Source organism: Aminobacter sp. DSM 101952 (assembly GCF_001424795.1).
Classification (GTDB): Bacteria; Pseudomonadota; Alphaproteobacteria; order Rhizobiales; family Rhizobiaceae; genus Aminobacter; species Aminobacter aganoensis.
Genome location: NZ_LMCL01000032.1, coordinates 292,492 through 348,725, shown reverse-complemented (window position 1 = coordinate 348,725; position 56,234 = coordinate 292,492). Strand labels below are relative to the sequence as shown.

The following is a 56,234-nucleotide window of genomic DNA, read 5'->3' as shown; positions in this document are numbered from 1 at the left end:
CGACCGCGACGTCGCTGGAAAGCTGGAATTGCGAGCGCGTTGCGTGCCCGTGTCTGGAACACGAAAACTCTCCAAGCAAGACATGCTTTGGAACGACAAGGTTCCCAAAGTAACGGTGGATCCGGAAACATACAGAGTGGAAGTCGACGGGGAGCATTGCACGTCGCTTCCGTCCAGCAAGGTGCCGCTGGGCGCCCTTTATACGTTGAAATAGGAGAATTTCATGTCCGCTAAGGCCATTCGTATCGGCATCGGTGGTCCGGTGGGCTCCGGTAAGACGAGATTAATTGAGCGCCTCCTGCCTCTTATCCATGAGGCGGGATTGAAACCCGCGGTTATCACCAATGATCTCGTGACTCTGGAGGACGCCATCCGGCTCAAGGCGAGCGGCCTCATAGAAGAGACTCTGGTCATCGGCGTAGAAACCGGAGCGTGCCCTCATACCGCGATCCGCGAGGATCCTTCGGTGAACATACAGGCTGCTGACGCGCTGGAGCGCGACAATCCGCTCGATCTCATCCTGATTGAGAGCGGTGGAGATAATTTGGCGGCGACATTCTCCTCGGAACTCGTTGACTATTGGATCTTCGTGATTGACTGCGCCGCCGGTGATGACATCCCGCGCAAACGGGGACTTGGAATGCTTCAAGCTGATCTTCTCGTTGTCAACAAGATTGACCTCGCTCCGCATGTGGGCGCTGACCTGGACCGTATCCGTCACGACGTTCTGGTCAACCGCCCTCAAAAGGCTACCATTTACACGAATTTGCGTTCGCCGGAGGGTGCAGCAGAGGTCTTTGCGACCATAAAAAGGGATGCCTTGTTCAGCTGTGCGGAAAAGTGACCAAGTATGACGCACGCGTCTGGCCTTCTCAACCTGGAGTTTGCGGCTGACTGCCTGGGGAAAACACACCTCATGCAGCGGGTTCAAAGGTTTCCCTTGCATTTCACCACACCCCTTTTTCTGGACGAAAGTCAGCCTGGCATGGCTTTCGTCTATGTACTGAATCCCTCGGGTGCAGTGTTTAGCGGTGACAAGCTGGAACTGCGGATTGTTGCGCGGAACGGCGGAAAACTTCATGTCACGAGCACATCTGCGACAAAGCTCCACCGGATGCTCGACGGATCAGCGTATCAAAAGGTGCATTTGGAGGCAAAGCAGGGGTCGTACATTGAATACCTGCCGGACCAGATCATACCGCAGGCGCAATCCTCCTACGACCAAGAGACGACGATAGATATCGATCGGGGGTCCATGCTCATTGCGAGCGAAATCATCGCGCCGGGCCGGTTGGCCCGCGGCGAGATTTTCGCTTTCACCCGCCTCAAACTTGCAACTCGGATTAGCGTCGACGGAAGCACGCTCTTCACAGAGCGCATGCTCATGGAGCCGACGACGATTCCGATCAATATGAGAGGCGCTCTCGGCACTTTTCTCTATTCGGGAACGCTGCTGGCACTCGTTCCAGGCGGCAACGCAAAGGGCGTTTACGATGCTGCTTCGTCCCTCGACATGACGGGCGAAGATTTTCGATTGGGTGTAGGGGCCCTGCCCGGGGCTGTCGGCATCATCGTGCGCGTGCTCGCCCTGTCGTCATCAACAATGACGCGGCTCATCGACGACGCGTGGTCACGGATTCGAATGCAGATGATTGGGGCGCCAGCGCCGTCTAGGAGGAAATAGGTCCCATGCTTGTCTCGAATGGAATAGTTGGCGCCTTGGACGACGTGGTTCACAGCGCCGCCACATTGGATTTTATCGACATTTCTTGGACTGAGGCCGGCAAGCGGCGGCTTCGGCAGCGCACAAAGCGCGGTCTCGATTTTGCGGTATCGATGCAGCATAGCCAGTACCTTTTTCACGGCGCGGTTCTATTTAACAACGAAGAACACACGGTGGTCGTGTGCAGGCCGGAGGAACTCGCCCTCGTTGTCGACCTCAGCCAAACCAACTCGGTTCCGGATATTATTCGGCAGGCTGCGCTCATCGGCCACGCATTCGGCAACCAGCATGTACCGGTCGAGGTGAACGCCTGCTCCATCCACGTGCCGATGCTGTCGAGTGAGGACCTCATGACGAAGACGGTTCGAGATCTCAAACTTGGCGAACTGTCGCTGCGTTTCGACTACGTCCGGCTGGGCGCCTCCCGTCCCCTTTTTAAAACAGAGCACGCTCATGAATGAAACGTTGGCGGGAAGGGCGATAGACGCGAGTTTTCTAATGGCCCTTCAGTTGGCTGACAGTTCGCTGCCGATCGGGCGTTATGTTCACTCCAGCGGATTGGAAGGCATTCTAGAGGAGCTTCCTAAGAATTCAGCTCAAATCGCGGAAGTCGTGAAAGCGGTCCTGCTCCACGGCGCGGGCCGCTGCGACGCCGTTGCTGCCGCTCACGCACATCGGATGTTTTCGGTCGGCGATCTCGACCAATTGCATTATGTAGATGAGCGTCTTCTCGCCACAAAGTTGTCGGTTCCGGCCCGGAACGCATCGACCTCGTGTGGTCGCCAGCTGGCGAAACTTGCCCTTCAGGTCTGGCCGCACCAAGTGCTGGGTTCATTCTGCCATGAAGTGCAACTGCGCGAGGCCGGAAATCTCGCCGTCGTGGCAGCAGCGGTGTCGGCCTCCCGGGGAATGGGCATTGAGAACACGCTCCTGGCGGAGTTGCGCGGCACGGCAAGCAGTCTCTTTTCGGCAGCCGTACGGCTCGGCCGGATGGGATCGGCCGAAGCGCAGGTTCATCTCTGCCAATGTGTCCCGATCATTGTTCAGGCTGCAGAAAAGGCCCTGGCCTTGGATCTGGACGACATGAGTTCGACCACGCTCGAATTGGAAATTGCGATGCTGCAGCTTCAACGTAATCCACTGCGTCTGTTTGCAACATAGCAGGAAGGCACGAGGATGTCCGGCATTGGCGCACTGCATGAGTCCTATCGTTCGGAGGGTACATGGCCGGTGGGTGTGCTATACTCGAGAAGCGGAATCACGGCGATTGCAGAGATTTCCCAGCTGCAAGGGACCTTGCTCGCAATTTCGGAGATAAATGACGCAGGCGGCGTGCTGGGTAAGCCGATTTCTCCCTTGATCCTTGATCCGGCGTCCGATCCGCAGCGCTACACCCAGCTCGCCAGTTCGCTTTTAATGGACCGCGGCGTGACTAACATATTCGGCTGTTCGGCGTCCTACAGCCGAAAGGCGGTGGTTCCGGTCGTCGAGCATCGCGGAGGCTTGCTATGGTACTCGATCGGCTACGAGGGGTTCGAATATTCCTCGAACGTCATCTACACCGGCCCCGCTCCGAACCAGCTGCACCTTCCGCTCGCTGAATATCTATTCCCACGCTACGGACGAAAGCTGATGTGCGTCGGCACGGACTATCTCTTCCCGCGCGAATCCAACAGGATCATGCGCGATCTTCTTTCTGAAATCGGCGGCAGCATCGTCGGCGAATATTATCTGCCGTTCGGCGCTCAAAGGGATGCCTTTCTGGATGCGATCAAGGAAGCGCGATTGCTCGGTGCCGATGTAATCTTCTCGACGGTGGTGGGGCCGGGAATAGCAGCACTTTACGATGCCTACGCGGTCGAGAAACTCGATCCAGCCGTTATGCCGATCGCCTCTCTTACGACTAACGAGGCGCACCTTCAGGAAATGTGGTTCGAGCCCCGGCCGGGCCATATCGTCTCCGCGCCTTACTTTGAAACGGTCCAATCGCCGCGAAATAACAGTTTTGTCGCCAATTATCACCAACGTTTTGGTGCCAAGCGCCCGGCCGATGCATGTGCGGAGGCTGCATATTTTACCGTGCTACTCTTTGCTCGGGCGCTGGAACGAGCTGGGACGCTAGACCCGGAATGGCTTCGCGCACAGGTACTGGGTCTCGAGGTCTCCGCTCCCCAAGGCGTTGTCATGGTGGATCCGGACAATAGCCATACTTATCTCTGGCCGAGAATTGGCAAGACGGTAGCTGGGCGGAAATTTGAGGTCGTAGCCGAATTCAAGAAATCGATGAAACCGGACCCTTACCTTGTGAACTATGTGGGCCTCGGCCGCATCGACCGGGATCACGGACAGGAGGAAATGGACAATGTCCGGTGAGGCGTTGATCCGGGAATTGCGGAAACTTCGGGCGTGTGTGATCCATCCGCCGGATTCGGCCTGTGATGAACTTGTCCGACATTTGAAACGGATCGGATGCCAAGTCGACACTTTGTGGCCAGCTCCTGATCGTTGGCCGGCTCATGCCGATGTCGTCTTCTGCATCTTCGGCGGCCACCCATCGCTCGATATGAGCGCGCTGACGGGAGGTCGCGATGGGACCCTCATTGGCATCGTCGAATATGAGAGCCCCACGATCGTCCGCGAACTTCTTGAAGCGGACGTGCAGGCCATCATCGGCAAACCCATCCGCGCTTTCGGTATATTGTCAACGTTGGCGGTTGCTAGTTCCCGTTCCCGGTTCGAACAGCGGCAGAACAGTAAGATCGCGAAGCTGGAAGAGACCTTGCGGTCGCGTCGGGTCGTGAACAACGCGGTCCGGCATCTCGCCGCGGAGCGATCGATCAGCGAGGAAAATGCGTATCAATGCATCCGGCGCTGGTCTCTTGAAGGCCGCGCATCGATGACCAAAATCGCCGACCAGGTTTTGGCCTGCGGGTCCGAGTTGAGCGATCCAAATTTTCAAATTAACCCGAAGGAAGCATTATGATTACATCTCAACGCGCCAACGACTCTGTACTTCGTGTCGCCCTTGACTGGGAGGTAGATGCGATCGATCCGCCGGCCTCGTTTGGAGGTTGGAATACAGGTAGAGTTGTCCAGCAGATATTCGAGAGCCTATATGAGGACGATCTGGAGGATGAAGTAGCCAGTCCGACGCGGCTTGTACCCGCGCTTGCCACTTCGGTCGATATCTCCGACGACGGACTTCAGTATCTGTTTCGATTGCGAGAGGATGTGAGGTTTCATGATGGAACTCGGTTCGATGCGGAGGCCGTGCGGTTTAATATAGAGCGAATGTGGAAACCTGATGCGCCGCAATATTCGCCTTTAGCAGCGGATTACAACCGGATCGGTCTCGAAACGCTCAAGTCTGTGGAGGTGGTAGGGCCGCTGGCGATCCTGCTCACCCTGAAGGAGCCCTTTCCCGAGTTCCTCCGCTACATGACGCAGGAGGATGCACCGGGCGCTCATGTCTTCATCAGCCCAGAGGCCCTGACAAAGCTTGGTAGTTCAGGCATCGCGGACCACGCACCGGGCACAGGTCCATTTCGTTTCGACAGTCGCTTTTCGACGCCATTTGGCAGTGGCGTTCGGCTACGTCGGAACGAGGATTACTGGGGTGGGCGCGCCAAACTCAAGGCCATTGAGTTCAAGCCGTATCCAAACCTTGAAGATCGCTATCGGGCGTTGGTAGATGGTGAAGCGGATCTCGCCTATGGCCTTGAGGGGAGCGATCTCGACGAATTGGTGCGGCGCGGCTTCGTCGTCCTCGAAGGCCAGGCGCCTTATGTCTGGTATTTCATTTTCAACATGCGGGATCCGGTCCTGAGCGACATCCGAGTGCGTCACGCGATCGCGCATGCGGTTGACCGCGACAGGCTAAGCCACGACATTTTCCGCGGACACACAGCTGTCGCGTCTGGAATGCTGCCGCCAGCTTCACCAGCCTTCGACGAGGAGTACAGTTTCCCCTACCAATACGATCCCAATCGTGCTCGGCAGCTGTTGACGGAAGCCGGCGTCCCTACGGAGTGGCGATTGCGCATTGTGACGGCCAACGCCGGATCCGGTCAGCTCGTGCCCGTCCGGATCTGCGAGCATCTGGCGGAAAATCTCGAGGCGGTCGGGCTGCGAGCCGAGATCGTCCGGACAGAAGACTGGGTTTCCTACTGCAACGAGTGGCGATCTGGTTTGCCGGAGGGCGCAGGTATGTCACAGATGAGCTGGGGAATGTCATGTGATATGTGGTTACAGCAGGTGTTGCATTCTATGAACAGCTCGCCCCGGGGCTTTAATGCGGGATATTACTCCAATCCAGATGTAGATCGGCTGCTGGACGAAGCACGACAAACCACAAACGACAAGCAACGTTGCCGACTGTATCGGGATGCGCATTCATTGATCATGAATGAACTGCCAGTCCTCCCGATGCTGACTTTGCGGCGCGGTTCAGTCTGCTATCATCCGCGGGTCAAGGGCTTCCGGAACCCACGGCAGAATTGGCATTCGTTCAAGAACGTATGGACGGATTCAGACATTTAATCGAACCAGTTAATCCCTCAACGGCGCGAGCCCTTGTCGAACGCCTGTTTGCGCTCTCCGGCCGCCGACACCACGCCGAAAGAAGAGGCGACGGTCATGATCAAAGACGACAACGCGAATGCAAGGAGAATAAAGATGAAAAGAACTCCGATTACCGCATTGACCGATATGGCCATGCTCGCGGCGGGGTCGACCATATGCTCGCCAGGGTCATGGTCGGTCTGTTCGCCGCCCAGTTGGACGGGCGGGCACTGGTGCCGGCTACCTCGTTTCGGTATGACCTTTGGCGGCGCCGTCGGTTTCGCGGGCACCCCGGTAACTTAGCATCGGCCTGTCGATCTATACGCGGAACCGCAGTCGCGCTTGGCTTTAGGGCCATGGTTGCCGCAGCATGGCGCTGGTTGGCTTCTTCGCCCCGCTCCGCGTGGCGAAACCCTGGTGCAGGGCCCTTGTTGCTGTTGCATGCGTCGCCATGGTCACCGGCGTTATCTAGATCGTCGAATCTGACTGAATCGAAGGATTGCCGTCGTGTAGCGACGACGTGCTGTCAGAAAATCTGGATTTGAATGTCATGTTGATTGCTGAAACGGATGACGGAGATGGTTGCCGGAGAACCGAATGACGTGCGACTGAAAACTGTCGACAGCCAATGGATTGTCCAGGTCGTCGAAAATGGCAAAGTAACTCGGCATTTATTCGACACTCAAGCCGTTGCAGAGAGTTACGCCGAATTCCAGCGTGTTCGGCTCGGCATGCCTGGAAAGCCACCAATTTGGGAGGAGAACCCGGTGCGCCCAAAGAGCCTTCGCGAAAGACCAGACTTTATCATCAACGATGTTCTCGACCTCGCCGAGTACTCTGACCGCGGTATTGTCACTACCCTAGTTGATACACACGGAGTTCGTCTTCGTCTCCACCTCACGGTCGTGACCTCAGAATTGCTTTGCGAGCGAATTGCCGACGCGCTGGAGCGCCGGTACGGCGAATAGCGACCTGAGCCAAACTGCTGGCGTGGACGGCAATATCGGTGATCGCGCTATGTTCGATTCCTCGCTCTTCGTGGCCTACGGGGACCCTGATCGCGTGACCGGCACGACCTCAACCTCCCAAGCAACGCCGCCGCCTTCCTGCGATGTTGATTCGCGCGCGCCGCCGTTTACGATCGCGTGTTCGTTGAATGGCGGCCGCTGGCTCCCCTTGCTACGGCCATCCCGTAGCTTAGAAGCTGTTTGGATAATCGGATTTTAGGGATTCCGTTTGCGCATGTGGCCTATCACGGGCTCAAGCATATAGATGAGACCTGCGATCTCGACTTCATCGTTGTGATCGTCCCGCACCAAGGGCCTGAAAGGCTTTAGGGTTCTGCCGCGTCGCTGGGCCGTCGAACGGACGTTCGGATGGATGATCCGGGAGCGACGCCTGGTGGCGGTACGAACAGCGCATCGATATCTCACAGGCCATGATCCTCGTCTCCATGGGGCATCATGCTACGCAACGCCCATCCGTGATCGAGCGAACTCTGCGGGATTCAGCTGATGCCTGGGACGGCAAGTCGCACATCTTCGACCTGTGTCCGCGTGGGGTATCAAGAGCCAACTTTCTTGAATTTATCGTCGTGCCTCCATTAGAGGTCATTGGTACCGTAAGGATTCCAGTCTTTCGGTCTCGTACTTTCAGAGGAAAACAGGCCCTGTGCATTATTGCGACACAGATTCACGGTAGGCGTTTCGCTGCTGCCTGATCGGCCCCGTTGCTATCATTGGCGTCCGCAGGGTCGATGGTCGGGTGATCGGCTCCACTGACCCCTTGCTGACCTGCATCGTGTCCGGGCGCTACGAAGGTGACGATTTAGAAGAGCTGGCCGCTGCGATGTACGAAAAGCGGCAAGCGCAGGCGCCGCTTGTCTTTGGCGGCGACATAGAATCCTCGGTCGGCCGTTCGAAGGCCTTCCCTTTGCTGGCAATTTCTTCGCAGAGACGACTGACAGCCAGACAAAGTGGCTCATTGTTGCGACAGTCCCTGGCTTTGAACGTAACCCTATCAAGAAGCTCGATGCCACAGTCGCCGCTTGCGACGCGCGTGCGCACCCACGACATCGCCAAGATGCGGGGACTTGCCCGCGCGCTGCCACAGCTCTTGTCGCTCGGATGCTGGGGGGCAACTTCGACGTTGCGATGCGCTTCCTGACCGAAGACCCTTGGGAACGGCTCGACAAGGTGCGTCAGCCAGCACCCAACTTGCTGCAGATGCTTCTCCGCAGCGCCAACCGCGTTGGCTATACCACTCGACGCTCCTTTCTGGCGCCCCGTAGGTTTTATACTTGGTCTTGTGGGGGTGGTGGGAATCGATCCTTCGACTTCGCTTCACCAATCGACCTATCAATCGGAGAAGCCGAATGGGGCTTCAGTGCGCCTGTAGTCATCAGCCAATATGCTGCGGCTAATCGGTGGTGCTGATCGGGACGTGCAGGTGGATCTGTGGCAGAGTCGACAGGAGATGCCTATCGGGGTGAAGTGGGGGGGACTATTTCGATCATTGTAAATCATCCGCTCGGCGTGGTGCGCCTCGCAGACCAATGCAACGGCACGAGTTACGCGTGCTGTCGGATATGCCCCTCTTCCCGAACTAACGGTACGAGCAATCGAGAAGAATCTTTGACCATCTGGCAATTCCAGCCACTGCGTGACTACGACCCTCGGCGAAGTGAATACCTGATGTAAACTCCACAACGGGCATCCCCCCCCATGCCGCGCAAAGGGGAAGTTAGCGCTGTCCAGTCTCTTAGAAACATTGCCCGCGCCGTCCACACGGATGAAGAAGAAGGGAACACACTCCTGGCCCGGCCTTTGCAGCGTGGTAAGGCGATGCGAAGTTTGCTCGAAGCTTGTGTTAAACTGACGCGCAATTGCCTCGACATCATATCGCTTGCCTTCGGCAGAATTTGCGAACTGTGCATAGGGCATAAGCACTGCAGCTGCAAAATACCCAGCCAAAGCCCGATGGGCCAAGTGGCGGGCGTTCTCAGAGGACAGATTACCCGCTTCGACAGTTTTCCGAATTTCGCCGTCGACTTCCAGATAGGCAAGCTGCTGGGCCAATTGGAAATTCTGACTTGCGAGGTCAAGACAATCATCCAGCAGGATCTCTCTCCGATGACGGTCAAGCCTTCTAACCGAGCCCATCATTACGTCCTGGGGCAACCGTCTGACGTTGAGCCCGTGACGCTGTTTGAGAAAAGCTATCAGTCCGCCCGCATTGTTGATGTGCGATGCCGTGGTTTCTGCAGCCGCATCCAGTTCAGGGAAGCAGTTCCGCCGCGCAGCCAGAAATGCTCGAACAGAGGCGACCGGATCGAGGGCAACGTCTGCCATTGCAGGACTGACGGCGAGCTGTTGCTGGTCAGCCAAGGCAAACTGATCGCTCTTGTAGGCAGTATACAGACGAAGCATCGCCTCGGTGAAACCTGGAAAGTTGCTGAGAACATCCCCCAGTTCAATCGGTGAAACCTCGATATCGGCGAATATCGGATCCCTCATTGCGGCTTGTAGCCGACTTATCAGACCTGCCCCGTTGTCTTCCGTCAAACTCGACACATCGATCGAGTAGGCCCTTGCCAAACGGATCAGCACCTCGGCTGTCACCGGGCGCTGATTTCTCTCCATCAACGCAATGTAAGAGGGAGAAATGCCGATGTCGGCGGCCATGGTCGCCTGTGTCAGGCCGAGGTCCTTGCGAAGGCGCCGCAGCCGCGGACCAAGGTAAACACCATTTCTCTCCATGACATCATTACAGCATTACACCAATGGCTTGTAAAGTTTTACAACGTGACACTGCGGGGTCTGGCCATGCTCGGCTCGTGAGGCTAGCTGGGCGATGAAATCCGCTTTCGGACCTGGAGAGACAATGTCATACCGCGCTATCACTGACGAAGCGAGCAATACAATTAACGCCAACAAAAACTGGACGGGCATATCCGCCGAGGCGGTTGCTCGGATGCGACTGCAGAATAGATTTCGCACCGGCGTCGACATCGCCAAGTACACAGCAAAAATCATACGTAATGACATGGCTGCCTACGATCAGGACGCTAGCAAGTATACTCAATCTCTCGGTTGCTGGCACGGCTTCATCGGTCAGCAAAAGGTCATCTCTATCAAGAAGCATTTTGGAACAACCGAGCGTCGCTATATATATTTGTCTGGCTGGATGGTTGCAGCGCTCCGCTCGGAGTTTGGGCCACTGCCGGATCAGTCCATGCACGAAAAAACCAGCGTTCCCTCACTAATCGCTGAGCTTTACACTTTTCTGCGCCAAGCTGATGCTCGTGAACTTGGCATGATGTTCCGCGAAGCGGACCGGGCCAGAGAGAGCGGAGACGTCTCCCTCGAGCAGCAATCGCTTAATGCGATAGACAACTATCAAACCCATGTCGTTCCCATAATCGCCGACATCGATGCCGGTTTCGGTAACGCTGAAGCCACGTACCTTCTGGCCAAGAAGATGATTGAGGCCGGTGCGTGCGCCCTTCAGATCGAAAACCAGGTATCAGATGAAAAGCAATGCGGGCATCAGGACGGCAAGGTCACAGTTCCGCACGAGGATTTCGTTGCCAAGATCCGCGCTTGTCGCTACGCATTTCTTGAGCTTGGGGTCAATGACGGGATCATTGTTGCGCGCACTGACTCGCTCGGTGCAGGCCTGACCAAGCAGATCGCATTCAGCGCCGCTGAAGGCGACGACGGTGACGTCTACAATTCCTTCCTCGATTGCGAAGAGGTTGCGGAAGGCGATTTCGCAAACGGGGATGTCCTCATCAAGCGGGGCTCGAAGGTCCTCCGGCCAAAACGGCTGCGGTCGAACCTCTTCCAGTTCCGTGAAGGCACTGGCGAGGACAGGTGCGTTCTGGACTGCGTCAACGCGCTGCAAAACGGTGCAGATCTGCTTTGGATCGAGACCGAGAAGCCACATATCGATCAGATCGCCGGCATGGTCGACCGCATCCGCCAAGTCATCCCCAATGCGAAATTGGTCTATAACAACTCGCCGTCTTTCAACTGGACGCTTAATTTCAGACAGCAGGTCTTTGATGCATGGCTTTCCTCCGGCAAAGACCTGACCGGCTATGACCGCGCGATGTTGATGAGCGCGGAATATGACAGTTCGGAACTTGGTCAAGAAGCAGATGAGAAAATCCGAACCTTCCAGCGCGATTCAGCAGCGCGCGCGGGCATCTTCCATCATCTCATCACCTTGCCAACTTATCACACTGCGGCATTGTCGACTGACAATCTCGCCAAAGAATACTTCGGCGAGCAGGCAATGTTAGGATACGTAGCCAACGTCCAGCGTCAGGAAATTCGGCAAGCCATTGCCTGCGTCAGGCACCAGAATATGGCCGGCTCCGACCTTGGCGATGACCATAAGGAATATTTCGCTGGTGACACAGCGGTCAAGGCAGGCGGCATCCACAACACAATGAATCAATTCGCCTCATAACATCTTGGAGCTACAACTACCAAAACCTGATAATTTTACCACAATAATCGGAGTATATCCATGAAAACCCGCGCCGCCGTTGCCGTAGGAGCTGGAAAGCCGCTCGAGATCATGGAGGTCGACCTCGAGGGTCCGCGCGAGGGCGAGGTGCTTGTCGAGATCAAGGCGACAGGCATCTGCCACACCGACGAGTTCACTCTGTCGGGTGCCGATCCCGAAGGCATCTTTCCGGCCATCCTTGGCCATGAGGGCGCCGGTGTCGTCGTCGATGTCGGCAAGGGTGTGACCTCGCTCAAGAAGGGCGACCACGTCATTCCGCTCTACACACCGGAATGCCGTTCGTGCCCGTCCTGTTTGTCGCGGAAAACCAACCTCTGCACCGCGATCCGCTCGACGCAAGGGCAGGGCGTGATGCCCGATGGCTCGTCGCGCTTCTCGATCGGCAAGGACAAGATCTTCCACTACATGGGCTGCTCGACCTTCTCGAACTTCACCGTGCTGCCCGAGATCGCACTGGCCAAGGTCAACCCCGACGCTCCGTTCGACAAGATCTGCTACATCGGCTGCGGCGTGACGACAGGCATTGGTGCGGTGATCAACACCGCCAAGGTCGAGATCGGTTCGACGGCGATCGTCTTCGGGCTCGGCGGCATCGGCCTCAACGTGCTGCAGGGCCTGCGCCTGGCCGGTGCCGACATGATCATCGGCGTCGACATCAACAATGAGCGCAAGGCCTGGGGCGAAAAGTTCGGCATGACGCATTTCGTCAACCCGAAGGAGGTCGAGGGCGACATCGTGCCTTACCTCGTCAACCTGACCAAGCGTGGGACCGACCAGATCGGCGGTGCCGACTACACCTTCGACTGCACCGGCAACGTCAAGGTGATGCGCCAGGCGCTCGAAGCATCGCATCGCGGCTGGGGCGAAAGCATCGTCATCGGTGTCGCCGGTGCCGGCCAGGAGATCGCAACGCGGCCGTTCCAGCTGGTCACCGGCCGGACCTGGAAGGGCACGGCCTTCGGCGGCGCGCGTGGCCGCACCGACGTGCCGAAGATCGTCGACTGGTACATGGAGGGCAAGATCCTGATCGACCCGATGATCACGCACACCCTCAAGCTCGAAGACATCAACAAGGGCTTCGACCTGATGCATTCAGGCGAAAGCATCCGCAGCGTCGTCGTTTACTAGCGCCCCATTGTCAGAGTTCGCATATCTCGAATTGTCATCACATGGAGGAACAGGACATGGCTTCAATACATCCAGCACTCGACGGCGGGGTCAGGCCCGGCAGTGCCAGTTTCACTGGTGGCACGCTTGTCTGTGCCTGCGCCGACCGGCCGGTGAAGGTGGCGATCAAGGGCCAGGTCGCCCACAACCACGCCTGCGGCTGCACCAAATGCTGGAAGCCGGAAGGCGCCAAGTTTTCGGTCGTGGCTGTCACCGCGCATGAAAACGTGACGGTGCTGGAGAATGGCGACAAGCTTGCCCTCGTCGATCCTTCAGCACTCATCCTGCGCCATGCCTGCAAGGCCTGCGGCGTGCACATGTACGGCCCGGTCGAGCGCGACCACGCCTTCAAGGGCCTCGACTTCATCCATCCCGAGCGCTTCGAGGAAGCCGGCTGGGCCGAGCCCGGCTTTGCCGCTTTCGTGTCGTCGATCATCGAGGCGGGCGTCGATCCCGCGGAGATGGACGGCGTGCGTGGCCGGCTGAAGGAACTCGGCCTCGAGCCTTATGACTGCCTGTCGCCTGGATTGATGGACTACATCGCCACCTGGACGGCGAAGAAGTCGGGTGCACTCACGAAATGACCTTAGCGATCGCATTTGCTTGAACCGTTGCGGCTTGTCTATGGGTCCATCGCGACTGTCTCGTGATGGACCCTGTGGCAAATGCAGAGCACCTAGTGACAGGCGTTGATCTTCATGGACGTCGAGGAGACGCTGAGCCTTGATCCCGCGCAGGACGCTCCGGCCAGCGGCGAAGGAATTCAGACCATATTGGTTCAGCCTCGGACGTGTCGGCTCGGAGGCACCCGCCTCAGTCGCCACCTTTTTGAGCGTGGTCGCCGCAGCGCCTTCGCGCTGCATTACGGTCATTGCCGCGCGCCGCAACTCCTGCCGCCTGATGTCGCTAAGCTTCGAAAGTTTTTGGGGCTATCTCTGTCAAACTGCGATCTGAAGCAAATGTCGGAATCGGTAGTTGCGTGTCCCCGCAACCAGATACAAAAACGCCCCGCCTCGAGCGGGGCGTTTTTGTATCTGGCTGCCGGCTGACCGTCCGATTGGAACCGCATCAGGGGCCCGCAAGGACCCCAACGGCCGACGACGCGGGATAAGCCAAATCCTGTCCCCGCAACCAACCTTTCCTCAATTCCACGAGCTCGATCACGAGCGGCAAGCCCCGCTTCCCCGGCGATGGTAGCTCCTCGTCCTCACGGACCATAACCGGAAGGGCACAGGTCAAATCCCGGCCCCGCAAACAAATACAAAAAACGCCCGTCGCAGAAATAACGCCCGTCGCAGAAATGCGGCGGGCGTTTTTGCGTTCGGAAGATGCTGCAGATGACGGCGAGCTGCTCTCGGCGGCAGGTGAGGATAGTGCAGCCCCGGTTGAAACCGATCTGCCGAGATGCTTCAAAGTTCGTCCCGGATCGCGAAGGGGGAGGTGACATGGTGGATTCTGATCGGATCGACGCGCTGTTCGCAGCGGTGCCTCCCGCCCTTGCGCTTCGCGCCGGGTTGGAACTCGGCATCTTCACCCGGCTTGGCGGCGGCGAGGAGACTGCTGACAGCCTTGGCGCTGCGCTCAAGGTCGAGCCCGATCGTCTGTCGCGGCTCCTCTATGCGCTCGCCAGCATCGGTCTCCTCGAAGTCGAGGATGGCCGGTTTCGCAACGGAGCCGAAGCGGCGGCCTTTCTCGACGCATCCAAGCCGACCTATCGCGGCGGCGATCATGCGCTGCTGCGCGAGCTCTGGGGAGCCGACCTGTTGACGGCAGAGTCGCTGCGACAGAACCGACCGGCTGCGCTGCACGATTTTTCAGATGCGGGGCCCGAGGCCGCGGCGGCCTTCAGCCGAAAGCTCGCGCCGGGCGGGGTGATTTTCGGCCGGCACCTGGCCCGGGAGATAGACCTCTCGGCGATCGGGTCGGTGATCGACATCGGGGGCGGCCCGGGGACCATTCTCGTCGGCCTTCGCGAGCAGCGGCCGCAGATTGCGGCGACGCTGATGGAGCTGCCGACGGTCGCAGCGGCCGCGCCAGACATCCTGTCGGAATACGGTGTCGACGACGTGCTGGTCGAGGAGGGCGACATCACCGTCGCGCCATCGGTCTGCCGGCACGATCTGGCAATCCTGAAGGCCGTCGTCCAGGTCCTGCCGCCCGACCAGGCGCGCCGTTCGATCCTGAACGCGGCGCGTTGCCTCGCACCGGGAGGCGAGATCGCAATCGCGGGGTGGGGTGTCGTCGATGACGACCGCCTCGGCCCGCCAGAGGGTGTCTTCCTGAACCTCACCTTCCTGAACCTCTATCGCCACGGCGAGGCGTACACCGAAGGTCAGTATCGGGCGTGGATGAGCGAGGCTGGGTTCCGGGACATCTCCAGGTCGCGCCTTGCGGACGGCACCACGCTGTTTCGGGGGCGCCTCCCGGGCTGATCCCGGCTTGCGCGCCAAAGCGGACATCGAACGATCGGCCTGCCCGGCCGGGGACACGACGACATCGGGCCACGGTTCAGGGCAGCGGGATCGGCGTCTCACTCAGTGTCCGCAAATAGGCGATCAGGTTTGTTCGCTCAGTCTCGTCCGGAACGCCCGGCATCTCCATGTAGACGCCCGGCGTCGTGACCATCGGCTCAAGCAGAAACTTGTTCAGGTCCTCGTAGGTCCAGACGCCCTGCCATGCCAGCAGGGCTTCGGAGTAACGTCTGTTTGCCACGGATGCCTTGTCGCGGCCGACGACGTTCCACAAGGTCGGTCCCTCGTTGCTGCCTTCGTCGGGCTTGGCATTGTGGCAATAGGCACAATGTCTGGAGAAGGCGGTTCGGCCTTTTTCGACATCGGAGGTGGCCAACTTGTTCGAGATCGGGGCTGGCGTTGGCAAGACGACGCCGTGCGACAAGAGATAATCGGCAACTTCGCGTTGCGCCTTGAATATTGCCAGATGGAGCGATGTCTTGCCGTCCTTCGTCTTCGCATTCACGTCGGCGCCGGCGCTGACCAGTGCCTTCACGCAGTCGAGGCAACTGGACCTGACGGCAATGTGCAGCGCGGCTTCGCGGTTGCGATAGGCGTCTGGGTTCGCGCCCCCGTCCAGCAGGAGAGTGATCAAATCGACCCGGCGCTTCGCCAAGGCGGGCATGAGAGCAGGACCCAAAGCCGTCGGGGCGGCGTTGACGTCGGCGCCGCGGTCGAGGAGCAGTCTTGCCACCGCAAGATGCCCGCCCCTGACCGCCAGGTAGAGCGGCGTCGCTTTCTCGTCGCTCTCATCAACGTCGGCGCCTGCGTCGAGTGCTGCCGCAACCGCCGCGACGTCGCCCTTCATGGCGGCTTCGTGGATGGACGCGGCGTGCGATACCAGGGGCTGGTGTGCAAGCACGAACAGAATGAAAAGAAGACCGCCACGCATTTCGGCAACTCCTGTGTCAACCAGAGGGCACGCTGCGAGGAGGGCAGAGTTTAGTGCGGATAGCTGGTCGCAGCAAGGCGCGTGCGATCGTTTGCTGTTGCGCCGGACTGCGTACAAGGCAGCCCGGCGCGACCTGCCGCGAATTCGTGTAGAGGGCATTTTGACTCCACGAGGCGAGAACGGCGGCTTCGGGTTGAGGCCCTTATGACCTTCGACGGAGGTTGATAGGGGAGCCGCTGAGCGCCAACCGGGTCAACCGCCCGCTGACCGGCAAGGGCCTCGAGATGTTCCTGGCCGACTGCCAAGATCGGCTGAAGTATGAGGCGCTGGCGTCGAATGGAGTTGGGGTCTCGTTCGACTTTGCCCGAACGTGGCTCTGGCGATGCCGGGCAAGCGGGCAAGCGGGCAGGTGGCGCTGGCCTCGCCATTTTCCGACGCCGCGCCGTCGCTGTGTTCAGTTCGGACTGCTCCCGTCGGCCGACTGGTTCTTGGTCGCATGAGGATGCAAGCTGGCGCCATGGCGGTCAAAGGCCGGCCCCAGCGGCTGTTTTGCACGACATCGACGATCATGCTTGATGCCGGCTCTGTTTCACTGCACATCGGTCAGCATGGAGGATGAAACAAGGAACCGACGGCGGGACTTGCTATGGGCTTTCCCCCCATCGCTGATCCTGCATGGCCTCCTCATTGCGATCCTGGTGGTCTACGGCCAGCCGAGGCTTTCTCAACAGCAGCAGGAGGAGGCGGTAAATGTCACCCTCGTGCCTCCGCCGGAACAGCCAAAGCCGAAACCTCCTCCTTCGCCGCCGTCAAAGGATCCCGATGCCGAAAAGCCTCCGGAATCGAAGTCGAAGCAACTGCCTGCGTCGGTGGAGGAACGACCCAGGCCGGCGCAAATCGAGGTCCTGAAACCTGTCTTCCGGTTCGGGGACAAGGATGCCGGCCCTGGCAAATCTCTGGAGGGGGGTGGCGTTCAAGACACCTCTTCGTCGCCGGCGAAGGGCGACAATTCGAAGCCCCCTTCCGAAGAGCGGCCGGATGCAGTCAACGACGCCGCGAAGCAGGCAGCCGCAACAAAGGATATCGAGTCCGCCGAAAGTAACGGGGCAGCCTCGAACCAGAACATTGGCAAACAGCCGATCGACAACCAAGAGGGGCCGATAGAGCGAGCTGACAAGCAACCAGCCCCGGCACCAGCGCCGTTGGGTGCCGACGGCAACGACGGTGAGATAACGCTTCCCGCCTTAGCCCAGGCGCCACGGCCCAGGCCCGCGAATGCGCCGGAAGCCGGACTTGCGAAGATCCCGAAACCCGGAAAGGGCAGCACCAGGGGGCCAAACTCCAAGAATGCGGACGTTGCCGCGTCGCAGCCCTATTCGGGACTGCCGGGTGTTCGGCGGCTCCAGTCGCAAGGCGCCACCGGCGATGCGTTGGCCACGACCTCGATGGCTGGCGTGCCTCGCGGTGAGCGGGCCGCCAAGCTCTGCGCCAGCGCATTGCAGCAGCAATTGGTCGACGCTTCTTATTCCCCCGACCTGGTACCACTTGTTCCGCTCAAGCGAGGCAATGTCCTTGACGTCCCGGAGGCTGCTTTTCGCACGCGAACCGCATGGCACGGCTTGAGCTTCCGATGCGAGGTCGACACCGACGCGACGACAATCCTGTCCTTATCCTTTCGGGTCGGAGCCAGGATCCCGCGCGATCAATGGGCACGTCTAGGGCTCCCTGCAAACGACTAGCTGCTTGGCGAAGCGGACCCCGGTCCTGGCTATGAGGCGGTCCAGCGAATTTGGGAGAAGGAAATGGCTCCATGCGGTGATTGAGAACGCGCATCCAACTGGATGCTTTTGGTGCCATGACGAAATCGCGCGATCGTCCCGATCGAGGCATGGCCTGCGGGAATGGTGCGCGCGTTTCGCCTGTCACGGGGCACTGCGCAATGCCGCGGAGGACTTGGCTGCCTGACCTCGAAAAGGAAAATCGAACACCCAGACAGAAATATCCGTTGGACCGAAAATTGCCCTGCTCCTAGCCTGACCAGAGAAGAAAAACAGTCAGAGCATCAGGGGAACGAAAAATGAAACTGTCACAACTCACCTCCTTCATGGCCGTTGCCGCGGCATCGATATCGCTCGGCAGCATCGCTGCGGCACAGGCTGCCGACATCACCGTCATGGGGTATCGCGGCGCCTTCCAGGACAATTATGAGAAGGCTGTCGTCCAGCCGTTCAACGAGTCCCACCCGGATATCAAGGTGACGTTTTTCGGCGTCCAGAATGCCGCCACGTCGCTCGGCAACATGCGTGCCCAGAAGGATGCGCCGCAGGCAAATGCCGTGATCTATGACCTGTCCGTCGCAAAGATTGCGTCGGAAGAGGGCCTCGTGGCCAATCTCGACACCGCGAAGATCACCAACTATGCCGATCTCGCGAATATCGGCAAGGAGCTCGGCGGCGCCGCCATTCCCCTGACTTACGACACGCTTTCGTTGATCTACAACCGCGACACCTACAAGGACAATCCGCCCACCAGTTGGGAGGCGCTGTGGGACCCCGCTCAAAAGGGCAAGGTGATCATCCCCGCACAGGGCGGCGGCGATATCCAGGCCATTCTGCTGACCATCATCGCCAACCGTCTTGCGGGCGAGGACGACTACAAGGTGTCGATCGAGCCTGGCGTCAAGAAACTGGTGGAACTTGCCCCTGCGGTGCAGACCTGGGAGCCGAAGCCCGACGCCTATACGCTGGTGGCTAACGGCACCGCGACCGTCTCGATCGGCTACAATGCGCGTTCGCAATTCTTCCGCGACCAGACAGAGGGCCGCATGCAGTCGGTCGGCCCCGTTGAGGGCACTGCATCGCAGATCAACGTGATCAGCGCGATTGCCAACGCTCCCGATCAGGATGCGACAGAGACCTTCATCAACTACGCGCTGAGCCCCGAGGTCCAGGCACGCTTTGCCAAGGCGATGTTCTATGCGCCGACAAATACCAAAGCCGACGTGGATGAGGAGACGCGCAAGCGCATTCCCTTGATGGATGCCGACCAGCAGAAGAAGCTGATCCCCGTCGACTGGATGAGCATCGGCGACATGCGCGACGACCTGCTGTCGCCCTGGCGGCGCCAGATCATCCCGGCAAGCCGCTAGCGCCCATGCCGGTACGGGCGTGGACGTCCATGCCCGTTCCGGCCTGTCCGCTGGTGCGGACTTCGTTGAAACAGATGAAACATAGGTAAGCTCATGCAAACGCTGGCCTCGCGCGAGGACGCGCGCCCGATCGCCATTCCGCAAGCCGAACCGCAACCAGACGCCGCTTTCCTGCGGCTGCGTGGGCTGACCAAGCGGTACGAGTCGGGCTTCATCGCGGTCGACAACCTCGATCTCGACCTGCCCAAAGGCAAGCTTCTCGGTCTTCTCGGACCCTCGGGCTGCGGCAAGACGACGACGCTTCGCATGATCGCCGGCCTTGCCTCGGTCACCGATGGAGAAATCCTGATAGGCGGCGATGATGTCGCCCGGCGCGCACCGCACAAACGCGACATCGGTCTCGTCTTCCAGAGCTACGCGCTGTTCCCGCATATGACGGTTGCCGAGAACATCGCCTTCGGCCTCGATATGCGCGGCGTTTCAAGACAAGAGGCACGCACGCGCGTCGAGGAGGCGCTCGAAATGGTGCGCCTGCCGGGATATGGCACCCGCAAGCCCAAGGAGATGTCGGGTGGCCAGCAGCAACGCGTGGCGCTGGCGCGCGCACTCGTCATCCGGCCACGCATCCTTCTCCTGGATGAGCCCCTGTCCAACCTGGATGCCAAGCTGCGTGACGACATGCGCATCGAAATCCGCGAAATCCAGAAGCGCCTTTCGATCACCACGGTTTTCGTCACTCACGACCAGGTCGAGGCGCTCACCATGTGCGATGTCGTCGGCGTGATGGCGGGCGGAAGGCTTGCGCAGCTCGGCACCCCTTCGGAAATCTATGAAAAGCCTGCCTCGCTTTTCGTCGCAGAATTCGTCGGCCGCGCCAATGTCATCGATTGCGAGATTGTCGGCCGTGACCAGGCGCGCATCGGCGACCAGGTCTATCGCAGCGACACCAAGGGTCTGAGCGGCGGCAAGGCGAAAGCCGCCATCCGCCCGCATCGCATCAGCCTGACGCCCGATCGCGATCGTGCGCTGGTCGGCAATGCCACCAACAGCGCACGCGGACGCATCGCCCGGATCACATATATCGGCGACATCGTGCAGTACGAGGTCGAAATCAACGGCGCCATGCTCAAGGTCGAGGTGCCCACCGCCAGCGCCGGCCACGGCTTTGGCGCGGACGACATGCTGCTTTGCGAATGGAAGCCGCAAGACATGCTGGTTTTCGGGAGCTAGGCCGTCATGAGCGCCATAACCCACATGCCAACCAGCATTGCGCCGCCGGCAACTGCGCCAAGACGGCGTTTCCCGCTGATCATCGTGCTTTTGCTCGTGCCGATGGCGGTGGTCAATCTCGCCGCTTTCGTGCTGCCGGTCCTGCGTCTCGGCCAGATATCGTTCCTTGAAAGCCGCTCGGGCGGTGTTCTGACGGACGTCTACACGTTCGGGAACTATCTCGACTTCTTCACCGACAGCTTCAATTTCGGGCTTGTCATCAATTCGCTCTGGATCAGCTTCACCGTTACGGTCGCCACCCTGATCTGCGCCTATCCGATCGCGCTGTTCCTGCACCGCGTCTCGCCGGTCTGGCGCAACACGCTGTTCGTGATCACCGTGTCGCCGCTTCTCGTCAGCAGCGTGGTGCGCACCTATGGCTGGATGGTGCTTCTCGGCGACCAGGGACTGATCAACGGCAGCCTGTTGTCGATGGGACTGATCTCCGAACCGGTCCGGCTGATCAACAATACGCTCGGCGTCTTCATCGGCCTGGTGGAAATTCTGATCCCCTACATGGCGCTGGCCTTGATTGCCGGTTTCGGAAAGCTGGACCAGAGCCTGGAAGAGGCAGCAGCCTCGCTTGGTGCCAATGCGTTTACCCGCTTCCGCCGCATCGTCTTTCCCCTGACCTTGCCGGGCGTCGCGCTGGGCTGCCTGCTTTGCTTCGTCCTGGCGATCAGCTCGTTCATCACGCCGAAACTTCTCGGTGGTGGGCGCGTCTTCCTGCTGGCGACCGAAATCTTCGATCAGGCGATCATCCAGCTCGAATGGCCAAGGGCCGCGGCCACGTCCGTCATCGTGCTCATCATCTTCGGCTTTGCGCTCGCGGTCTATTCGCGGGTCGTGCGCCGGTTTGATTGAGGGAGTTTGAACATGATCGGCAAAATCAGCGTACCTTTCCGCATCCTCGTCATCTTCCTCTATCTGTTCCTGCTGGCGCCCATTCTCGTGGTCCTGCCGCTGTCGTTCAGCAATGACAGCTACCTGACCTTTCCGCCCGAGAGCTGGGGCGTGCGCTGGTATGTTGCGATGTTCCAGCACGCGGGACTGATCAACGCCTTCTGGCTCAGCCTGGGCATCGCATCGGTGGTGACCGCACTGTCGCTTGCGGTGGGCATTCCCGCCGCCTATGCGATCGGCCGGCATGAATTCCGCGGCAAGGAGTTCGCGCTCAGCCTGTTCACGGCCCCGCTTCTCCTGCCGTCCATCGTCCTTGGCCTGGCGATACTGCTGGTCTTCGTGCAGGCAAGGCTGCTCGGCACCGTTACGGGCCTGATCATCGCCCACCTGATCGTGACCACGCCTTATGTGGTCCGGATCGTGATCACCTCGCTGTCGACGCTGCCGCCCTCGGTGGAAGAAGCGGCGACCATGCTCGGCGCCTCGCCTTTGACCGTGTTCCGGCGGATCACGCTGCCCCTGATGGCCCCGGGTATCGTAGCAAGTGCGGCCCTGTCGTTCCTGCTGTCGTTCGACGAGGTTGTGATCTCGCTCTTCATCACCGGTCCGCGACTGACCACGCTGCCTGTCGAGATCTTCAACTATGTCGAAAGCCAGACCGACCCGATGACGGCCGCCATTTCGGTCGTTCTCGTCACGGCCACGCTTGTCATCATCATGCTCATCGAACGCACGCTCGGCCTGTCGAGAACCATCGGCAAGTAGCGCTCTCGTCCGCCGGCGGTTGCCGCCGGCGGGCAATCACCCCCCTTAAGGAATGAAAGTTATGGACAATATCGCGCTCTGGATGTCGCAGCCGCACTATGGCTATCTCGAAATCGCGCGCACATGCGGGGTCAAGTCGCTGGTTCTGGAGCTCGAGCACGGCACGTTCGACCTTGCCTCGCTCGACCAGTTCCTCGCCTACACCAAGGCGATCGGCATGCCGACGCTGACCAAGATCATCGCGCCGAATGCCGAGTCGATCCAGCAGGCACTGGATTTCGGTTCGGACGGGGTGATCGTTCCGCACATACTCGGCGTCGAACATGCACGCGAGGTCACCAGGGCCGCGAAGTATCCGCTGACCGGAACGCGGTCTTACGCGGGAGGCCGGGTCTTCGACTACGCGCGGCCTGCGTCGAACGCCTTCGAATCCGAAAACAGGCGCACCAAGTGCTTTGCGATGATCGAAACGGCGGAAAGCCTCGAAGACGTCGAAAAGATCATCGAGCTCGACACGGTCGATGGTCTTTTCCCGGGGCCGTCCGATCTCGCGCTTGCGCGCGGCCGCGGCGCCTATGCCTTCAACGATGCCGACCGTGCCGACCTGATACGCGTAGCGGCGGCAGCACGCAGCGCAGGCAAGAGCTGGGTGATGCCGGCCTGGACGTCCGCCGAACGCCAGTTCGCGCTCGACGAAGGGGCCGAACTGCTCGTCGTCGCCACCCAGACCATGACGCTGCGCGCCGGCATCATGGCGACCATCCATACGCTCAGGGACGAGAGGATCGTCGCCTGAACATCCGACAATCCGAACAGGGAGAACTATCTTGAAAATCAGTCTCATTCAGACCAACCCGCAGAAGGATCGCGACGAAAACCTGCGCGTCATCGGTGACATGATGCTCGACGCCGTGAGAACCGACAGGCCCGACCTCATCGTCCTGCCGGAGTATTTCGAATATTACGGCGGAAGCATCGAGGAGAAGCTCGCGGCGGCGGAAGCCGCGCCAGGCGGGGCGGCATACAGCATGGCCAGTGCCTTCGCCCGGGAACACGGCGTCTATGTGCATGCCGGAACGATCATGGAGAAGGTCGAGGGCGAGGACCGGATTTACAACACCAGCTTCGTCTTCGATCGCGAAGGCAAGCAGGTCGCTGCCTATCGCAAGATCCACATGTTCGACATCGTCGCGCCCGATGGCACGGCATACAAGGAGTCCGCTTCGGTGAAGCCGGGCGAGGACATCGTCACCTACGAGATCGACGGGCTGAAGGTCGGCTGCGCCATCTGCTACGATATCCGCTTCTTCGAACTCTTCCTGCAACTTGAAAAGGCCGGTTGCGACATCATCATCCTTCCCGCGGCGTTCACGCTGCAGACCGGCAAGGACCACTGGGAGGTGCTGGCGCGCGTGCGCGCCATCGAAACCCAGACCTATTTCGTCGCATGCGGTCAGACGGGTGCAACGGTCTTCGGCAATGAAAAGCGTCATTGCTGGGGCCACTCGCTGGTTTGCGACCCATGGGGCCACGTCGTCGCGAAGGCATCCGATGGGGTGGGCTTCGTCACCGCCCGTATCGATCCGGCGCAGATTAAGCGTGCCCGCACTCTGATCCCGATGACCCAGCATCGCCGTCTCGCTTGCGCATAAGAAAGGCTTCACCAATGTACATTCTCAAGGATATGCCCGAGCAGGTGCCGCAGGCCGATCTCGATCTGCTTTCCAACGTCGAGACGGCGACCGTCGGTCACTGGCGGCTGTTCGGCTTCATGGACCGGGGCATACAGCCGCTTCTTCCGAAGCGGCGGGTCGTCGGCACGGCCGTGACGCTCGCCATCGCAGGCTCGGACTCGACGCTTCTTCATCACGCGACAGGGATGCTGCGCCCAGGCGACATCCTGGTGGTCGATCGGCTTGGCGACGACAAATATGCCTGTTGGGGCGGCGGGGTTACCGTTGCCGCGAAAGCGGCAGGTGCCGTTGCCGGCATTGTCGACGGGCCATGCACGGACCTGACCGAGATCGAGGATTCGGATTTTCCGATGTGGTCTCGCGGGCTTTCGCCGATCACCACGCGCCTCTATGACCTCGGTGGAGGGCTGAACATTCCGGTGTCATGCGGCGGTGCGGTGGTCATGCCTGGCGACGCCATCCTTGCCGACGAAAGTGGGGTGCTGGTCATCCCGCGCAACGAGGTACGGGCCGTTGCCGAAAAGGCGCTGGGGATGCAGGAAACCGGCAAGAAGCGCGAGGCGAGCGTGCGCGACAAGGTGCAGAAGCTCGGCGAGATGTCGGGAGCCAGCGCGAAAGTCCTTGCAAAGGCAGGCGCCTGACATTCCAGGGTTGCATTCGAAACCAATTGGCGGCGAAGCACTCCGGTTTGGCCGCCAAAAATGGTGTTCGAGCGCGAATATCCAATGGCTTTGATTGCCTCGCCGCAGCCTGGCGCTAGAATGCGGACTTGACTGCGAAACGGCAGCCCGTGCTGTCTCAGATGCTTCGCCGAAATCAGCCGAGGTCGACAATGAGGGCATTCTGGAGCTTGCAGAGCCAGTGAACATCCGTTTCCTGGAGACCGTCATCTGGTTGGCAGAACTGAGAAATTTCCGCATTACCGCCGAGCGGATGAACATGACGCCGGCTGCCATCTCCAACCGCGTCTCGGCCATGGAGCAGGAGCTTGGATTCAAGATTTTCGAGCGGGATGCCCGCGACGTCAAACTGACCGAAGAGGGGGCTCACTTCGTTACCGGCGCTCGCGACATCGTCAGTCGGTACAACGCGCTCTTGCAGGATCTGGGACCGAAAGACGAACTCGAGGGTACGGTGCGGATCGGCGTATTGCCCAGCATGGCGCTGGTCGTGCTGCGCGGCATCATGGAAACGCTGCGCGAACGCTCCCCACGCCTCCGCGTTTCGGTTTCGACGGATTCCTCCTCCATCCTCCTGCAGCGTCTCGAGAACCGCGAACTTGATATCATCCTGGGATTTCCGGGGCCGAACATCTCGAAGATGAACGTGTCCGATCTTTGCGATCTCAGCATGTACTGGGTGTCGTCCCCCGCCTTGCTGGAAGGCGCGCCAAATCAGCCGATCGGCCGCGCCGACCTGCTGCGCTATCCGATCATTTCCTATGAGAGAGGAACCTACAATCACGGCAAGCTGCTCGACTATCTTGGGGGCCACGACGCCCAGAGTGCCGTCCTGCACTACTCCAACTCGCTGTCGACGACGATCAGCATGATCGCGAATGGGTTGGGCATTGCCGTGCTGCCGCCGATCGTCATCCAGAATGAGCTTCGCAGCGGTGTCTTGCGCGTGCTTAACGTGCAGCCGGCCTTTCCGGTCACGCGCTACAGCGTCGTCTATCTCGAAGCCGCATCGTCGCGGCTTTGCTCGCTGATCGCTTCCATTTCCCGGGACGTGGTGGGACATGTCTGCACACTGTATGATCGATCCCTGATCCAGCAGATCGAGGCGTACTGAGTCATGTGGCGCCGGCGGCTTGCCAGCGTGCGGTCGCCGGGTTGCCGAGACGGTGCGATGCCAGCTCAGCCGGTCGAACGCTGAGCCTCCGCGAGGCTGCGCACCGTGCCGGGCACCACGGATATCCCCCGATGCGTCGAGGCAATCGCGGCAAACGTCAGCGCTAGGCTCTGCAGGTTTCCACGCGCTCCATTCAAAGGCTCGCGTCCGTCCTCGATCGCCGACAGAAGCTCGCCCATCGTGCCGGCAAAGCCGTCGTTAAACCAACTGCCCGAAAGCGCGGGCCGCGCCGTGCCTGACGCGGTCGTCAGCTCCATCGCCTGGTTGCCGAGATCCGGGCCGACGCTCGACAGGCTGCCCCCGGTGCCGGAGATGTAGGTCCGGTCCTGCGGACCGAAAGGCGTTGCGCCGTCGAGACAAAGCGAGGCCTGGCCGCCATCGAATTCGACCAGCGCCTGGGCGAGCAGCGGAGGTCTTGCCTCCTGGCCGGCGGCGCGGGCGCGGGTGGCGTAAACCGATGTGGTGCGGTCGCCGACCAGGCTTGCCAGGAAGTCGAACCAGTGGACGCCGAAATCGTAGAGCACGAGGTCGTCGATCGCTTCGAACGGCGTGCCCTTGATCCAGCCGTGGTTCCAGTGGATCGAGACGTGGCAGGAGACGAGGTCGCCGATCTGGCCGGTGCGCACCGCCTCGCGCATCCAGGCGAGATGCGGCGCCCAGCGGCCGTTCTGGTTGACGGCGAGTTTTGCGCCCTTACGGTCGGCGAGGTCGGCGAGGCGTTCGCCGGTGTCGAGATCGAGCACATAGGGCTTCTGCGACAGCACGTGCTTGCCGGCGAGCAGCGCCTTTTCGATCATGCCGGCGCGTTCGGCCGGGTGGGTGGTGATGTCCAAGACCTCAATGTCGTCGCGGGCGAGGACCTCGCCGAGGTCGTCGGTGATTGCTGCGTCGGGGAAGAATTCGTCGCGGCGTTCAGCCGCCTTCGCCAGGGTGCGATTGCAAATGACGGCGACGTCGAAGCCGGCGTTGCGATAGGCGTCGAGATGGGCGAACGAAATGCCGCCGGCGCCGACGAGCGCGATGCGCGGGGCATAGGCTTTTGGACGCGGCGGGAGATAGGCGAGGTCAGGTGCTGCGACCAGCCGGGTCTCGGCGGACTTCAGCGCATAGGCCTCTTCGCTCGGCGTGTCGCTCATGGCAGCAGCTCGACAGTGCGCTTGAGCTCGGCGGAAAGGGCAGCATTGTCAGTGATCTGCTGGCCGATGCGCGACATCTCCGGCGAGAGCGGACCCGTGATGGGCAGGCCCTTTGCCAGGCAATCCAGTACATATTCGACCGGGGCGCGGCGGCCGACGGGTAGGGCATCGACCGGGACCGGGTAGGCTTCGGGGTGGGCGCGGGTCTGCACCGTGACATGCGGTTCGTAGTCGTAGCTCGAAATCGTGCCGTCGGTGCCCAGGATGACGAAACCGCATTTGGGCTGCGGCTGCAGCGTCCAGGGATCGGTGAAGGTGCCCCAGCGCGTTTCGAATTTGGACAGGCCGCTTTTGTAGCGGCAGACGGTGATCGAATGCTGGTCGACCTCGATGCCAGGCGTCTGGTCGATGACGGAGGTGACTTCCAGCGGCTTCTCGCCGTTGCGGAACCAGGTCGCCAGCGTCACGCCATAGCCGAGATAATCGCGCAGGCTGCCGCCGCCCGAGGCCTTCTTGTACCACCAGGACGTGGGTTTTGCCGCCTCGACCTGTTCCGGCGTCACTTCGACCTTGTCGGCGAGGTGGTAGAGCGGGCCGCGGTTGCCGTCGTAATAGTGGACCTCGATGACCTCGCCGATGGCGCCTTCGTCGATCAGGCGTTTCGCCGTGTTGTGGCTCGGGTACCAGGCGAGAGGCCAGTTGATCGCCATCTGGCGGCCGGTCGGCTTCATCGCCGCGATCATGCGGTCAGCGTCGGCGAGCGAGGATGCGAAGGGCTTCTCGACCAGCACATGCACCTTGTGGCGGGCGACACGCTCGACATGGTCGGCATGCTCGGCGGTCGCGGCGCAGATGATCGCCAGGTCCGGCCTTGTCGCTTCGATACAGACGTCCAGATCGGTGAAGACGCGGTCCGCGGGAATGGAAAAATTGGCGATCGCCGCGGCCATGCGCTCGGGGTTGCTGTCATAGATGCCGGCGATCTCGGCATCGGGATGCTGGTGCACCTCGCGCAACAGGTCGCCCATGTGCATGTGGTCGAAATTGATGCCGGCAACGCGCCATCTGGCCATTTTTCCCTCCCTGTTTTCTGCGGTCTTCTCCGAGACCTGACCTAGACCAGCGGCGTCTTTTCCATCTCGGCCAGAAACCGATCCTGCTCCGCCGCGTCCATGCGGACAAGGTGGCTGGCCGCAGGGTAGGAGCCGCTCGCAACATCGGCGGAATACTCACGGAAGGCGGCGATGCGCTCCTGCTGCAGGCGCTGGTACTGCGAGTGAAAGTCGCGATAGACCTTGGAATGGCGCGGGTAGTGGCCGTCGTGCACGCCGAGCACGTCGGTGGCGAACAGGTACTGCGCATCACATCCCGCACCTGCGCCCATCGAGATCATCAGCAGGTTGGTGCGTTTCGAAATCGCCTCGGCCACGGCCGGCGGCACGACCTCGATCTCGGCGGCAAAGGCGCCGGCATCTTCCAGCGCCTTCGTCTGCTGCCAGACCATCATTGCCGAATCGCAGGTCTTGCCGACGGCCTTGAAACCGCCGGTCCAGGTGCGGCGCGACGGGATCAACCCGACATGGCCGACGACGGGGATGCCCTCGTCGCGCAGGCGGCGGACAATGCCAAGGCTGGCGCCGCAATAGACGGCGTTGGCGCCCAGCTTGAGCAAGCGGAAGGCGATGCGAAGATAGTCTTCCTCGGTGATGTAGGCGCCGGGCTCGAGGCCGCCGACGACGAAGGGATTGGGGCAGACGGTGCGGAAGCCTTCGAGCGACAGCACCTCGGGCGGCACCGACAGCATGTCGATGCCGGCAGCGTTGGCGGCCGACGCCTCGTCGAGCGACTCGACCCTGAGCTTGGTAAGCTGGCGCTTGCCCTTGAGCGCGAGCAGGTCGGCGACGGTTGGCTGGGAGGATTGCATGTTCATCTCTTGGCTGGCGATCGGGTGGCTGGAGATCGGGCTTGCTTGGGCGATCAGGCGAGGCGGATCAGCACGCGGCCGGCCTCGACCTTGACCGGATAGGTGGCGATGTCGACGCAGACGGGTGCGCCCTTGGCCTTGCCCGTGGTGAAGTCGAAGCGGCCATTGTGCTTGGGGCATTCGATGATGGTGCCCATCACCAGCCCGCCGGAGAGATGTACCTTCTCATGCGTGCACAGGCCGTCGGTGGCGAAGAAGCGGTCGTCCTCGGTGCGGTAGAGGGCGAAGGTGCGGCCTTCGTGATCGAAGCGGATCACGTCGTCCTGGTCGATGTCGTCCGTATCGCAGGCGTCGAACCATTGTTCGGGCATGGTAGTCTCCGACGGCCTATTCGGCCGGGTTGATGATGGCGCCGTGGTTGTAGGGCACCGGCGTCTTGCCGTCGGGCAGATGCCTGACGGCGTGATAGGCGGGTTCGCGCAGCTGGCGCAGGATGGTCGGGATGATCTCGCGATAGGCGGCGATGGTGCTGGGATAGGGCTCGGGGCAGTCGTCCTTGATCGCCTGATGCAGCCTCGGCAGCGCGTGATAGGGCACCATGGGGAACATGTGGTGCTCCACATGGTAATTCATGTTCCAGTACAGGAACCGGAACAGCGGGTTCATGTAGATGGTGCGGGTGTTGAGGCGGTGGTCGAGCACGTCCTCGGCCAGGCCTGCGTGCTGGGTCAGGCCGAAATAGATGGTCATGAAGCCGCCGTAGAGGCTGGGCAGGCCGACCAGCATGGCGGGCAGGATGCTGCCCATCCAGAAACAGGCGGCAACGACGGCGGCAAAGATCGCGAGATAGATGCGCGCCACGACATAGACCTTCCAGCGCTCCATCTCGGGAATGAAGGTGGCCTCATCAGGCTTCAGCCGGCCGGCGGCGTGGATGAACAGCGACTTCAGCGTCGTCACGCTGCTCTTCAGGGCGAAGATGTTGAGCAACAGGGCTGCGACGTCGGGCGGACGGGGCACGGCGATCTCGGGGTCGCGGCCGACGATGATGGTATCGGTGTGATGGCGGGTGTGGCTCCAGCGCCAGACCGTCGGCTCGCGCAGGATCATGAAGCTGGCGACGTAATAGAGCACGTCATTCATCCAGCGCGTCTTGAAGGCGGTCCCGTGGCCGGCCTCGTGCCAGCGGCTGTCGCTCGACGAGCCGTAGAGCACGCCATAAACGAGGAAGAAGGGGACGGCCCACAAACTGCCCCAGAAATAGATGCCGCCGGCGGCGGAGAGGACGAGCGCTGCTATCCAGATGGCGGTGTCGCGCAGGGCAGGTCCGTCGCTGCGCTTCATCAGTTCCTTCAGCTGCTTGCGCTCAATGGGGCAGGAATACCATTCGGCGGCGGCGATGCCGTTGGCCTCGGCGAGCGCGGCGTCGCGGCCGATCAGGCTGTAGTCTCTCGGTGTCGGCGTCATGGGCAGGGCATTTCAGGTTGCAAGCATCATAATGATGTTTCATTTTGATGCTATCGGGAGGAATTGCACGGCGTCAAGCCTTGGTGCAGGCAAATGCCAGTCGGGTCAGGTGAGGAACCCACGCTTATGCACTCAATTCGACGCCTTTCATGCAAAAAGCATCATTTTGATATCATCGTGGCGTTGACCGGCCGAAATGGCCGCCATAGTTTGCGCCTGTTGCAATGCCGGTGAGGGGTTCCGTGGCCAGTTCGCGACCGAAGATGGATGAAATCGCGCGGCTGGCCGGCGTCTCGAAGGCGACCGTCGACCGGGTGATGAACAATCGTGCCGGGGTGCAGGACCACACCCGCAAGCATGTGATGGCGATTGCCGCCAACCTGGCCGGCGAGCCGGTGCCATCGGCGTCCGATACGGTTTGCCTCGATTTCGTGCTGCCCGGCGGCAGCAATGCGTTCATGGCCGATCTGGTCAGCCAGATCGAGCGGCGGGCGGAACTGCGTGGCGATGTCGACGTCGTCATCCATCGTGTCGCCGGCGTCGACCCGGAGCAGACGGCAGCCGCGCTGGGCGGGCTGCGGGCCAATTGCCAGGGCGTCGGGCTGATCGGGCTGGACAGTCCGTCTGTGCGCGAGGCGGTGCGGCGGCTGATTGCGTCAGGCGTTCCCGTGCTGACGCTGGTGTCCGACATCAGCCATGTCGGGCGGATGAACTATGTCGGCATCGACAACCGCGCGGCGGGCCGCCTGGCCGGCTACCTGATCGGCCGCTTCCTGCCCGGCGCTTCCGGCAAGGTGGCGCTGCTGGCCGGTGCACTTGCCTATCGCGGCCACGAGGAGCGCGAGATGGGCTTTCGCCACGTGCTGTCGGAGAGCTTTCCGAAGCTCGACGTGGTGGCCGTGCGCGAGGTGCACGAGGACCCCGACAGGGCGCATGACGAGGTGCGGGCGCTGCTTGCGGAGCACGACGACCTGCTTGCCATCTACTGCATCGGCGCCGGCCAGGACGGCGTGGCGCGGGCGCTGACGGAGACGGGTCGCGACAAATCGGTGATCTTCATCGGCCATGACCTGACCGACCAGACACGGCAATATCTGCTGAGCGGCGTGATGGATGCGGCGATCGACCAGAATGCCCAGGTCGAGGCGCGCGAGGCGATCGACCGGCTGGTGCGGGCGGTGCGCGACGAGCCGAACATTCCGACGACGACCATCCGCATCCAGTCGGTGTTCCGGGAGAACATCCCGAGCGAAGTCTGAGCGCAAGACGCCGATCGGGGCGCAATCTCAAGGCCATAGGATTTTCCAGATGGACATGATCTCGGCCGCGGGCATTTCGGTTCGCTTCAACCGCGAGGGCGGGGTGGTCGACGACGTGGCGATCGAGGCTGGCGGCCGGACGATCCGGCCGCTGCATCGCGCGCCCTGGCTGGAGAGCGGCGAGACGCTGCCCGACAGCGTGGCGCCGGTGGAAAGGCGGTTGGCCGGCGATTTCTTCTGCGCGCCTTTTGCCCAAAGCGAAGCAGGCGTGCCGATCCATGGCTGGCCGGCCAATGGCGACTGGGAAGGCGGCGAACAGGCGGCCACGGGCGGCGGTGGCGTCAGCGCGATCTACAGGCTGAAGCAGCAGGTCGCGGGCGCCCGGCTCGAAAAAACGATTGCCCTTAGGGCGGGCGAGCCGGTGGTCTACCAGACCCATGTCTTCACGGGCGGGACGAGCAGGCTGCCGATCGCGCATCATGCGATGATCCGGGTGCCCGGTGGAGCGCGTCTCAGCTTTTCGCCGAAGACCGGTGGGCGGACCACGGCTGCCCCGCCCGAGACGGACCCCGCGCGCGGGCGCTCGATCCTGGCCTATCCGCAATCCATCGCGGATCTCGCTGCCGTCCGCCGCAAGGACGGGGCGATGGTCGATGTCAGTCGTTATCCGTTCGACCGCGGACATGAGGACATCGTGGTGCTGTCGGAGCAGCCGGGGCGCACCGTCGGCTGGTCGGCGGCACTGGCCGACGCCGACGGGTTCCTGTTCTTTGCGCTGAAGGATGCCTTGGTGCTGCCGCAGACTGTGCTGTGGATGAGCAATGGCGGGCGCAGCTATGCACCCTGGAACAGCCGTCATATCGCGGTGCTGGGCATCGAGGAAGCCGCAACCGGCATCCACCTGCTGTCGGGCGAAGACATGCCTGACGGTGTCGCCACCGACCTCCAACTCGGTGCCGGACGCACGGCGATTCGCTATGCCTTCGGTGCCGTCGTGCCGCCCAAGGGCTGGAGCGAGGTCGCCGACATCGCGATCTCAGGCGATGCACTGATCCTCGAAGATCGCAGCGGCGAGCGCCTGTCACTGCCATTCGATGGCGGCTTCTTCGCCGGCTGAACCCCATCATTCGATCCTATTCGGCGATGACCGTGCCTCAAAATGAGGCGTGATTGCGCATTCGCGCGCGGTTTGCCTGGGCGCAAGTGGGGTTTCTCGCCGCTCGTCGCCAATTCGCGGGACCGGTGGGATTCGCGCTTGACTCGCATCTGCCGTTACGCCACTTTTCGAGCATCAAAATGATCCTGAAAAAACATCATTTTGAGCATTCGCCGTGCGGGAGGATTTGTACGGTGATTGGAGGGCCAATCCATCGACGATAGCGCGCGCGCCCGGTTGCCGGGCGTCGGCCTGCTTACGCCGGATTGAAAAGCGGAGCGGGGGCATCCCGCCCGGATGAGGAGGAGAACAACCGTGCTGAAAAGGACTATAGCTATCGTTTCGGCGGCCCTGGTGGCGACCAGCCTGGGGCTGGCCACGACCGCCTATGCGCAGGCCAAGAAGACGTATTACTGGGTGTCGCATGGCTCGCCGGCCGATCCGGTTTGGACCTATTTCCTGGCTGGCGCCAAGCAATGGGCCGACGACACCGGCAACACCGTCAACACGTCGTTCCACAATGGCGACGTGCCGGCGCACCAGGAGGCCATTCGCGCCGCCATCGCGGCCAAGGCATCCGGCATCGTGACCTCGAGCCCGGATCCGGGCAGCCTGGTCAAGGTGGCCGAGGAGGCCCGCGCCGCGGGCATTCCGATCATCAACATGAACACGCCCGACCCGACCGCCAACTTCAACGCCTATGTCGGAGGCAACAACGTCGCCTTCGGCAAGGGCTGGGCGCAGTACTTGGTCGACAAGAAGCTGGTGAAGGAAGGCGATTTCGTCTGGATGCCGGTCGAGGTTCCCGGCGCCACCTACGGCGTGCAGGAAGAAGAAGGCATCGCCAGCGTCTTCAAGCCGCTCAACATCACCTGGGAAGTCACCGACGCGACGCTCGACCAGGCGGAGATCATCACCCGCATGGCCGACTACCTGACCGCCAACAAGGCCAAGGTGAAGGCGATCATCGGCCTCGGCGACCTCGTCACCGGCTCGATCAAGCGCGTCTTCGACCAGGCCGGCGTCAAGCCGGGTGAAATCCCGGTCGTCGGCTGGGGCAATTCGCGCGACACCACCCAGGAGGTGCTGGAAGGCTATGTCAACGCCGCCCAGTGGCAGGACCCGCAGGCGACCAGCTACATGGCGCTGTCGATGGCGGCGATGGCCGCCAGCAAGATCCCGCCCGGCTTCGACATCATCGTCGGCTCGCTCTATGAAAAAGACCGGGCGCAGCTCTACGACGACATTCTGGCCGGCAAATAAGCCTGCCAAAGCCTCGGCCCGGACATCCCGGGCCGGGGAGCCTCCGCCGGCACCGCTCGATCTTCGATGCAATGGCATCGCTGCCGGTTCGGTTTCATGCTGCCTAATGGGTGCGCATCCAGCACCGTCGCAGCGTGGCCACCCACTGACGACCAACGTCTCTCACGGATCAGTCATGGACAATCGATCACTCGTGCAGCGCTTCATCGCGAAGCCTGAATTCGGACCATTGGTCCTGCTCATCCTGGAAATCGCGATCTTCTGGTCGATCAATCCGGACTTCCTGTCGCCGCTGAACATTTCCAACACGCTTGCCTTCACGGTCGAACTCGGCCTCATCGCGCTGGCCATGACGCTGTTGATGACCTCGGGCGAATTCGACCTGTCGGTCGGCTCGGTGTTCGGGCTGTCGGCGGTGGTGATGTGGACGGTGTTCAACACCGGCCTTGCGCCGCTGCCGCTGGCCTTCCTGATCGCCATCGGTCTTGCCATGTTGATCGGCTTCGTCAACGGCTGGTTCGTCACCCGGCTCGCCATCCCGTCGTTCCTGGTGACGCTCGGCATGCTTTTGATCGCGCGCGGCTCGGCGCTCTACATCACCGACGGATTTCCGCAGCGGACCTGGAACGCCGAGGATCAATGGCTGGCGCAGCTTCTGGTCGGCGACTTCTACGTCGGCGGCTTCCGCGTCTACATGTCCCTGCTGTGGTTTGCCCTGTTTGCCTTTCTTGCGCATTATCTGCTGACCCAGACCAAGGCCGGCAACTGGATCCAGGCCTCGGGCGGCAACCCCAACGCGGCGCGGGCGCGCGGCGTCAACGTCCGGCGCACCAAGGTGGCGCTGTTCATGCTGTCGTCGGCGATGGCGGCATTTGCCGGCATCATCAGCTCGATCCGCACCTCGGCCGCCAACCCCAACAGCGGCACCGGCTACGAGCTCGAGATCATCGCCATGGTGGTCATCGGCGGCACGGTGCTGACGGGCGGACGCGGCACGATCATCGGCACGGTGCTCGGCATCTTCATCCTTCGCATCATGCGCAATGGCATCGTCATGGTCGGCGTGCCCGGCCTTGCCTACAACATCTTCATCGGCGCGATCATCCTCGGCATGATGGCGCTGCATTCCTGGCTCGAACGCCGTCACAATGCGGGGACCTGAGCGATGACCCAAGAACTCGTCCGGATGCAGAACATCAACAAGTTCTACGGCCGCATCCATGCGCTTCGCGACGTGTCGCTGACGGTCAACACGCATGAGGTGGTGGGCCTGCTCGGCGACAACGGGGCTGGCAAGTCGACGCTGATCAAGGTGCTGTCGGGGGCAGTGCCGATGACCAGCGGCGAGATTTTCGTCAAGGGCAAGGAGGTGCAGATGAGAAGCACCACCGACGCCATCGAAAACGGCATCGAGACCATCTACCAGGATTCGGCGCTGGTGCCGCAGCTGTCGATCGCGCGCAACCTGTTTCTCGGCCGCGAACCGGTCAAGGGGCCGGCGCTGTTCAACCGGCTCGACCACGAGATGATGAACGAAGTGGCTGGCACGCTGCTCAAGCGCGTCGGCATCACCAAGAACATACCGCCGACCACACCGATCGGGGCGCTGTCGGGCGGCGAACGCCAGGCGGTGGCGATCGCGCGCGCCATGCATTTCGACAGCAACCTGATTATCCTCGACGAGCCGACCAACAATCTCGGCGTCGCCGAGACGCAAGGGGTGTTGCGCTTCGTGCGCGAGGTGCGCGACAGCGGCCATTCCTGCATCTTCATCGCCCACAATATCCACCATGTCTTCCAGGTGGTGGACCGGATCGTCGTGATGCGCGGCGGGCAGGTGGTGGCCGACAACATCGATCCCAAGCGGTCGACCATCGAGGAGGTCGAGCGGGTGATCACCGGCGAGCACCTGATCGAGGCGCTGGGCCTCGACCACGGCTAGGCAGCGGAGAAAAGCATGTCGGATCGATCCAGGCCGCTCGTGCTCAGCGCTCCCAGGCCGCGCACGCTGGAACTGATCCTTGCGCCCGGGGCCTTGGCCAGGCTGCGAGCCGAGAACGAGGTGATCGAGGTCGAGCCCGAGGAGATTGCCGCGCTTGCCCCCGACATTCTCGGGCGCGTGCGCTACCTCATCGGCCAGCCGGCCTTGTCGCTCCAGACGCTGGAGGCGATGGTCTCGCTGCGCTGCATCTTCAATGTCGAGGGCAACCTGCTCGACAACATGCCCTACGAGCATCTTTTCGGGCGCGGCGTTCATGTGGTGACGACCAGCCAGGTGTTCGCCGAGCCGGTGGCCGAGATCGGGCTCGCCCTGGCGCTCGACCTTGCCCGCGGCATCACCGACGCGGACCTCGCGTTCCGCGAGGGGCGCGAGCTCTGGGGCGCCGAGGGCAATGGATCGGCGCGGCTGCTGTCCGGCGCCGACATCGGCTTCATCGGCTTCGGCGATCTCGGCAAGGCGCTGAACCGGCTGCTTGCAGGCTTCCGCGCCCGCGCCAAAGCCTTCGACCCGTGGCTGCCGCCATCGGTGCTCCGGGAGAGCGGTGTCGAACCAGCGACGCTCGATGAGGTGCTTTCGGGTAGCGACGTCGTCTTCGTGGTGGCCTCGGTGACCAGCGAAAACCAGGGTTTTCTCGACGCGGGCTCCTTCGCCCGCATGCGCCAAGGCGCGGCCCTGATCCTGCTCAGCCGCGCCGGCGTCGTCGATTTCCCCGACTTGATCGACGCCGTGCGCAGCGGCCACATCGTGGCTGCCAGCGACGTGTTCCCGGAAGAGCCGCTGGCGCTGGATCATCCGGTGCGCAGACTGCCCGGCTTCCTGCGCTCGGCCCACCGGGCCGGCGCGCTCGACATTGCCTTCAAGCGCATGGGCGACATGGTGCTGGAGGACATGGCCCTGATGGACCGCGGCCTTCCGCCGATGCGCTGCAAGCGGGCCGAACGCGAGACCGTGTCGCGCATGCGCTCGAAACCGGTCGAGCGGAACTAGATGTTCGATACATCTGCAGTGTCGCGGGCGCTGGCGGACAAGTCGTTCTGGCATTGGGTTGCATGCCTTGAGGAGAACTCAAGAGAAAATCCACCCGTCTTCTTGGCCGGCAGATGAACGACTTTCACTCCATTGCTAGTCCTGTAAATCACCCTTGACTTTGACATGCCCACGAATAGGGTGCGCGCGTCATGGTCTTCCGCCGACGAGGTGGAAGCTAAGAGGGAATCCGGTGTGAAACCGGAGCTGACCCGCAACTGTAAGCGGTGAGCCGTTCGCCCAAATGTCACTGGCAATATTGCCGGGAAGACGGGCGGCATGGGCTGCGATCCGTGAGCCAGGAGACCTGCCTGACAGAGTGAGATTCCGTGGTCGGGGTGTGCCACAGGAGTGACGGTTCCATTTCGAAGGCCCTGTTGCGGCTTTCGTCGGGCCCGCATTTCCGCACCTCGTCCCCGGCAGGCAGAGGTTGGCGCGGCGATGTCGGGAAGATCGGTTTCCCCATGTTCGAAGAGCTTCGGCGGGCGCCTTTGGCGTCGTCCGGCGTGCTGCGCCTGTTTGCCTGTGTCGTCTGACCGAGGCCTGCCCGGACATGTGCAGGCCTCGGCACGCCCCGCACCGCATTTGCGCATGGAGACATCATGAAAATCACTCAGCTAGCCCTGTGGCTCGGACTTGCCCTGGCTTCGGCCATCGGCTTGGCACCGGCGGCCGCCGAAACCTTCACCGACGATGCCGGCCGCAAGGTCGAGCTGGAACTGCCGATCAAGCGGGCGGTGATCTTCAACCGCTATGCGGTTGAGTTCGCCCGTGCCATCGGGGCCATAGACAAGGTCGTCGGCGTCGATGCGAGCACGATGCGGGACCCGACCTACTGGCCGCAGTTCAAGGACAGCGACATCGTCGGCCAGGGCCAGACCCAGCCCAACTACGAAGCGATCGTGGCGCTCAAGCCCGACGTGGTGATCATCCCGCGCAATGGCGTCTACGAGGAGGCGGCGCGACAGCTCGAAGCCTTCGGCATTCCGGTTCTGGTCGTCACCGCCTGGGACACGCTTCAGCACGTCGAGAACGTGACGCTGTTCGGCAAGCTGTTCGACAGCACGGAAAAGGCCGATGCGCTCAACGCCTATTACACCCGCTACATGGACCTGCTGGCCGAGCGCCTGAAGGACGTCGAGCGCAAGAAGGTGTACCTCGAAGAGGTGCGCGACCTGGTGACGGTTACGCCGGGTTCGGGCTGGCACGACATGATCGAGGCCGGCGGCGGCATCAACGTCTTCGGCGACATCGACATCAAGAAGCAGCCCTCCTCGCGCGGCAACGAGAACAGCTTCACCGTCGATCCCGAGGAGATCATCGCGCGTAAGCCGGATCTGGTGATCAAGCTGCAGCCCGGCTCCTACCAGACGATCCCGGAAGCGAAGTTCGCCGACAGCTGGAAGGCGATCGTCGCACGCGAGGAAATTTCGGGCGCGCCGGTCGGTGCGGGGGGCAATGTGCGCTTGATCAACTACTATCTGGCAGGCGGCTCGTCCAAGGTGACGGGCGCGCTGCAGGTCGCCAAGTGGCTCTATCCCGACCGCTTCGCCGACATCGATCCCGAGGCGGCGATGAAGGAATGGATCGAGATCTACCAAGGCCTGCCGTTCCAGGGCGGCATGACCTACCAGGGTAGCGCCTCCAACTGACGAACCGGCACGCCGCCGCCGGCAAGGCCGCGGCGTGCCTCCCCCAATCCGGAGGCTTCGACCATGGACATCGCAACGACTGCCGGTCTGGCGCGCGGCCATTCTAGCGGCATCGCCAACCGCTACCGGCAGTCTGGCTACTGGCGGCTGGCGATCATTCTGGGTTCACTGCTGGCGCTTGTGGTCGTGGCAGGATCCGTCGCCATCGTCGGCATTGCCGAGACGGGTCTGACGGCGCTGCTGGCGATCGTGGTGGAAAAGGTTTCCTTCGGCTACATCGTAGCCGACGTCGACCCGCAGCAGGCGCGAGTCCTCCTGCACCTTCGCTTGCCGCGCGTGGTGATGGCGATCGTGGCCGGCGGTTCTCTGGCTTTTGCCGGCGTGCTGATGCAGGCGATCACGCGTAACCCGCTGGTCAGCCCCTACACCATCGGCGTGTCCTCGGCCGCTGCCTTCGGCGCTTCGATCGCCATCATGTTCGGCGTCGGCTTCAGTGCCGCCGGGCTGTATTTCGTGCCGTTGACGGCGTTTCTCTTTGCGCTGGGCTGCGCCGTGCTGGTGTTTTCCATGGCTTGGCTGCGCGGGATGGGTGCGCAGACCATGGTGCTGACCGGCATCGCCCTGATGTATTTGTTCAGCGCGATGACGGCCGCCGTGCAGTTCGTCGCCACCCAGGAACAATTGGCCCGTGTCGTGCATTGGACGTTCGGCAGCCTCAACGGCATCGGCTGGGATGCTGTTGCCGTCGCCGGAATGGCCTTGCTGGTGGCCCTACCGCTCGCCCAGTCGAAGGCATGGCAGTTCAATGCGCTGACGAGCGCCGGCGACGATGTTTCACGTTCGCTCGGCATCAATGTCGCGTTGCTGCGCGGTCTCGCCGTCGTCCTGTCGGTGGTGGTGTCGGCTGTGGTGATCAGCTTCACCGGCGTGATCGGTTTCGTCGGGCTGATCGGGCCGCATGTCGCGCGCTTGATGATCGGCAGCGACCATCGTTACCTCATTCCGTTCTCGGCAATCTGCGGCGCCATGCTGCTGCTGCTGGCCGACACTGTCGGGCGCATGGCGTTCAGCCCGACGGTCATCCCGGTGGGCATCGTCGTCGCCTTCGTCGGCGTGCCGCTGTTTCTGCACCTGATCCTGTCGCGCCGCTCGGAGTATTTTTCATGAGCGACTATCTTTCCGTCGACAAGGTCAGCTTCGGCTATGGCAGCCGCCCGGTGCTGCGCGAGGTGTCGGTCGCGTTGAGCAAGGGTCACATCCTTGGCCTCATCGGGCCGAACGGTGCCGGCAAGTCGACGCTGGTCAGGATCGTGCTCGGTCTGTCGTCGCCCTCATCCGGGCGGGTATTGCTCGATGGCAAGGATATCCGCGACCTGACCCCGAAGGCACGCGCGCGGCGGATCGCCTATGTGCCGCAATCCTCGCCGCTCAGCTTCCCGGCTACGGTGTTCGAGACCTGCCTGCTCGGCCGGACGCCGCATATGGGGGCAAGTCCCTCCGCGAATGACCTGGCTGTCGTCGAAGAATTGCTCTGCAGGCTCAGGCTCGAGGATTTTGCCTTTCGCCTGATGTCGGAACTCAGCGGCGGCGAACGCCAGCGCGTGATGCTGGCGCGTGCGCTGGCGCAGGAAACCGACGTGCTGGTGCTCGACGAGCCGACGAGCGCGCTCGACATCGGCAACCAGCTGTTTACGCTTCGCGTGGTGTCGGAGATCGCGCGCGAGCGGGGCGTGACGGCGCTGGTGGCGATACACGACCTGTCGCTTGCCGCGCGCTTTTCCGACAGCCTGCTGCTGCTAGACAAGGGTGTGGTGGTCGGCCATGGTAACTGGCAAAGCACGCTCACCGAAACGACGGTGCGCGACGTTTATGGCGTCAATGTCGAGATCGGGCTGCTGCGCGATATTCCCGTCTTTGCCCCGCACGAGTTGACCTGATGCGGCTGGACATTGCCGGCTTTGCCCGCGGCGGCCGCACCGAAAGCCATGAACATGTCCTGGGCCTGTGCGAACAGGCCGAGCGCATGGGCTTCGACGGCATCTGGTTCAACGAGTTTCACTTTCAGGACCCGCCACAGGCATATCCGTCGACGATGATGCTGGCGTCCGCGATCCTTGCCCGGACGCAGCGATTGCGGGTCGGAACCTCGATCGTGGTGACGCCGCTCTACCATCCATTCCTGCTGGCCGAAGAGGTGGCGCAACTGCACTGGCAGAGCGGCGGCCGGTTCGACCTGGGCATTGGCCGTGGCACGCACCCGGCGACGCTGGCGGCGTTGGGCATCCCCGCTGAAACCACCCGGGATCGCTTCGAACAGTCGTATCGAATCCTGCGCGATGCCTGGGTGACCGGGGCGAGGATCGGAGAGGGGCTGTGCTGGCCGGCGTCGGAGATTTCGGTCGGGCCGCTGCTGGCAGGGGAGAACGTGCCGGTCTATGTCGCCGGAACCTCTCGGGAAACGCTCGGCTTCGCTGCCCGCGAACGACTGCCCCTGCTGCTCAGTCTGGATCCCCCGGAAGGCGCGCAACTGGCCACTTATGGCGCGATCCTTGCGGAGCAGGGACATGACTGCCGATTGCAGGCGTCGTCGCTGTCGCGCTACGTCTGCATCGCACCGACGACGGCGCAAGCGATGGCCAAGCTCGACGACCTGATGCCGCGGCTGTTTCAACGCAGGCTGGCATCGGCACGGGCCGCAGGACGGCCAATCGACCAGATCGTGCTTCAGGACCGACATACTGCGATGGCCCGGCAGGTGATCGCCGGCTCGCCCGAGGACTGCGCCGCACAGCTGGCTTCGCTTGCTTCAAGCACCGGGATTGGCGCCGTCCGGCTGGTTTTCAACGGCAACGGCATCCTCGCCACGCTGCCGGCACTCCGCGACATGGAACTTTTCGCAGGCGAGGTGCTGCCCGTATTGCGAGGCTGAGCGGTGGCCTGGCGGTTCAGGCCGTTTCTTCCGCCGCATCGGCGCGGTCGGCCTTGCGGGCGACCGCCCAGCCGAGCAATGCCGCCGACAGCAGTACGGCCGCGGCGAGATAGAAGGCGAGGCCGGGGTAGGGCATCGGCGTGCCGTCGCGGACCGTCCAGGCATAGACCGCACCGAAGAACAGCGGCGAGGCGACGCCGGCGATGCTGGCCACGCTCATGTTGGCACCCTGCAACTGGCCCTGCTCGAACTCGGAGACGCGCTGGGTCATCAGTGATTGCGTGGTCGGCATGGCGAGGCCCCACAGCGCGTTGGGAATGATCGCCAGGGTGAACCAGAAGCCGCTCGGCGCCCAGCCCATGCAGGCGATGCCGAATGCACCGGCAAACAGGCCGAACACCATCGTCGTGCGGTCGCTGAAACGCTTGACCACCGGGCCGACGATCAGGCCCTGGACGATCATGTCGAGCACGCCGACCATCGCCAGCAGGAGGCCGACCTCCCAGGCATGCCAGCCATAGCGGTAGGCAGCATAGAGCACGAACACCGCCGAGAAGACGTGGTGGGCGAAATGCAGCAGGAAGGTCACGGCGGCCAGCCCGGTCAGTTCCGGATGCGAACGCAGCAGCATCATCGCGCCGAACGGATTGGCGCGGCGCCAGGAGAAGGACATTCGCTTTTCGCGCGGCAACGATTCCGGCAGGACGAAGGCGCCGTAGAGGAAGGCAAGCCCGCTCATCGCCGCGGCGACCCAGAACGGGGCGCGCGGCGAGATTTCGCCGAGGAAGCCGCCCATCAGCGGACCGGCGACGAAGCCGGCGCTGAAGGCGGCGCCGATCAGGCCGTAGGCGCGGGCGCGGCCCTCCGGCGGGGTGATGTCGGCCATGTAGGCGAAGACGGTGGTGAAGCTCGACGAGGTGACGCCGGCAATGATGCGGCCGAGCGCCAGCCACCACAGGTTGGGCGCCAGTGCCATCAGCACGTAGTCGGCGGCGAGGCCGACGGTCGACAGCAGGATGACCGGACGGCGGCCGTAGCGGTCGGAGAGCGAGCCGATGATCGGCGAGCAGACGAACTGCATGAAGGCCCAGAGCGCGATGAAGACGCCGTTGATCCAGCCGGCATCGGCGTTGGAGCCGGCGAACTCCTCGATCAGCGAGGGCAGCACCGGAATGATGATGCCCATCGCGACGATGTCGAGAACGGCGGTGACGAAGATGAAGGCGATCGCCGCCTGGCGACGCGAACCGGTGATGGACATGATGGTGGCCTCGATGGACGAGCCTTATAAAACAACGCGGCGCGCGATCCACCCATGTCCGGGCATATTATCAAAACCTACTGACATTGTGGCACGCGCGGTCAAGCAGTGACCCAAGCCTTCCCGCATGGGGGCAGCCAGCCTACAAATGCGGTCGGAATCAGGACATGGACGTGCCGCGCGCCGTTCTAGAAAGTCCGCCAAAACAGGAGCCTGCCATGCTGCGCAAGACGGATTTCTTCATCGACGGAAAATGGGTCGCGCCAACGGTCGCGAAAGAACTCGAGGTCATCAACCCGGCTGACGAACAGCCCTTCGCGGTGATTTCGCTGGGATCGTCCGCCGACGTTGACAAGGCGGTTGCCGCGGCGCAGCGCGCCTTCCCGGCATGGAGCGCGACCAGCCGCGAAGAGCGGATCGCGCTGCTCGAAAAGCTGCTTGCCGCCTACAAGAGGCGCGTGCGCGACATGGCCCAGGCGATTTCCTGGGAGATGGGAGCGCCGATCAAGCTGGCGCTGGAATCGCAGGCAGCCAGCGGTTCGGGTCACATCAGGAGCTTCATCGAGGTGCTGAAGGGCTTCGAATTCGAGGAGCCGCTGAACGAGAAAAACCCGCAGGAGCGCATCGTGCGCGAGCCGATCGGCGTGTGCGGGCTGATCACGCCGTGGAACTGGCCGATGAACCAGGTGGCGCTGAAGGTGGTGCCAGCGCTGGCCGCCGGCTGCACGGTGGTGCTGAAGCCGTCGGAGATCGCGCCGATGTCGTCGATCGTCTTTGTCGAGATGATGGAGGAAGCGGGTTTCCCGGCCGGTGTGTTCAACATGGTCAACGGCGACGGCCCGACCGTCGGCGAGGCGATGTCGCGCCATCCCGGCATCGACATGATGTCGTTCACCGGCTCGACGCGGGCCGGCGTGGCTGTGACCAAGGCTGCGTCCGAGACGGTCAAGCGCGTGGCGCTGGAACTCGGCGGCAAGTCGCCCAATATCGTCTTCGACGACGCCGACCTGACCGACGCGGTGACGCGCGGCCTGGCGCATTGCTTCGAAAACACCGGCCAGTCCTGCAACGCGCCGACGCGCATGCTGGTGCAGCGTCCGGTCTATGACAAGGCGGTTGACATCGCGGCGAAATATGCGGCGACCGTCAAGATCGGCAACCCGGCCGAGGATGGTGACCATATCGGCCCGTTGTCGTCCGACGTGCAGTTCGACAAGGTGCAGGGCATGATCGACGCCGGCATCAAGGAGGGCGCGCGCGTCGTTGCAGGCGGGCCCGGACGTCCCGAAGGCTTCAACCGCGGCTACTACGTGCGGCCGACGGTGTTTGCCGATGCCAACAACGACATGCGCATCGCCCGCGAGGAGATCTTCGGGCCGGTGGTGGCGATGATCCCGTTCGACACGGAAGAAGAAGCGATCGCGATTGCCAACGACACGCCCTACGGCCTGTCGGCCTATGTCCAGACCGGCGACAAGGCCCGCGCCCAGCGCGTGGCGCGCAAGCTCCGCGCCGGCATGGTGCAGATCAACGGCACCAGCCGTCCCTATGGCAGCCCGTTCGGCGGCTACAAGCAGTCGGGCCTCGGCCGCGAAGGCGGCAAATGGGGGATCGAGGATTTCCTCGAGGTCAAGGCGATCAGCGGGTTCGAGGAAGGGTTGGGCTGAGCGTCGGCGGCAACCGCTGGCAATAGACCCCTCTCCGTCACGGCTTCGCCTTGCTACCTCTCCCCGGCCTTGCGGGGCGAGGAACCCAAGTCCTGCGGGGTTGCAATCTAACACTAGCAAGGCGGAGCCTGCCCGATTGGCGTTTCCTCTCCCCCACGGAGTGGGGGAGAGGTGGCACGGCGAAGCCGGGACGGAGAGGGGGAAGCGCTGAGCGAACTAACGCCCTATCCACCATTCCGTCTCAGATAATCCTGGGCGATTTCCCGCATCCTGGCGCCGTCGATGCTGTCTGCGTGGCCGCCATGGGCGACGCGTACCGGCAGGTCGATCAGCCGGCGCATGGTGGCGCGATAGGCGGTGCGGTCGGAATCGGGCATGTCGTCGACCAAATGCCCGCCATGGATGGCGTCGCCCGAAAACAGGGTGCCGTCAAGTTCGTCGAACAGCCCGATCGACCCCGGCGAGTGGCCGGGCAGATGCAACACCGTGAAGCGGCGGTCGCCGAGGTCGATCATTTCGCCCTCGTCGAGCAGGCGGTGCAGCGGGGCGGGCCGGATGGCGTAACCGGCGGAGTGCCAACCGGGGTAGGGCAGCTCCGATACATCGCCCGGAAAATTGCGGAACATGTTGGCGTAGGTGGCTTCGTCGGGCATGTTCTCGAAGAACGGCGCCTCGATGCACGGGCCGGCGCGCCACGAAAACTCGTGCAGCGAGCCGACATGGTCGAGATGGACGTGGGTCGCCACCGCCAGCAGCGGCTTGCCCGGCGTCGTGTCAAGCTCCGGAGCCAGCGGGCAGATGCCCAAGCCGGTGTCGACCAGCATGTCGAGATCGCGGCCATGCACAAGCCAGATGTTGGCGCGGCAGTAGTCGGTGACGAACGGTTCCGTCAGCATCGTGGTGGTTGCGTCGACGATGCTTTTCGAGAACCATCCTGGGCGTCGGTTCAAACGAATGGCCTGCCGATCTTGAACCGGCCGGGCACCAGCCGGCGCAGATACTCCAGTCCCTTTTCGGAGAGGTGGTTGGCGTCGGGCAGCATGAAGTCGTCGGGCATGTGGCGGGTCTTGCCGGCGACGTTGGCGAGCGGCACGAGCTTGAGCACGGTCTTGCCGCCTTCGTATTTCAGGGCAACGGAGCCGCCGCCCTTGTCGGCCGCGTCGATGGCGAAGACGCCGGCGTCGAACGCTTCCTGGGCGTCGACGGCGTTAACCGCGCCGATGTAGCCGCGCGGCATGTAGCCGAGCGCATCGACGCGGGCGCGTTTGCCCGGCAGCCCTTCGGCGAGGGCATTTTCGAAGGCACGGCTCAAATCGCTGCCCGAAAGCTTGATGTTGCCATGGGCGTCGCGCTCCAGCTTGTCGGCGGGCACGATGCTTTCGACCAGCGCCTTGCCGTCGGCGGTGGTGACGCCTTCGGAAACGGCGACGACGCAGCGGCGGTGGCGGGCCAGCGTCGCCTTGACCTCGTCGATGAAGCGCGGCACCGAGAAGGCGCGTTCGGGCACGTAGATCAGGTGCGGGCCGTCGGTGTCCTCGTCGCGCCAGGCGGCTGCGGCGGCGGTGAGGAAGCCGGCATGGCGGCCCATGACGATGCCGACATAGATGCCGGGCAAGGCGCGGAAATCGAGATCGACGCTGAGGAAGGCGCCGGCCACGAATTCGGCCGCCGAGATGAAGCCCGGCGTGTGGTCGTTTTCCTCGAGGTCGTTGTCGATGGTCTTGGGCGCATGGACGAAGGCGATGCTGCCCTGGGCCGCCTCGGTCAGGATCTGTTGGGTGCCGGCGGTGTCGTTGCCGCCGATATAGATGAAGGTGCGAGCGTCGGCTTTCTTCAGCCCTTCGAGGATGACGTCACAATAGGCGGCGTCGGGCTTGTCGCGCGTGCTGCCAAGCGCGGCGCCGGGGGTGGCGGCGATGCGCAGCAACTGTTCTTCGGGAATGTCGCTCAGGTCGACATAGTCGCCGTCGCGGATGCCGCGCACGCCGTGGCGCGAACCCAGCACGCGCGCCTTGGGATGGCGTCGGCGGATTTCGAGCACGGCGCCGGCCATCGTCTGGTTGATCACGGCGGTTGGTCCACCGCCTTGCGCGATCACGAATGTCGAAGGCATGGACGCCGTCCTCCCAGGTGCTGATTTCCGGCACATTCGCCCTTCTGGCGGCCGGACGCAATGGGAGATTCAGTCGCTCCGCGGGCTATCCGCCGCCTAGCTGACGACGATCGGCGTCTTGCCGTTGACGCGGCTGAAGAGGTCGATGACGTCCTGGTTGATCATGCGGACGCAGCCCGACGACATGGCCTGGCCGATGGTCCACCATTCGGGCGAGCCGTGGACGCGGTAGCCGGTGTCCTGGCCGTCCTTGAAGATGTAGAGCGCGCGGGCGCCAAGCGGATTGTCGAGGCCGCCGGGTTGGCCGCCGCGCCATTTCTCCAGCTCCGGCTTACGGGCGATCATCTCCGCCGGAGGGGTCCAGCGCGGCCATTTCTTGCCGTACTGGATGTTGGCGCGACCGTTCCAGAGGAAGCCGTCGCGGCCGATGCCGACGCCGTAGCGGATGGCGTCGCCACCGGGCTGGACGAGATAGAGATGGCGCTCCTGTAGCCGGACGACGATGGTGCCGGGCGCTTCGCCCGTCGGGTCGACGACGATCTGGCGGCGGAATTTCGGATCGACCTTGGCGAACGGGATCTCCGGCAGCTGGTAGCCTTCGTCGGTGAGGGAGGCATACATCAGCTCGGGACGGGTGACCTGCTTGTCGACGCTGATGCTCGGCCGGATCGAACCGGTGGTGTAGTCGTCGATCTGGATCGAGGCGAGATCCATCTCCATGCTGCGGCTGCAACCGGCAAGCAGGCCGGCGGCGCCGAGGCCGAGCAGCACCTTGCGGCGCGAGGCGTTGATGGGTTCGGGGCGGTCGTTCGGGCCGGAGACCGGCGAAGCAGGCGATTTCGACACGGCACAATTCCACTCGTTGAACAGGGGCGGGACGCCTGGCGAGGTCCGGCCAATAGATCGCATTTTCACCATTCATGGTTGAGAAAAGGTGAATATGAGGAGCTGTCCGTTAAGGGCTTTACAACGGCGCGGAGCCGGAGCTTGATCCCGCATCCAATGAGGGAGAATTGCCATGTCGTTTGAAAGCTGGGCCGCCTTCGCCGCCGCGTCCGCTGTGCTTCTCGTCATCCCGGGCCCCACGATCCTGCTCGTGGTGTCCTACGCGCTCGGTCAGGGCTGGCGCACCGCGCTGCCTATGGCCGTCGGAGTGGCGCTGGGCGACTTCACGGCGATGACGCTGTCGATGCTCGGCATCGGCGCGCTGCTCGCCGCGTCGGCTACCGTCTTCACCATCGTGAAGTGGATCGGCGCAGCCTATCTGATCTATCTCGGCATCAAGCTGTTCCGCGCTGGCGGGTCGCTGGACGCCAAGCCGCGCACGGATGCCGCGTCGGCCGTCAAGATGATGGCGCATGCCTGGATCGTGACGGCGCTGAACCCCAAGAGCATCACCTTCTTCGTCGCCTTCCTGCCGCAGTTCCTCGACCGCAGCGGCGATTTCTGGACGCAGATGCTGGTCTTCGAGCTGACCTTCCTGACGCTCGCCTTCGCCAATGCCTTCGGCTACGCGCTGGTGGCGGCGCGGGCTCGCAGTGTCGTGTCCAATCCGCGCGCGATCCGCATCTTCAACCGCACCGGCGGCACGCTGCTGGTCGGCGCCGGAATCGCGGCGGCTGCGACACGCTCGGGGCACTGAGGATTTTTGGCCGTGCTGAAGGATCGGCTCGGGCTCGCCCTTTCAGGGGCGGACGAGGCCTCGGCCGCGCATTACGAGCGTGGGGTGAGCGAACTCCAGCGCTTCGTCGGCGATCCTGTCGGATCGGCCGACAAGGCGATCGCGGCAGCGCCCGACTTCGTCATGGCGCATGTGCTGAAGGGCTGGCTCTATGGCCTGTCGACCGAGCGCGAGGCGATGGCGGTGGCGCGGGGTTGTCACGCTGCTGCCGCGGGGCTCGCCGCAACCGCGCGCGAGCAGGCGCATGTCGCAGCACTCGGCCGTCTTGCCGCCGGGCACTGGCATGAGGCCGGGCACATCCTTGAAGGGCTGACGGCGGAGCATCCGACCGACGCGCTGGCGCTGCAGGCCGGACACCAGATCGATTTCTTCACCGGCAATGCGCCGATGCTGCGCGACCGCATCGCCCGGGCGATGCCGGCGTGGAGCAAGAACATGCCGGGCTACCACGCCATCCTCGGCATGCAGGCCTTCGGCTTCGAGGAGATGGGCGACTATGTCAGCGCCGAGGCGCTGGGCCGGCAAGCCATCAAGATGGAGCCGCGCGACGGCTGGGCCCAGCATGCGGTGGCGCATGTGATGGAGATGCAGAGCCGCCAGCGCGACGGCATCGCCTGGATGCGCGGCAACACCGACGCCTGGACGAAGGAGAGTTTTCTCCAGGTCCACAATTGGTGGCACCTGGCGCTGTTCCACTACGACCTCGGCGAGACCGACGAGGTGCTCGCTCTTTATGACGGGCCGATCTACGGCGCGCAGTCGAAGCTGGCGCTCAACATGGTCGACGCCTCGGCGATCCTGTGGCGGCTGCATCTCGGAGGCGTCGATGTCGGCGCGCGCTGGGTGGACCTTGCGGCCAATTGGGCGCCCAAGGCCGCCGCCGGCAACTACGCCTTCAACGATGCCCATGCGATGATGGCCTTCGTCGGCGCAAGCCTCGAAGCACCGGCCAAAGCGATGCTCGAGGCCCAGCGCGAGGCGATCGCCCGCGACGACGACAATGCCGCCTTCACCCGCGATGTCGGCCATCCGGTCACGCTGGCGGTCAAGGCCTTCGGGGAAGGGCGCTATGGCGAGACGGTGCGGCTGCTCGAACCTGTCCGGGCCATCGCCCACCGCTTCGGCGGCAGCCATGCCCAGCGCGACGTGATCGACCTGACGCTGATCGAGGCAGCCTTGCGCGACGGCGACGGTGCGCTCGCGGTGAAGCTCTCTTCCGCCCGCAACCATGCGCGGCCGGCAAGCCCGCTGTCGGGCCTGTTCGTCCAGCGCGCGGCGCTGCTCGCGCATGGTTGACTGAGTTCGAAAGTTCCACGCCGAGGCACTCGATTATTTTTTACGAGTTCCGAAATAAATGTCGACCCGACCCCGGAATGTTTGCTAATAAGCAGCGTCCGTCGGAGGAACGGGACGATGGCCCTGGCCGTTTCTGCCTGTTGGCGATGAAGGCCGGCCAATGACGTGAGAGGATGGACGCTTCGCGTCCGCGTCGCTCATTCGGGAGGACTGGCATGTATCTCGGGCTCGATCTCGGCACGTCAGGCGTGAAGGCGCTGCTGATGGACGCCGACCAGAAGATCATCGGCTCCGGCCATGGTTCGCTCGACGTGTCGCGGCCGCATCACGGCTGGTCCGAGCAGGACCCGGCCGACTGGATCCGCGCAACCGAAGAGGCAATCTCCGAGCTCAAGGCAACACATCCCGGGGAAATCGCCGCCGTGCGCGGCATCGGCCTGTCGGGCCAGATGCATGGCGCGACGCTGCTCGACGCCTCGGGCACGGTGCTGCGGCCCTGCATCCTGTGGAACGACACGCGCAGTTTTGCCGAGGCAGCCGCGCTCGATGCCGATCCGCGCTTCCGAGAGATCACCGGCAACATCGTGTTCCCCGGTTTCACCGCGCCCAAGCTCGCCTGGGTGAAGGCCAACGAGCCCGACATCTTCGCCAAGGTGGCCAAGGTGCTGCTGCCCAAGGACTATCTGCGGCTCTGGCTTGCGGGCGAATACATCTCCGAAATGTCAGACTCTGCCGGCACCTCCTGGCTCGACGTCGCGGCGCGGCGCTGGTCGCCGGAACTGCTGGCCGCCACCGGCCTCGGCATTGAGCACATGCCGTCGCTGGTCGAGGGTACCGACAAGACAGGCACGTTGCGCGGCGAACTGGCTTCGAAATGGGGCATGGGGCAGGGCGTGGTGATCGCCGGCGGGGCCGGCGACAATGCTGCTTCGGCCTGCGGCATGGGCACGGTTCAGCCGGGTGCTGCGTTCGTGTCGCTCGGCACCTCTGGCGTGCTGTTTGCCGCCAACGGCGCCTACCTGCCCAATCCGGAAAGTGCCGTGCACACCTTCTGCCATGCGCTGCCCAATGCCTGGCACCAGATGGGTGTCATATTGTCGGCGACGGATTCGCTGAACTGGCTGAGCAACATATCAGGCAAGGATGCGGCCGAACTGACGCGCGAGATCGGCGACGAACTGCGTGCGCCCAGCGGCGTGACGTTCCTGCCCTATCTCTCGGGCGAACGGACCCCGCACAACGATGCCGCGATCCGCGGCGCCTTCACCGGCCTCGCGCATGAGATCGACCGGGCCGGGCTGACCCAGGCCGTGCTCGAGGGCGTCGCCTTCGCCTTCCGCGACAGCCTTGAGGCATTGGCTTCCGCCGGAACCACGCTGACCCGCGTGACTGCCATTGGCGGCGGCTCGCGCTCGCGCTACTGGCTGAAATCGATCGCCACGGCCCTTGGCGTGCCGGTCGACATTCCCGCCGATGGCGATTTTGGCGCTGCCTTCGGTGCCGCGCGCCTTGGCCTGATCGCTGCCGAAGGTGCCGACCCGCATCAGGTCTGCACGCCGCCGGCGACAGCCGAAACCATCGAGCCGGTGGCGGCGCTGGCAGGCGCCTATGACGAGGCCTACCAGCGCTACCGCAAGCTCTATCCGGCGATCCGGGGGACGATGTGAACGCCCGGCATGTTCGATCAGCCCGGCACCTTGTCGAGGAAACCGGTGATGGCGCTCAGGCGGTGGTCCTTGAGGGTGGCGAAGTCGCTGCCTTCGATCACGGCTTCCGCACCGTCCGGGCCAAGGCCCCAGGAGAAGCGGATGTTGTCGCCAAAGCCGTCGGCCTTGCCCTTCAGCTTGAAGCGGAAGCCGGGGAACTGGCCGTGCACGCCGGCGATCAGCGCGTCGATGCCGCCGTAGCCGTCGCCCGCCATGATCGGGTCGCGATAGGTTGCGTCGGACGTGAAGGCGGCTTCGACCAGCGCCTTGCGGGCGTCGGCGTCGGTCTCGTTCCAGGCTGCGATGTAGTCTTCTGCGATGGCGGTGTAGTCGGTCATGTCTGCTCTCCGTCTGTTTCGTCCTGGTTGACGCGACCTTTCTCGCAGCAGTGCATGCTGGAACCAATTACGCCTGAGGTAATCGAATTCGGAATTTCTGCGACCGCCCGGTCCGGGGCGGCGATGCGTACTCACTGAAAGGAGTTCTGCCATGAGCACCGGCTATTTCGGCGACATCAAGCCTGTCCGCTACGAAGGCCCCGACAGCACCAACCCGCTGGCCTATCGCCACTACAATGCCGACGAGGTGGTGCTGGGCAAAAGGCTGGAAGACCATCTGCGCTTCGCGGTTGCCTACTGGCACACATTTGCCTGGCCTGGCGGCGATCCTTTCGGCGGCCAGACGTTCGAGCGGCCCTGGTTTGGCGAGACGATGGAGAATGCCAAGCTCAAGGCCGACGTCGCCTTCGAGCTGTTTTCGCTGCTGGGCGTTCCCTATTACTGCTTTCACGATGCCGACGTGCGGCCCGAGGGTGCGACCTTTGCCGAGAGCGCAAAGCGTCTTGACGAGATCGCCGACCATTTCGAAGCCAAGATGGCAAAGACCGGCGTCAAGCTGCTGTGGGGCACGGCGAACCTGTTTTCCAACCGCCGCTTCATGGCCGGTGCCGCGACCAATCCGGACCCGGATGTCTTTGCCTATGCGGCGGCCACGGTGAAGCACTGCATCGACGTCACCAAGCGGCTCAAGGGTGAGAACTACGTGCTGTGGGGCGGACGCGAGGGCTATGAGACGCTGCTCAACACTGACATGGGCCGCGAGCTCGACCAGCTCGGCCGCTTCCTCAACCTCGTCGTCGACTACAAGCACAGGATCGGCTTTACCGGCACGATCCTGATCGAGCCGAAGCCGCAGGAGCCGACCAAGCACCAGTACGACTACGACGTCGCCACCGTCTACGGCTTCCTCAGGAAGTACGGGCTGGAGAAGGAGGTGAAGGTCAATATCGAGCAGGGCCACGCGATCCTGGCCGGTCACTCCTTCGAGCACGAGCTGGCGACCGCCAACGCGCTCGGCATCTTCGGCTCCATCGACATGAACCGCAATGACTACCAGTCGGGCTGGGACACCGACCAGTTCCCCAACAACGTGCCGGAAATGGCGCTGGCCTATTACCAGGTGCTGCTGGGCGGCGGCTTCAAGACGGGCGGCACCAATTTCGATGCCAAGCTGCGTCGCCAGTCGCTCGATCCCGAGGACCTGCTGGTCGCCCATATCGGCGGCATGGACGCCTGCGCCCGTGGCCTGAAGGCCGCGGCGAAAATGATCGAGGACAAGGCGCTGTCGGGCCCACTCGACGCGCGCTACGCCGGCTGGAATTCGGCTGAGGCCAGGGCGATGCTGGCGGGCGAGCGCAGCCTCGAGCAGATTGCGGCGCGCGTGGTGGCCGATGGCATCGAGCCGCAGCCGAAGTCGGGCCGGCAGGAGCATCTGGAAAACGTCGTCAACCGCTACGTCTGATCCAGGCAACCGTTCGGCGAGGGGGAGAAGCTTTCTCCCTTGCCGCCGAATTGCCTCTTTCTCGCCCTCAAGACGCCCGTCGAATCAGTGAGTTACGGCGCCATGAGACGGGAACAAAAGACTTTCACAGATACGCGCGAACCGGAGATCGAGGCATTGCTCGACCGTTCGCTGACCAATTCCATCGTCGATCGGCTGATGGCGCTGCCTCCCATCGTGGAGACGCAGCTGTCGGATGAGTGGAGCCGGGCAGTGGCGCTGCGCCTTGAAACCGTGCTCGCCGAAAGCATGCGATCGCGCATCGGCAGTGAACGCCGTGCCGCCTGATCGCTGACGGTTTGACGCGCGCGGCAGGCTCCGCCATGCTCGTGTCATGATACGCGCGGTGCTGCTCGATCTCTCGGGCGTCGTCTATGACGGCGAAACGCCGATTCCTGGCGCTGTCGCGGCCATTGCGAGGCTTCGCGGCGAGGGGCTTCCGCTCCGCTTCGTCAGCAACACGACACGTTCGCCGCATCATGCGATCATCGCGCAGCTCGCCGGTTTCGGCATTGTCGTTGGTCGCGACGAGCTGTTCACGCCGGCACGTGCCGCGATCGGATGGCTCGCCCGCGAAGGCTGTGCGCCGCATCTTCTCGTGCATCCCGACCTCGTGCCTGAGTTTGCCGGCAACAGGTTCGGCGACAGGAAGGCCGTAGTGGTCGGCGATGCCGCCGAGGCCTTTACCTATGCGGCGATGAACGCCGCCTTCCGGCAGCTGATAGATGGCGCGGAGTTTCTGGCACTCGCCGTCAACCGCACCTTCAAGGACGCCGATGGTGGGCTCAGCCTCGATGCCGGCGCTTTCGTTGCCGCGCTCGAATTCGCGGCCGGCAAGCAGGCGACGGTGCTCGGCAAGCCCGCACGCGACTTCTTCCATGCGGCGTTGGCCGGCCTGGACTGCCTGCCGGCGCAAGCGGTGATGGTCGGCGACGATGCGGAGAGCGATGTCGCTGGCGCGTTGAGGGCGGGGATCGGCGCCGGGCTGCTGGTGCGGACCGGAAAGTATCGTGCCGGCGACGAGAGCCTTCACGCGCCGCACCCGAGCGCCGTCGTCGACGATCTTGCGGCGGCGGTCGAGTGGATATTGGCTCATCGGCGCTGAGCGCTGCTTGCTTCGGTCATAGCTCGGAGACCCCCACCCCTTACCCCTCCCCACAAGGGGGAGGGGATCGGCACCGTCCACGCCAAGCAAGATGTTCTCACCCATTGGATCGCATGGCCCGAGGCAAAGCCTCCCTCCCCCTTGTGGGGAGGGATTGAGGGTGGGGGTACTCCCTGCTCCGAGATGTTCGAGCGTGGGCTCACCCCCGCCGCATCCTCACAGGTGCCGTGCCGAAGGCCCGCGAGAAGCTGCGAGAGAAGGCGGCAGCCGAAGAAAAGCCCGTCCGCTCCGCCACCTCGGCCATGCCGACGCGGGTGTCGACCACCAGCCGGCGGGCGGCGTTGAGCCTGAGCCTGAGATAATAGGCGCCGGGCGTTTCGCCGATCGAGGCGCGGAAGATGCTTTCGAGCGTGCGTGCGGTGACGCCGGCACGTTTGGCGATGGCGGCGATCGTCAGTGGCTGGTCGACATGCGCTTCCATCAGCCGGATCGCCTGGGCGAGGCGCGGGTCGTAGCCGTCGAGGCGGCCGAGCGAGACCAGCGGCTGGGCGTCGGTTGCGGCGCGCGACTGGTCGTAGATGAAAACGCTGGCGACATCGAGCGCGGTCGCCATGCCGAGCCGCGAGCGCACCAGATGCAGCATCAGGTCGAAAGTGGGTGCGGCTCCGCCCGAGGTGAATACCGGGCCGTCGATGATGTAGCGGTCGGGGCGGACCTCGACCTCGGGGAAGGCTGAGGCAAAATCCTCCATGTCCTCCCAGTGGGTGGTGGCGGCGCGGCCTTCGAGCAGACCAGCTCTGGCGACCAGCCATGTGCCGGCTTCGATGCCGCCCGTCGCACGGGCCTGGCGGGCGCAACGCCTGATGCCGCCGAGCAGTTTCGACGTTGCATAACCCTGCGTGCCGAAGCCTGCGATGACCATCAGCACGTCGCAGGCCTCTTCGGGGTCGAAGGCGCCGGAGACCGCCACGGGCAGGCCGCAGGTGGTGATCGCCGGCTCGCCGGTGGCCGAGACCAGGCGGAAGTCGAACAGCGTTTCGCCTGATATGCGGTTTGCGGCGCGCAGCGGGTCGACGGCGGAGGCGACGCACATGATCGACGCGCCGGAGAAGACAAGCATCGTCACCCTCAGCGGCGAGCGCTCTTCGCGAAAGATTGTCGGCTTTTCGCTTTTTGCCATTTGAGTTTCGTAAAACGCAAAACAAACTGGCGCAAGCGGCGCGATGATCTCCTCGGATTTGCTGACTGGGAGGAAATGCGATGCCGCTCGAAATGAACCGCGAGGTCTTCATTACCTGTGCCGTGACCGGGTCCGGCGGCACGCAGGACCGCAGCCGCCTCTTGCCCCGTTCGCCCAAGGAGATCGCCGACTCGGCCATCGAGGCGGCCAAGGCCGGTGCCGCCATCGTCCATTGCCACGTCCGCGACCCCGAGACCGGCAAGCCGCGCCGCGACATCCATCTCTACCGCGAAGTGACCGAGCGCATCCGCGAGGCCAATGTCGACGTGGTCCTGAACCTGACCGCCGGCATGGGCGGCGACATGGTGTTCGGCGGCGTCGAGAGCCCGCTGCCGCTGAGGGAAGCCGGCACTGACATGGGCGGCGCCACCAACCGCGTCGAGCATGTGCGCCTGTGCCTGCCCGAGATCTGCACGCTCGACTGCGGCACGATGAATTTCGCCGAGGCCGACTATGTCATGACCAACACGCCCGGCATGCTGCGCGCCATGG

General features: G+C 62.9%; 54 protein-coding genes, 3 pseudogenes and 1 riboswitch (2 of these 58 only partly in view). Of the genes and pseudogenes, 42 read left to right on the top strand and 15 right to left on the bottom strand.

Annotated features, from left to right (window positions below):
* The 8 genes from ureC to ASC75_RS21625 form a co-directional block, all read left to right on the top strand.
* Nucleotides 1-214: the 3' end of an urease subunit alpha gene (gene ureC / locus ASC75_RS21660; protein ID WP_055980186.1), read on the top strand. It extends 1,502 nt beyond the left edge of the window; only the last 214 of its 1,716 coding nucleotides appear in the window; the start codon falls outside the window, past its left edge; it ends in the stop codon at nt 212-214.
* Between the two features lie 9 nt (nt 215-223).
* Nucleotides 224-844, top strand: coding sequence for an urease accessory protein UreG (gene ureG, locus ASC75_RS21655; RefSeq protein WP_055980183.1), 621 nt, complete (start codon nt 224-226; stop codon nt 842-844).
* Between the two features lie 72 nt (nt 845-916).
* Nucleotides 917-1,684 (top strand): urease accessory protein UreD, encoded by a 768-nt coding sequence (locus ASC75_RS21650; RefSeq protein ID WP_159091613.1) that lies wholly within the window; start codon nt 917-919, stop codon nt 1,682-1,684.
* Nucleotides 1,685-1,689: 5 nt separating this feature from the next.
* On the top strand, nt 1,690-2,184 hold the full coding sequence (locus tag ASC75_RS21645) for a hypothetical protein (protein WP_055980179.1): 495 nt from the start codon (nt 1,690-1,692) through the stop codon (nt 2,182-2,184).
* Nucleotides 2,177-2,884: an urease accessory UreF family protein gene (locus tag ASC75_RS21640; protein ID WP_082496695.1), complete on the top strand. Its 708-nt coding sequence runs from the start codon at nt 2,177-2,179 to the stop codon at nt 2,882-2,884. The genes ASC75_RS21645 and ASC75_RS21640 overlap by 8 nt, the downstream gene beginning before the upstream one ends.
* A 15-nt stretch (nt 2,885-2,899) precedes the next feature.
* A complete protein-coding gene (locus ASC75_RS21635; RefSeq protein WP_055980174.1) occupies nt 2,900-4,096 on the top strand; it encodes a transporter substrate-binding domain-containing protein in 1,197 nt (398 codons plus the stop codon).
* A complete protein-coding gene (locus ASC75_RS25705; RefSeq protein WP_159091614.1) occupies nt 4,086-4,706 on the top strand; it encodes an ANTAR domain-containing protein in 621 nt (206 codons plus the stop codon). The genes ASC75_RS21635 and ASC75_RS25705 overlap by 11 nt, the downstream gene beginning before the upstream one ends.
* Nucleotides 4,703-6,262, top strand: a complete 1,560-nt coding sequence (locus ASC75_RS21625) for an ABC transporter substrate-binding protein (RefSeq protein WP_055980166.1) — start codon at nt 4,703-4,705, stop codon at nt 6,260-6,262. Before ASC75_RS25705 ends, ASC75_RS21625 begins: the two co-directional genes overlap by 4 nt.
* Before the next feature lie 17 nt (nt 6,263-6,279).
* Here the strand turns inward: ASC75_RS21625 and ASC75_RS21620 are convergent, their stop codons facing one another.
* Entirely contained in the window at nt 6,280-6,459 is a 180-nt protein-coding gene (locus ASC75_RS21620; RefSeq protein WP_055980163.1) for a hypothetical protein, read from the bottom strand.
* A gap of 393 nt (nt 6,460-6,852) precedes the next feature.
* On the opposite strand from ASC75_RS21620, the gene ASC75_RS26515 reads away from it, so the two are divergent.
* From ASC75_RS26515 to ASC75_RS25700, 3 genes and pseudogenes are all read left to right on the top strand, one after another.
* A complete protein-coding gene (locus ASC75_RS26515; protein ID WP_184117387.1) occupies nt 6,853-7,251 on the top strand; it encodes a hypothetical protein in 399 nt (132 codons plus the stop codon).
* Between the two features lie 267 nt (nt 7,252-7,518).
* Nucleotides 7,519-7,760: pseudogene (locus ASC75_RS26800) on the top strand (transposase); the annotation flags it as partial.
* Nucleotides 7,761-8,320: 560 nt separating this feature from the next.
* Nucleotides 8,321-8,619, top strand: a pseudogene (locus ASC75_RS25700) (hypothetical protein); the annotation flags it as partial.
* 21 nt (nt 8,620-8,640) lie between these two features.
* Here ASC75_RS25700 and ASC75_RS25695 read toward each other — a convergent pair.
* On the bottom strand, nt 8,641-10,041 hold the full coding sequence (locus ASC75_RS25695) for a helix-turn-helix transcriptional regulator (protein WP_082496693.1): 1,401 nt from the start codon (nt 10,039-10,041) through the stop codon (nt 8,641-8,643).
* 124 nt (nt 10,042-10,165) lie between these two features.
* Here ASC75_RS25695 and ASC75_RS21605 point away from each other — a divergent pair, with 124 nt between their 5' ends.
* Genes ASC75_RS21605 through gfa form a run of 3 tightly spaced genes read left to right on the top strand, consistent with a single transcriptional unit; the run spans nt 10,166 to nt 13,569 of the window.
* A complete protein-coding gene (locus tag ASC75_RS21605) occupies nt 10,166-11,758 on the top strand; it encodes an isocitrate lyase (protein WP_055980156.1) in 1,593 nt (530 codons plus the stop codon).
* 60 nt (nt 11,759-11,818) lie between these two features.
* The gene (locus ASC75_RS21600; RefSeq protein WP_055980154.1) at nt 11,819-12,946 is read left to right on the top strand and encodes an S-(hydroxymethyl)glutathione dehydrogenase/class III alcohol dehydrogenase; all 1,128 of its coding nucleotides are present in this window, start codon (nt 11,819-11,821) and stop codon (nt 12,944-12,946) included.
* Nucleotides 12,947-12,987: 41 nt separating this feature from the next.
* Nucleotides 12,988-13,569, top strand: a complete 582-nt coding sequence (gene gfa / locus ASC75_RS21595; RefSeq protein ID WP_055980151.1) for an S-(hydroxymethyl)glutathione synthase — start codon at nt 12,988-12,990, stop codon at nt 13,567-13,569.
* Between the two features lie 213 nt (nt 13,570-13,782).
* Here the strand turns inward: gfa and ASC75_RS26795 are convergent.
* Nucleotides 13,783-13,887 (bottom strand): annotated as a pseudogene (locus tag ASC75_RS26795) (transcriptional regulator BetI); the annotation flags it as partial.
* A 543-nt stretch (nt 13,888-14,430) separates the two neighbouring features.
* Between ASC75_RS26795 and ASC75_RS21585 the strand changes: the two are divergent.
* Complete coding sequence (locus ASC75_RS21585) at nt 14,431-15,417, top strand: methyltransferase (RefSeq protein ID WP_055980146.1); 987 nt, start codon at nt 14,431-14,433, stop codon at nt 15,415-15,417.
* Nucleotides 15,418-15,493: 76 nt separating this feature from the next.
* Here ASC75_RS21585 and ASC75_RS21580 read toward each other — a convergent pair whose 3' ends face one another.
* Nucleotides 15,494-16,387 (bottom strand): ankyrin repeat domain-containing protein, encoded by an 894-nt coding sequence (locus tag ASC75_RS21580; RefSeq protein ID WP_055980143.1) that lies wholly within the window; start codon nt 16,385-16,387, stop codon nt 15,494-15,496.
* Between the two features lie 575 nt (nt 16,388-16,962).
* Here ASC75_RS21580 and ASC75_RS21575 point away from each other — a divergent pair.
* The 9 genes from ASC75_RS21575 to ASC75_RS21535 all read left to right on the top strand — a co-directional run bounded on the left by ASC75_RS21575 (nt 16,963) and on the right by ASC75_RS21535 (nt 25,960).
* Nucleotides 16,963-18,126 carry a DUF930 domain-containing protein gene (locus ASC75_RS21575; protein WP_244487902.1) on the top strand — a complete coding sequence of 388 codons (1,164 nt, stop codon included), beginning with the start codon at nt 16,963-16,965 and terminating at the stop codon, nt 18,124-18,126.
* Nucleotides 18,127-18,464: 338 nt separating this feature from the next.
* Nucleotides 18,465-19,535 carry an extracellular solute-binding protein gene (locus ASC75_RS21570; RefSeq protein WP_055980140.1) on the top strand — a complete coding sequence of 357 codons (1,071 nt, stop codon included), beginning with the start codon at nt 18,465-18,467 and terminating at the stop codon, nt 19,533-19,535.
* A 93-nt stretch (nt 19,536-19,628) separates the two neighbouring features.
* Entirely contained in the window at nt 19,629-20,765 is a 1,137-nt protein-coding gene (locus ASC75_RS21565) for an ABC transporter ATP-binding protein (RefSeq protein ID WP_082496692.1), read from the top strand.
* 6 nt (nt 20,766-20,771) lie between these two features.
* Nucleotides 20,772-21,668 (top strand): ABC transporter permease, encoded by an 897-nt coding sequence (locus tag ASC75_RS21560; RefSeq protein ID WP_055980137.1) that lies wholly within the window; start codon nt 20,772-20,774, stop codon nt 21,666-21,668.
* A 12-nt stretch (nt 21,669-21,680) separates the two neighbouring features.
* Nucleotides 21,681-22,472 (top strand): ABC transporter permease, encoded by a 792-nt coding sequence (locus ASC75_RS21555; RefSeq protein WP_055980135.1) that lies wholly within the window; start codon nt 21,681-21,683, stop codon nt 22,470-22,472.
* 61 nt (nt 22,473-22,533) lie between these two features.
* The gene (locus tag ASC75_RS21550; RefSeq protein ID WP_055980133.1) at nt 22,534-23,268 is read left to right on the top strand and encodes an aldolase/citrate lyase family protein; all 735 of its coding nucleotides are present in this window, start codon (nt 22,534-22,536) and stop codon (nt 23,266-23,268) included.
* Between the two features lie 31 nt (nt 23,269-23,299).
* Nucleotides 23,300-24,124 (top strand): carbon-nitrogen hydrolase family protein, encoded by an 825-nt coding sequence (locus ASC75_RS21545; RefSeq protein WP_055980130.1) that lies wholly within the window; start codon nt 23,300-23,302, stop codon nt 24,122-24,124.
* Nucleotides 24,125-24,138: 14 nt separating this feature from the next.
* On the top strand, nt 24,139-24,807 hold the full coding sequence (locus ASC75_RS21540) for an RraA family protein (RefSeq protein ID WP_055980127.1): 669 nt from the start codon (nt 24,139-24,141) through the stop codon (nt 24,805-24,807).
* A gap of 220 nt (nt 24,808-25,027) precedes the next feature.
* Nucleotides 25,028-25,960 (top strand): LysR family transcriptional regulator, encoded by a 933-nt coding sequence (locus tag ASC75_RS21535; protein ID WP_082496691.1) that lies wholly within the window; start codon nt 25,028-25,030, stop codon nt 25,958-25,960.
* Between the two features lie 65 nt (nt 25,961-26,025).
* On the opposite strand, the gene ASC75_RS21530 is transcribed toward ASC75_RS21535, so the two are convergent.
* From ASC75_RS21530 to ASC75_RS21510, 5 genes are read right to left on the bottom strand one after another with little or no spacing between them, the layout of a single operon-like run.
* Entirely contained in the window at nt 26,026-27,156 is a 1,131-nt protein-coding gene (locus ASC75_RS21530; protein ID WP_055980124.1) for a Gfo/Idh/MocA family oxidoreductase, read from the bottom strand.
* The gene (locus tag ASC75_RS21525; RefSeq protein ID WP_055980122.1) at nt 27,153-28,229 is read right to left on the bottom strand and encodes a Gfo/Idh/MocA family oxidoreductase; all 1,077 of its coding nucleotides are present in this window, start codon (nt 28,227-28,229) and stop codon (nt 27,153-27,155) included. The genes ASC75_RS21530 and ASC75_RS21525 overlap by 4 nt, the downstream gene beginning before the upstream one ends.
* Before the next feature lie 41 nt (nt 28,230-28,270).
* Nucleotides 28,271-29,080 (bottom strand): 3-methyl-2-oxobutanoate hydroxymethyltransferase, encoded by an 810-nt coding sequence (locus tag ASC75_RS21520; RefSeq protein WP_055980332.1) that lies wholly within the window; start codon nt 29,078-29,080, stop codon nt 28,271-28,273.
* Nucleotides 29,081-29,133: 53 nt separating this feature from the next.
* The gene (locus ASC75_RS21515) at nt 29,134-29,451 is read right to left on the bottom strand and encodes a MocE family 2Fe-2S type ferredoxin (protein WP_055980120.1); all 318 of its coding nucleotides are present in this window, start codon (nt 29,449-29,451) and stop codon (nt 29,134-29,136) included.
* Nucleotides 29,452-29,467: 16 nt separating this feature from the next.
* Nucleotides 29,468-30,547: a fatty acid desaturase family protein gene (locus ASC75_RS21510; RefSeq protein WP_156381343.1), complete on the bottom strand. Its 1,080-nt coding sequence runs from the start codon at nt 30,545-30,547 to the stop codon at nt 29,468-29,470.
* A gap of 263 nt (nt 30,548-30,810) precedes the next feature.
* Here ASC75_RS21510 and ASC75_RS21505 point away from each other — a divergent pair, with 263 nt between their 5' ends.
* The 10 genes from ASC75_RS21505 to ASC75_RS21460 all read left to right on the top strand — a co-directional run bounded on the left by ASC75_RS21505 (nt 30,811) and on the right by ASC75_RS21460 (nt 41,834).
* A complete protein-coding gene (locus tag ASC75_RS21505; RefSeq protein WP_055980114.1) occupies nt 30,811-31,806 on the top strand; it encodes a LacI family DNA-binding transcriptional regulator in 996 nt (331 codons plus the stop codon).
* Nucleotides 31,807-31,855: 49 nt separating this feature from the next.
* Nucleotides 31,856-32,923, top strand: coding sequence for a hypothetical protein (locus tag ASC75_RS21500; protein ID WP_055980112.1), 1,068 nt, complete (start codon nt 31,856-31,858; stop codon nt 32,921-32,923).
* A 369-nt stretch (nt 32,924-33,292) separates the two neighbouring features.
* Nucleotides 33,293-34,225 (top strand): substrate-binding domain-containing protein, encoded by a 933-nt coding sequence (locus tag ASC75_RS21495; protein ID WP_244487906.1) that lies wholly within the window; start codon nt 33,293-33,295, stop codon nt 34,223-34,225.
* Nucleotides 34,226-34,400: 175 nt separating this feature from the next.
* The gene (locus ASC75_RS21490) at nt 34,401-35,387 is read left to right on the top strand and encodes an ABC transporter permease (protein ID WP_055980107.1); all 987 of its coding nucleotides are present in this window, start codon (nt 34,401-34,403) and stop codon (nt 35,385-35,387) included.
* Nucleotides 35,388-35,390: 3 nt separating this feature from the next.
* Nucleotides 35,391-36,167 (top strand): ATP-binding cassette domain-containing protein, encoded by a 777-nt coding sequence (locus tag ASC75_RS21485; RefSeq protein ID WP_055980104.1) that lies wholly within the window; start codon nt 35,391-35,393, stop codon nt 36,165-36,167.
* Nucleotides 36,168-36,182: 15 nt separating this feature from the next.
* Nucleotides 36,183-37,214: a hydroxyacid dehydrogenase gene (locus ASC75_RS21480; protein ID WP_055980103.1), complete on the top strand. Its 1,032-nt coding sequence runs from the start codon at nt 36,183-36,185 to the stop codon at nt 37,212-37,214.
* Nucleotides 37,215-37,389: 175 nt separating this feature from the next.
* A riboswitch (cobalamin riboswitch) is annotated at nt 37,390-37,583 on the top strand.
* A 272-nt stretch (nt 37,584-37,855) separates the two neighbouring features.
* A complete protein-coding gene (locus tag ASC75_RS21475; RefSeq protein ID WP_055980100.1) occupies nt 37,856-38,905 on the top strand; it encodes an ABC transporter substrate-binding protein in 1,050 nt (349 codons plus the stop codon).
* A gap of 63 nt (nt 38,906-38,968) precedes the next feature.
* Nucleotides 38,969-40,072, top strand: coding sequence for an iron ABC transporter permease (locus tag ASC75_RS21470; protein WP_055980097.1), 1,104 nt, complete (start codon nt 38,969-38,971; stop codon nt 40,070-40,072).
* Nucleotides 40,069-40,842 carry an ABC transporter ATP-binding protein gene (locus ASC75_RS21465; protein ID WP_055980094.1) on the top strand — a complete coding sequence of 258 codons (774 nt, stop codon included), beginning with the start codon at nt 40,069-40,071 and terminating at the stop codon, nt 40,840-40,842. The genes ASC75_RS21470 and ASC75_RS21465 overlap by 4 nt, the downstream gene beginning before the upstream one ends.
* On the top strand, nt 40,842-41,834 hold the full coding sequence (locus tag ASC75_RS21460; RefSeq protein WP_055980091.1) for an LLM class flavin-dependent oxidoreductase: 993 nt from the start codon (nt 40,842-40,844) through the stop codon (nt 41,832-41,834). Before ASC75_RS21465 ends, ASC75_RS21460 begins: the two co-directional genes overlap by 1 nt.
* 16 nt (nt 41,835-41,850) lie before the next feature.
* Here the strand turns inward: ASC75_RS21460 and ASC75_RS21455 are convergent, their stop codons facing one another.
* Complete coding sequence (locus ASC75_RS21455; protein WP_055980088.1) at nt 41,851-43,095, bottom strand: TCR/Tet family MFS transporter; 1,245 nt, start codon at nt 43,093-43,095, stop codon at nt 41,851-41,853.
* Nucleotides 43,096-43,313: 218 nt separating this feature from the next.
* Between ASC75_RS21455 and ASC75_RS21450 the strand changes: the two genes are divergently transcribed.
* Entirely contained in the window at nt 43,314-44,762 is a 1,449-nt protein-coding gene (locus tag ASC75_RS21450; protein ID WP_055980078.1) for an aldehyde dehydrogenase family protein, read from the top strand.
* 224 nt (nt 44,763-44,986) lie between these two features.
* Here ASC75_RS21450 and ASC75_RS21445 read toward each other — a convergent pair whose 3' ends face one another.
* The 3 genes from ASC75_RS21445 to ASC75_RS21435 form a co-directional block, all read right to left on the bottom strand.
* Entirely contained in the window at nt 44,987-45,658 is a 672-nt protein-coding gene (locus tag ASC75_RS21445; protein WP_055980329.1) for an MBL fold metallo-hydrolase, read from the bottom strand.
* A gap of 50 nt (nt 45,659-45,708) precedes the next feature.
* Nucleotides 45,709-46,875, bottom strand: a complete 1,167-nt coding sequence (locus ASC75_RS21440) for a diphosphate--fructose-6-phosphate 1-phosphotransferase (protein WP_055980076.1) — start codon at nt 46,873-46,875, stop codon at nt 45,709-45,711.
* Between the two features lie 96 nt (nt 46,876-46,971).
* Nucleotides 46,972-47,667: a L,D-transpeptidase gene (locus tag ASC75_RS21435; protein ID WP_244487905.1), complete on the bottom strand. Its 696-nt coding sequence runs from the start codon at nt 47,665-47,667 to the stop codon at nt 46,972-46,974.
* Between the two features lie 226 nt (nt 47,668-47,893).
* On the opposite strand from ASC75_RS21435, the gene ASC75_RS21430 reads away from it, so the two are divergent.
* The 3 genes from ASC75_RS21430 (at nt 47,894) to xylB (ending at nt 51,519) form a co-directional block, all read left to right on the top strand.
* The gene (locus tag ASC75_RS21430; protein ID WP_055980070.1) at nt 47,894-48,517 is read left to right on the top strand and encodes a LysE family translocator; all 624 of its coding nucleotides are present in this window, start codon (nt 47,894-47,896) and stop codon (nt 48,515-48,517) included.
* A gap of 15 nt (nt 48,518-48,532) precedes the next feature.
* Nucleotides 48,533-49,852 carry a tetratricopeptide repeat protein gene (locus tag ASC75_RS21425; RefSeq protein WP_055980326.1) on the top strand — a complete coding sequence of 440 codons (1,320 nt, stop codon included), beginning with the start codon at nt 48,533-48,535 and terminating at the stop codon, nt 49,850-49,852.
* A 215-nt stretch (nt 49,853-50,067) separates the two neighbouring features.
* A complete protein-coding gene (xylB, locus tag ASC75_RS21420; RefSeq protein ID WP_055980068.1) occupies nt 50,068-51,519 on the top strand; it encodes a xylulokinase in 1,452 nt (483 codons plus the stop codon).
* Nucleotides 51,520-51,536: 17 nt separating this feature from the next.
* Here xylB and ASC75_RS21415 read toward each other — a convergent pair whose 3' ends face one another.
* Nucleotides 51,537-51,896, bottom strand: coding sequence for a nuclear transport factor 2 family protein (locus ASC75_RS21415; RefSeq protein ID WP_055980065.1), 360 nt, complete (start codon nt 51,894-51,896; stop codon nt 51,537-51,539).
* A gap of 151 nt (nt 51,897-52,047) precedes the next feature.
* Between ASC75_RS21415 and xylA the strand changes: the two genes are divergently transcribed.
* From xylA to ASC75_RS21400, 3 genes are all read left to right on the top strand, one after another.
* Nucleotides 52,048-53,358, top strand: coding sequence for a xylose isomerase (gene xylA / locus ASC75_RS21410; RefSeq protein WP_055980063.1), 1,311 nt, complete (start codon nt 52,048-52,050; stop codon nt 53,356-53,358).
* A gap of 102 nt (nt 53,359-53,460) precedes the next feature.
* Nucleotides 53,461-53,685, top strand: a complete 225-nt coding sequence (locus ASC75_RS21405; protein WP_055980324.1) for a hypothetical protein — start codon at nt 53,461-53,463, stop codon at nt 53,683-53,685.
* A gap of 58 nt (nt 53,686-53,743) precedes the next feature.
* On the top strand, nt 53,744-54,502 hold the full coding sequence (locus ASC75_RS21400; RefSeq protein ID WP_348271302.1) for a TIGR01458 family HAD-type hydrolase: 759 nt from the start codon (nt 53,744-53,746) through the stop codon (nt 54,500-54,502).
* Between the two features lie 199 nt (nt 54,503-54,701).
* On the opposite strand, the gene ASC75_RS21395 is transcribed toward ASC75_RS21400, so the two are convergent.
* Nucleotides 54,702-55,682 (bottom strand): GlxA family transcriptional regulator, encoded by a 981-nt coding sequence (locus ASC75_RS21395; protein ID WP_055980057.1) that lies wholly within the window; start codon nt 55,680-55,682, stop codon nt 54,702-54,704.
* Between the two features lie 80 nt (nt 55,683-55,762).
* Here ASC75_RS21395 and ASC75_RS21390 point away from each other — a divergent pair, with 80 nt between their 5' ends.
* Nucleotides 55,763-56,234: the 5' portion of a 3-keto-5-aminohexanoate cleavage protein gene (locus ASC75_RS21390; protein ID WP_055980054.1), read on the top strand. The gene runs 446 nt beyond the window's last position; the window shows 472 of its 918 coding nt (coding positions 1-472); its start codon is at nt 55,763-55,765; its stop codon lies beyond the right edge, outside the window.

Bases quoted from the DNA above. Each gene is read 5' to 3' on its own strand.
- ASC75_RS21650 (WP_159091613.1), top strand. From the start codon at position 917: ATGCAGCGGGTTCAAAGGTTTCCCTTGCATTTCACCACACCCCTTTTT.
- ASC75_RS21525 (WP_055980122.1), bottom strand. From the start codon at position 28,229: ATGGCCAGATGGCGCGTTGCCGGCATCAATTTCGACCACATGCACATG.
- ASC75_RS21490 (WP_055980107.1), top strand. From the start codon at position 34,401: ATGGACAATCGATCACTCGTGCAGCGCTTCATCGCGAAGCCTGAATTC.
- ASC75_RS21580 (WP_055980143.1), bottom strand. From the start codon at position 16,387: ATGCGTGGCGGTCTTCTTTTCATTCTGTTCGTGCTTGCACACCAGCCC.
- ASC75_RS21530 (WP_055980124.1), bottom strand. From the start codon at position 27,156: ATGAGCGACACGCCGAGCGAAGAGGCCTATGCGCTGAAGTCCGCCGAG.
- ASC75_RS21600 (WP_055980154.1), top strand. From the start codon at position 11,819: ATGAAAACCCGCGCCGCCGTTGCCGTAGGAGCTGGAAAGCCGCTCGAG.
- ASC75_RS21585 (WP_055980146.1), top strand. From the start codon at position 14,431: ATGGTGGATTCTGATCGGATCGACGCGCTGTTCGCAGCGGTGCCTCCC.
- ASC75_RS21540 (WP_055980127.1), top strand. From the start codon at position 24,139: ATGTACATTCTCAAGGATATGCCCGAGCAGGTGCCGCAGGCCGATCTC.
- ASC75_RS21445 (WP_055980329.1), bottom strand. From the start codon at position 45,658: ATGCTGACGGAACCGTTCGTCACCGACTACTGCCGCGCCAACATCTGG.
- ASC75_RS21550 (WP_055980133.1), top strand. From the start codon at position 22,534: ATGGACAATATCGCGCTCTGGATGTCGCAGCCGCACTATGGCTATCTC.
- gfa (WP_055980151.1), top strand. From the start codon at position 12,988: ATGGAGGAACAGGACATGGCTTCAATACATCCAGCACTCGACGGCGGG.
- ASC75_RS21510 (WP_156381343.1), bottom strand. From the start codon at position 30,547: ATGACGCCGACACCGAGAGACTACAGCCTGATCGGCCGCGACGCCGCG.
- ASC75_RS21645 (WP_055980179.1), top strand. From the start codon at position 1,690: ATGCTTGTCTCGAATGGAATAGTTGGCGCCTTGGACGACGTGGTTCAC.
- ASC75_RS21520 (WP_055980332.1), bottom strand. From the start codon at position 29,080: ATGCAATCCTCCCAGCCAACCGTCGCCGACCTGCTCGCGCTCAAGGGC.
- ASC75_RS26515 (WP_184117387.1), top strand. From the start codon at position 6,853: ATGACGGAGATGGTTGCCGGAGAACCGAATGACGTGCGACTGAAAACT.
- ASC75_RS21500 (WP_055980112.1), top strand. From the start codon at position 31,856: ATGGACATGATCTCGGCCGCGGGCATTTCGGTTCGCTTCAACCGCGAG.
- ASC75_RS21565 (WP_082496692.1), top strand. From the start codon at position 19,629: ATGCAAACGCTGGCCTCGCGCGAGGACGCGCGCCCGATCGCCATTCCG.
- ASC75_RS21625 (WP_055980166.1), top strand. From the start codon at position 4,703: ATGATTACATCTCAACGCGCCAACGACTCTGTACTTCGTGTCGCCCTT.
- ureG (WP_055980183.1), top strand. From the start codon at position 224: ATGTCCGCTAAGGCCATTCGTATCGGCATCGGTGGTCCGGTGGGCTCC.
- xylA (WP_055980063.1), top strand. From the start codon at position 52,048: ATGAGCACCGGCTATTTCGGCGACATCAAGCCTGTCCGCTACGAAGGC.
- ASC75_RS25705 (WP_159091614.1), top strand. From the start codon at position 4,086: ATGTCCGGTGAGGCGTTGATCCGGGAATTGCGGAAACTTCGGGCGTGT.
- ASC75_RS21470 (WP_055980097.1), top strand. From the start codon at position 38,969: ATGGACATCGCAACGACTGCCGGTCTGGCGCGCGGCCATTCTAGCGGC.
- ASC75_RS21455 (WP_055980088.1), bottom strand. From the start codon at position 43,095: ATGTCCATCACCGGTTCGCGTCGCCAGGCGGCGATCGCCTTCATCTTC.
- ASC75_RS21635 (WP_055980174.1), top strand. From the start codon at position 2,900: ATGTCCGGCATTGGCGCACTGCATGAGTCCTATCGTTCGGAGGGTACA.
- ASC75_RS21485 (WP_055980104.1), top strand. From the start codon at position 35,391: ATGACCCAAGAACTCGTCCGGATGCAGAACATCAACAAGTTCTACGGC.
- ASC75_RS21450 (WP_055980078.1), top strand. From the start codon at position 43,314: ATGCTGCGCAAGACGGATTTCTTCATCGACGGAAAATGGGTCGCGCCA.
- ASC75_RS25695 (WP_082496693.1), bottom strand. From the start codon at position 10,041: ATGGAGAGAAATGGTGTTTACCTTGGTCCGCGGCTGCGGCGCCTTCGC.
- ASC75_RS21620 (WP_055980163.1), bottom strand. From the start codon at position 6,459: ATGGTCGACCCCGCCGCGAGCATGGCCATATCGGTCAATGCGGTAATC.
- ASC75_RS21575 (WP_244487902.1), top strand. From the start codon at position 16,963: ATGCCGGCTCTGTTTCACTGCACATCGGTCAGCATGGAGGATGAAACA.
- ASC75_RS21395 (WP_055980057.1), bottom strand. From the start codon at position 55,682: ATGGCAAAAAGCGAAAAGCCGACAATCTTTCGCGAAGAGCGCTCGCCG.
- ASC75_RS21430 (WP_055980070.1), top strand. From the start codon at position 47,894: ATGTCGTTTGAAAGCTGGGCCGCCTTCGCCGCCGCGTCCGCTGTGCTT.
- ASC75_RS21555 (WP_055980135.1), top strand. From the start codon at position 21,681: ATGATCGGCAAAATCAGCGTACCTTTCCGCATCCTCGTCATCTTCCTC.
- ASC75_RS21405 (WP_055980324.1), top strand. From the start codon at position 53,461: ATGAGACGGGAACAAAAGACTTTCACAGATACGCGCGAACCGGAGATC.
- ASC75_RS21515 (WP_055980120.1), bottom strand. From the start codon at position 29,451: ATGCCCGAACAATGGTTCGACGCCTGCGATACGGACGACATCGACCAG.
- ASC75_RS21440 (WP_055980076.1), bottom strand. From the start codon at position 46,875: ATGCCTTCGACATTCGTGATCGCGCAAGGCGGTGGACCAACCGCCGTG.
- ASC75_RS21460 (WP_055980091.1), top strand. From the start codon at position 40,842: ATGCGGCTGGACATTGCCGGCTTTGCCCGCGGCGGCCGCACCGAAAGC.
- ASC75_RS21560 (WP_055980137.1), top strand. From the start codon at position 20,772: ATGAGCGCCATAACCCACATGCCAACCAGCATTGCGCCGCCGGCAACT.
- xylB (WP_055980068.1), top strand. From the start codon at position 50,068: ATGTATCTCGGGCTCGATCTCGGCACGTCAGGCGTGAAGGCGCTGCTG.
- ASC75_RS21475 (WP_055980100.1), top strand. From the start codon at position 37,856: ATGAAAATCACTCAGCTAGCCCTGTGGCTCGGACTTGCCCTGGCTTCG.
- ASC75_RS21570 (WP_055980140.1), top strand. From the start codon at position 18,465: ATGAAACTGTCACAACTCACCTCCTTCATGGCCGTTGCCGCGGCATCG.
- ASC75_RS21640 (WP_082496695.1), top strand. From the start codon at position 2,177: ATGAATGAAACGTTGGCGGGAAGGGCGATAGACGCGAGTTTTCTAATG.
- ASC75_RS21415 (WP_055980065.1), bottom strand. From the start codon at position 51,896: ATGACCGACTACACCGCCATCGCAGAAGACTACATCGCAGCCTGGAAC.
- ASC75_RS21465 (WP_055980094.1), top strand. From the start codon at position 40,069: ATGAGCGACTATCTTTCCGTCGACAAGGTCAGCTTCGGCTATGGCAGC.
- ASC75_RS21480 (WP_055980103.1), top strand. From the start codon at position 36,183: ATGTCGGATCGATCCAGGCCGCTCGTGCTCAGCGCTCCCAGGCCGCGC.
- ASC75_RS21605 (WP_055980156.1), top strand. From the start codon at position 10,166: ATGTCATACCGCGCTATCACTGACGAAGCGAGCAATACAATTAACGCC.
- ASC75_RS21505 (WP_055980114.1), top strand. From the start codon at position 30,811: ATGGATGAAATCGCGCGGCTGGCCGGCGTCTCGAAGGCGACCGTCGAC.